Origin of the sequence: Anabaena sp. CCY 9402-a, assembly GCF_963920945.1 — a bacterium.
Classification (GTDB): domain Bacteria; phylum Cyanobacteriota; class Cyanobacteriia; order Cyanobacteriales; family Nostocaceae; genus Trichormus; species Trichormus minutissimus.
On sequence record NZ_CAWUDL010000036.1, the window covers coordinates 1 to 57,671 of the forward strand.

Below are 57,671 nucleotides of genomic sequence, written 5' to 3' on the forward strand. Positions count from 1 at the left end.
TCCCCTGTCCCCTGTCCCCTGTCCCCTGTCCCCTGTCCCCTGTCCCCTGTCCCCTCTAAAATAAACCTTATGCACCTACCTTCTTTTCTCTGGTTGTGGAAAATAGCTGCTTGGTCGATGGGATTGTCGATACTGGCGTATTTAGTTTTAGCCGTTACAGGCTTTTGGATGTGGCGAGTGAGAAATTCTCAGGAAGTTCCTAATTTTTTATTGTTCAATTGGGCTACCCCCCGCTTGTGGCGATCGCTCCACTATACAATGGGCATCAGCATGGTTAGTTTAGTGCTGTTACTGTTGGCTATTGGTATCGTTGGCACTTTCGGTCACTTTGGTTCTTTGGGACACTCATCACACTTATGGGCTGGGTTGATAGTGGTAGGATTAGTTTTAATATCAGCTTTTAGTGCCACACAAATCAGTCACCGAAGACCTTGGGCTAGACCTTTACATATTAGTCTGAATATTATTCTGTTTTTTGGTTTTACTTGGGTATCACTCACTGGTTGGAGTGTGGTGCAAAAATATTTACCTTAATTGGGGATTGGGGACTAGAAGGTAGATTTGATCCCAATGCCCCATGCCCATCTTTAGTTAGACTAAATTTAAAAGCCCATAATTTGAAGATTGAGCCGTGACAGTAAACTCAGCTAACACTTCAGCGTGTATTTTTCGTTTATCTCCCCTAATTCGGCTCACGCTATTGAGTCTTTACATAGCACTTACTTTACCCTTACCTTTTTTAGCTCAAGCTACAGATGCGCCTACCCCTCCCACTTTATTATGGGTGGGAATTTGTATTGGCTTCTTGGGTTTATATGCGGTGTTGACTGAAAGAGTAATTGTAGATGACCAATCAATTCAAGTGACTTACCCAACTTGGGTTTCTCGCTTTTGGCGTAAAGGTTGGTCTTTACCTTGGTCAGAGATAAAACAGCTTAAACCACGCTCTACTGGCCAAGGTGGGTTAGTTTATTATTTTCTGAGTCAAGATGGTAAAGCTTATCTACTACCGATGCGGGTAGCTGGATTTGCCCGTTTAGTAAATATAGTTCAAGCTAAAACAGGTATAGATACCACAGATGTTCGCCCTCTAGCACAACCGTGGATGTATGTGATTTTATTAGGATGTACGCTGCTGTTATTGTTGATTGATGCGTGGACTATAACTACAGCCTTAGCTAGCTAAAGAAGGGAATGGGGATTGGGGACTGGGAATTTTAGATTTTAGATTTTGGATTGAATAAGACTAACTCTAAGTTTATTCTCTCCGAGACGCTACGTGAAAATTTTGAATTTTGAATTGGTATTGCACCCCAATGACAGCCCAATTACGGCTAGAACAAGTTAATCTATTTGCAAAGCTGAAAACCCAGCTTCAGGGATACCCGATATTGCGGGATATTTCCTTTGCGGTTTCCCCAGGGGAACGTTTAGCAATTCTCGGCCCCTCTGGTGCTGGTAAAACTTCACTGCTACGTCTGATTAATCGTTTGAGTGAACCTGCTAGCGGCAAAATTTATTTGGATAATCAGGATTATCGCCAAATTCCAATTATCAAACTGCGCCAGATGGTGACACTGGTATTACAAGAGCCAAGACTTTTAGGGATGACAGTCCAGCAAGCCTTGGCTTATCCTTTAGTTCTGCGCGATTTGCCTAAACAGACGATTCAGGAACGAGTTAATCATTGGGTAGAACAACTGCAAATTCCCAATGATTGGTTAGGACGCACTGAATTGCAACTTTCAACAGGACAAAGACAGCTAGTAGCGATCGCACGAGCTTTAGTCATTCAACCACAAATTCTGCTCTTAGACGAACCAACCTCTAATTTGGATATTGGCAGAGCGACCCATCTCATGCAAGTTTTAATTCAACTTAATCAAACTCATCAAACTACAATTTTGATGATCAATAATCAAATAGACTTAACCCAGATATTTTGCACCCGGTTGTTAAATCTAGAGCAAGGAAGTTTGTTATCTAATCAAACAGCCTCTAATATCGACTGGGTTCATCTAAAAAAAAGGCTATTGAATGCCGAAGCTCAAATCACTGAAGAATGGAGCTAGTACCACAGCAATTCAAAATACCCTACAGGGTGCGGCGACACAATTCAAAATTTTAATAAACTTGGGATTTTGATGTTTGGAGATTTGGCAATTTTCACCTATGATATTTGCCCACTAAGTGTTGAACGTTGATTACTAAATCTCTCCTTTGGTAACTTGGTTTGTGTTTGGGGATGATTAGCATTCAAACTTTCCATGTTAAATCTGTATCCCACATTCCGAATAGTTTGAATCAAACTAGGTTGACGGGGATCAAGTTCAACTTTTTTGCGTAGCGATAAAACATGAGTGTCAATGGTACGCGGGTTGTCAATGGCATCAGGCCACGCACGACGCAACAACTCAGACCGACTCAATGGTACTCCTCCAGCTTGTGCCAAAACGTACAGCAAACTAAATTCCTGGGGAGTGAGGTCAATAAACTCTCCTTGGAATCGGACACGACGCTGCACTAAGTCAATTTGCAAAGTACCATAATCCAAATAAGCAGGTGCTGTAGGCGTGCGATTGCGCCGAATTAAGGCTTCTACCCTAGCCAAAAACTCTTGCATTCCAAAAGGTTTACTCAAGTAATCATCAGCTCCTGCTTTTAAGCCTGCAACCACATCGGCTTCATTGCTACGAGCAGATAGCATCAAGATGAGCGGTTGTTGCTGACGATGCAACCAACGACAAAACTCAATACCGTCTCCATCTGACAAATCGGCATCTAGGATGACCAAAGTCGGTTGATGGCTTAAAAAAGCTTCTCTAGCTTGATAAATGCTAGCGGCTTGATGAACTCTATATTCCAATTGTTGCAAGTGCCAACCAAGCAACGACCTCAGATGGGGATTCCCCTCAACGATTTCAATACAAACCGAACCCACGGCGGCAAGACCCCTTAGCGTCTGATGAATTTCAAAGTAACAAGCCCATGCTCAAGGTTTTGTAGCCTTTGTTACTCCCATAACAATTAGCTTTACATTTTCTCAATACAAAAATGGGCCAGATGCTTATGTTGTGCCTTATCCAGAGGTAAGTTAGTAATATTCTTAAATTTTTGTTATGATTATTAAAAATTTTCCTGTTAAATATCCTATCTGCCATTTGAGTCTGGGTAATCTGCCAAAAAACTATGTACAAAGCAAGCTGATAATGACCAGGACGATGTTAACCTTTTCCTAAAAAAAGTGATGCTTGCAATTACCCATCCCCTCACGATACTATCCGAAACAACTATAGGAATAACTGATTGGATAACCTAATTTGATTTTTTCTGGAATAGGATGTAACTATATTGTAGTTGCTGGAGAGACTGCCACCATTAGGTATCGGAGCTTTTTAGGGTAGATCAAGAAGAAATGCCCCCTTCACTTTTTAGTCTGAATCATTTACAATTCTCATTCCAAAGAGATCAATAAAGCAGTTATGCTCCAAGACACACAAACCATCCGCCATTACCAAAGAATTACCGACACCTTCGTCGAGTTATGGAATCGCGGGTATCGCACGGATGACATGCGGATGTATTTGGATGGCTATCTAGCCGCACTGCGAAATGGCAACGTTATTGAACCGTTTCTGATTCATCGTTTGGAGGAAGAAGCTAGTCGTTACTTGTACGATGCGTCAAATTTTGTCATGACACAACCTCAGCCACAACATGATTACTACTAACACCTGCTCAGAGGTGTTCATGGTGGCTATTAAAGCAACGCAGATAATTATAACATATTATCTGTCAATTTCAATAACTGTTCTAATGTGAATTTTGGGAATCACTGTAATTACAAAAATTAACCCCTCAACCTTTGAGGGGTATCCACCTAATTTTTGATAATCTAAATAAAAATTTTCATTTGCTAAAAATTGCATCAGGCTAACTCAGTTGATATACTCCTGACTTTTCACGTTATGTGGAAAAGCTAACGCGAAACCTGATCCCCTAACCCCTTCCCTCGTCTACGGTGTATACACAAGTGAGATTTTCTTTCTAGATAAAGGTTTTATCCCTCTTAATCCCCCCTTTCCCAGGCGACAGTGTATACACAAATCGGATATAAAGCAATACGGTTTAGTTAGTGGTAAAAACCTGAAAATGTGTACGTTGGGTTAAGGAACGAAACCTAACATTTCTGGGTTTTTGTTGGGTTGCGCTTTGCTTAACTGAACCGTATTGCGCTATGGACGTCAGTATTAATTAAAAAAAAGGGACAAAGTTTTTTCTAAACTTTCTTCCTTTCTTTCCTTCTACCTTTCTAGACAGCAGAGAAGTAAACTTTAGACTTCACCGGGTCAGGATTCATTGTTTTGTCACCAGGTTGCCAACCAGCAGGGCAAACTTCATCTGGGTGAGATTGAACATACTGAATCGCTTGTAATGTCCGTAGAGTTTCCTCAACGCTGCGACCAAATGCTAGGTTATTAATGGTAGCGTGCTGGATGACACCATCTTTATCGATGATGAACAAACCACGCAAAGCAATACCTGCGGCTGGGTCTAGAACGTTATAAGCGGAACTAACTTCTTTTTTGATGTCGGAAACTAAAGGATAGTTGAGGTCGCCAACACCACCAGATTTGCGATCTGTTTGAATCCAAGCTAGGTGAGAGAATTCACTATCAACGGAAACACCGAGAATTTCAGTGTTAAGTTTATTAAATTCTTCGTAGCGATCGCTAAATGCTGTGATCTCAGTGGGGCAAACAAAGGTAAAGTCTAGGGGGTAGAAGAACAGGACAACGTACTTACCGCGATAGTCGGAAAGTTTGATTGTCTTAAATTCCTGATCCACCACAGCTGTTGCTGCAAAATCGGGAGCTTGTTGACCAACGCGGAGGCTTCCTTCTGTTCCGTAAGTGATGGACATTTATTATTATCTCCTTCAACTTATATCCGTTTACTAGCGTTGGAGTTGGGGTCAGATCAATCTTACCTCTCCACGCTGTCTCACAGTTTGATTACGATCTGTTACGACTATATCATAGTCATAACGATTTTGAGTAGCAAATGGTTGATTTAGATACAAGAGAATGGTTATTGACTAATGGCTTGGGTAGTTTTGCCAGTGGGACTGTTGCTGATGTCCGCACGCGGACTTATCACGGTTGGCTATTCGCCGCCACAAATCCACCGGCTGGGCGTACCCTATTGTTTTCGCACCTAGAAGCTAGCTTAGAAGTAGCAAGAAACGTTGTTGCACTGGGGACAAATATCTGGGGTACAGGTAACATTGAGCCGACTGGCTACAAACTGCTGCACTCTTTCGATATTAACCCAGTTCCTAAATGGATTTGGGGTAAGGATGACTGGCAACTAAGCAGGCAATTGGTGATGCCTCATAGTTTGTTAGGGAATGGGGAAGAAAATCAGACTTCCCACTCGCCAATGAGTCATCGTCTTTTAATTCAATATCGTTACGAAGGTAGAGAAACTGCTATTTTACGGCTGCGATTACTAGTAGGCGATCGCGATTTTCATGGTCAACAAACTGGTAGTTCAGACTTACAGTTTTCCCAATTGCTTAGTCATCAACAAGTCTGTTTGCAAGCAATTATCTCTGGACGCTTTGGTACACCTTGGCAATTACGTTGGACACAAGGAGAATATCGAGCCGATCCTTTGTGGTACTGGAATTACGAATTTCCAGAGGAGACACAACGCGGATTAGGCGATCGCGAAGACCTTTTCAGTCCCGGTTATTTATCAGTCACTCTCAAGCCAGGAGATGCCGTAACTTTAGAAGCCCAGATGGGTTTTCCTGAACAATCACCGAATCTTTTAACCTCCGATACATTTACAGAAGCTGTCGCAGCAGAACAAGAGCGACTGTCTCAGATTTTTGGTTGGGAACGGGAACTAGGGACTGGGGACTGGAGACTGGGGACTGATGATCTAGGGACTGGCAATATTAATAATGCCCAATCCCCAATCTGGCGACAATTATTAAAAGCTAGCGATCAATTTATTGTTTATCGAGCTTCTATTGCTGGCCCTACAGTGATTGCTGGTTATCACTGGTTTAATGATTGGGGAAGAGATACCTTAATTGCTTTACCTGGGTTGACTTTAGTAACTGGACGTTTTGATTTAGCTAAAGGTCTCCTACAAACTTTTGGGCGTTACTGTCGTCATGGTCTTATCCCTAATGCCTTCCCAGATATGGACAGTGAGCCGTTCTACAACAGCATTGATGCTGCTTTGTGGTGGATTGAAACTTTAGGACTTTATTTAGAAGCGACTCAAGATTGGGAATTTTTAGCTGAACAGTTCCCAGTGGTACAGCAAATCCATAAAGCATTTATCGGTGGAACACGCTACAACATCCAGGTAGATGCGACTGATGGACTACTGGGTTGGGATGCGCCTAGTGTTGCTCTGACTTGGATGGATGCTTTAGTTGAGGGACAACCTGTCACGCCTCGTCCCGGTAAACCTGTAGAAATTAATGCTCTCTGGTATTCTGCTTTGTGTTGGATGAGTCAATGGGCAGAATGTTTAAGTCAGCTAGACATTGGTAATTCTGTACGTTTAGCCAATCAAGGAAAGCGTTATGGTCAACAGGCACAACAGGTTAAGGCTTCTCTACAAAAATTCTGGAATCCCCAGTTGGGCTATTTATACGACACTATTGATTTTGACGATCGCCGCAATGCTCAAGTTCGCCCCAATGCAGTTTTAGCAATTTCCTTACATCATTGCGGCTTTTCTGAATCCCAAGGTCGTCAGGTATTAGATTTAGCTACTTATCGCTTGCTCACTCCCTATGGTCTGCGCTCTCTTGACCCAGCTGATAGACAATATATTGGTAAATGTGTAGGTAATAGCGAAACACGCGATCGCGCTTACCATCAAGGTACTGTTTGGACTTGGTTAATTGGCCCCTTTATCCGTGCTTGGCAGCGTTTTCTATCAGAACAACCATTACCTTTTAGTTGGCAACCTTTGTTAGATCACTTGTTTAATGATGCTTGTATTGGTTCAATTTCTGAAATTTTCGATGGCGATCCACCTCATCAACCCAGAGGCGCGGTAGCACAAGCTTGGTCTATTGCTGAAGTTATTCGCCACATAGATGAGTGCTGTTAGCGGTAGCGGGGCGTTTAGCCGGTGCTGAGTTGTGAGTGATATTTTCTCTTGACTCTACCCTTAAGGCAGGGTGTCTATTGTAAAGAGTCTCAGAGATGACGCAAATACCAAGATGTTAAAAATAGGTGATTTTTCCAAACTGAGCCAGGTGAGCGTAAAAGCACTACGTCTCTATGACCAAATGGGATTACTTCAACCACTACACGTAGACAACTTTACAGGCTATCGCTACTACTCGGCTGAACAACTACCGCGACTGAATCGCATTTTAGCTTTCAAAGATTTGGGTTTTTCTTTAGAGCAAATTGCCAAGCTACTGGATGAGAATTTACCACCAGCCCAAATTCGCGGAATGCTGCGACTCAAAGAAGCGGAAATTCAGCAGTTAGTAGAAACAGAACAAGCAAGGCTCACACGAGTAGAAGCAAGAATCAAGCAAATTGAACAGGAGAATAGTATGCCCAACTATGAAGTTGTGATTAAAAAAGCTGAACCGATGCAAGTTGTATCTATACGCGAAATTCTACCAGATTACGCCAGTATAGGCAGTCTTTATGATGAATTGCACGAATATCTGAAACAACAGCAAGTCCAAGTTGGTGATTATTATGCTGGGATTTGGCATGATCCAGGTTATAAAGATGCTGATGTCAATGGGGAGGCTGTTATTTCCATTGCAGGATTAGTTAAAGGCAATGAAAGAATCAAAGTTTATGAGCTACCGGGATTAGAAGCGATCGCCTGTTTAATTCATCATGGTAGTTATGAAACTATTAGCCAAGCTTATGCAACTTTAGTATCGTGGATTGAAGCTAATGGCTATAAGATTACTGGGGCAAACCGTGAAGTATATATCATTGGTGGTAACGAGCAGACTAATGAATCTTATGTAACAGAAGTACAGTTTCCAGTGATTCCAGCCTGATATCCCAAAAACTGGCAGTGAAGATTTTTTATCTGGTATGGGTTTTCTGTCAATAACTAAATTGTGATTTTAGATGAAAGCAACGTTAATATGGAAAACCCGCTTTCTTTTTTGGCAAGTATAAAATTCTAGTGCCTTCCTCAGCACTCATCACTTCTTACTCATTACTTATAAAATGGCTCAGGTCGGAGTTGAACCAACGACCCCAGGCTTATGAGTCCCGTGCTCTAACCAACTGAGCTACTGAGCCGTGTTTTTCACACATTTTTTAGTTTAGCAGACAAATCTTTTTTTGACTAGTCTGATTTGCAATTAGTTTTGCAACCCTGAAAAAGAATTAGCAGCCTGAAAACAATAAGTGGGTGACGAGGGATTTGAACCCGCAACCAATAGATTAAGAGTCTACTGCTCTACCGTTGAGCTAGTCACCCACGCAAACAATTATAATAGCAATATTATAGTTAATTCGTCAATATTAAGTCAACTGATGATTTATGATTTAGCCGATTTGGGGAATTTGATCATGAATGTAGTTTGACTTGCAGCACTTTCTACCAGAATCGAGCCACCCAAATGTCTGACCATTTTTTTTACTAATGCCATTTCTAAGCCTGTGCCACTATATTTCCAAGGGTCATTTTTGCATAGGTGGTAGAACGGCTCGAATATACGAACTTGATCATGGATAGGAATTTCTAATCCAGAATTGCTGATACTAAGTTTCAGTTCTGCTGGCGTTGTCTGAGCAGACACTGTAATTGATTCTCCCGGTGGCGTGTATTTGCACACATAGCTGAGGAGTTCGGTGATAATTCGCTCTAGTTCTGTAATATCGGTTTCTAAGGGTGGGATGACAGTGGCAATATCTAGCTTTAATTGCTGTCCTTGACAGCTGGTAAGGTCTAAAAAAGATTCGACGATGGGGGGAAGCCAGGTTTGTAAGTCAATGGTGATTAATGTTGGGGGTTCAGGTTTTGTTTCTAGATGGATGAGTGTGAGTACATCGTTGATTAGTGTGCTTTCTCTACTACACTCGTTATGTAAAATCTGTAAGAGTTGAGGTACGACTTCGATATCTAATGTACCGTTGGGTAAGAAAATACTTTCGAGGGTTTGAGCGGCTAGACTAATATTCGTTATGGGTGTTTGCAGTTCATGGGAGAGGTTTTTGAGAAATTCTTGAGTGAGACGTTCTTTGTTTTCTAGTTTGTGGATTCTTGCTTGTTTGCTTGTATTGAGCCGTGTTTGCCGGATAGCGATCGCACATTCATGGGCTAAAGTTTGTACTAGGCCAATTTCTAGCTCACTAAACATTTGTTGTGTAGGTTTGATTAGCCAAAGATTACCCAGAGTTCCTTGCTGATCGAAAATAGGACAAGCTAGCTGGGTAATCACCAGTAACTTGGGATGCCATCCAGGTACTATTTCTACAGAGTGGAAATGTTGTTTTTGCAATAGTGGCTGATAAATTTCGCTCAAATCTTCAGGCTTTCTGCTGATTCCCTGGTATGTAGCCTGGGTAAGTGCATACTCACACACAACACTGGCGACAGAGCAATCAGAGTTGTAAAGTTCGATATAGCAAGACTCTAGTTGTAGTAACTTGGCTAACTCTTGAGTAAGATGAGCAAAAACTTGAGTTTCGTCTTGATGATCTCGGATTTGTGCAGTGATGCTTAAAACTAAGGATTGAAAGCTTTTTGTCTGCTGGAACTGATTCTGATGTGCCTGCTTGTGTAATGCTAGTTCGTTTTTGAGATGTTTGATTTGCTGTTGTAGTTCTCCCTGCTGAGTAGCAATTCCTAGTTGGGTGGCTAGCTGTTGGAGTAAATCAATTTCTATTTGTTGCCATTGGTGGGGTTCATGGCAATATTGAGCGATTAATAACCCCCACAAATTTTGTCGTGATAAAACTGGGACGACTAGATGCGCTCTTACTTGCAACGATTCTAAAAAGTCCTTTTGGCAAGTATTTATCCCACTTGCATAAATATCTTCAATGATTTCAGTACAACATCGCCCGTGATGTTCTTTCTGCTTGATACTTAAACAAGGATCTTGGAAGTGCTTACCCAATAGAGACAGATCAGGGTTTGCTGTAGCTTCGGCAATTACCACGCCATTTTGGCCAGTTTGCATCTGATAAATGAGGATGCGATCGCAATTTAAACACTCTCGCACATCCTGAGCAGTTTGATGGAGAATTACATCTAAATCTAAAGCATCGTGAATTCTTTGGAGAATTGCTGCTAATACTTGTTCTCGTTCTGCGTAGTTTCCTCTGGCTTGGGCTACCTGTTTTGCAGGCGTGATATTACTACTAGTGCCAATGATGCGATAAATTCTAGAGTTAGCATCTTGCAATGGTGTAAGCGTTGTACTCCACCAAGTCGGCACTCCCTGAAATTGTAGACATTGTTCGTAAGAAATAGTTTTGCCCAAGCGCACGCAATTAGCATAACGATGACGCACCTTAGCAGCATCTACAGAGTTGAGAATATCCTCTGGTTTTTTACCCCGCAAATCTTGGGAACGTATACCTATCCATCGCTCATGGGTAGGATTAAGTGCTACATACGAAAAATCTCCATTCTCTAGGACATCCACCACAAAGATAGATGTCTGCACAGAGTCATACAAACTTAATAGTAGCTGTTCACTACTACTTTTTTCATCTACTGCTGTGCCAAAAATCAGATGAACACAAGATTCTTCTTTCAACTCGACGGCAGATTCTACTGAATTGATATTCATGCGAGAGTCCTGTCTGATATTAATGACTCTTTAAGGTGCTTTATTTCATAATTTCGTTGGTATAAAATGTTTTTAGCACCTAAAGCGAGTTATTGTGGTTATTTACTGACGATATATGAGCCTTTCTTTAATTCTTATCAGAAATCTAGGCAATTTAATAGCGATGAGCTTAACAAATCCAACTTTTTGAAGGTTAAAACGCATTTGTCAGCTAGAGCAATTTTATTGATTTTCTTTTATGAAGATTTAATTAATATTGTTACATATACTTAAACTTTATAGAAGCAAGAAATTAATTAATGTTACGTTTCTTAACAAATTACTCGTTTACCATTCTATAAGCAGTCAAACCTGTGAGGATAGCAACCACTAGCCAAGTGATAGCTAACCCTACCACTTCACCTAAAAATAAGCGAGTTAGTCGGTGTAATATCATCCCCACAGCGTAACCAATAGGTAAAGCTACAGCCCAGCTAAGAGAGCTAACTATAATCCACTGCCAAGCCCAAGATACTGACGGGCGGATTGCTAACCATTGTGCTAGTCCAATCACAAAGCCGCCAAATGCTCCATAAATTGCCCCAAAGTAGCATCTCAAAGGCAGAATTTCCGAAGCAGGTACACTCCAACCGACTGCACCTATGCCTATAGCTGTGAGTAATACCCAAGCTGCCAAAGTTAACACAATCCACTTGATAGTGAAGATAGTTTCTTTGAGGATAAGACTTTGAGGTAATGCGATCGCTAATCCTCCAATCGCTGCCTGTACTACGCCAATCTCTGCCCGTTCACCAATTTCAATCCAGAACAAGCTTCCCAAAAAACCGCCAAAATTAGCTAAAATCCACAGCAGCATAAATTTTAACGGGGTTTTGGCAGAGATGATTGGCATCAAATTTTATTGATATTTTGGAAAAAATAGATTAAAAGTGTTGAGCAATCATATCCCTGTCACCTATCACCTGTCACCTATCACCTGTCACCTGTCACCTGTCCCCTACTTCCTCCCTATCGTCAATGGTCTTTTCGCCTTAGCTGCAAACAACTCACCAAAAACCTTCCGTCGTTTTTCGGGTGATTCTGGTGCGATGTAACCCCACAAACTTTCCCAGTAAAAAAAAGATATACCAAAAAATTGGCGATCGCGTACAGCTTCAATCTGTTCTTGAACCTGTGCAATCTTAACTGGAGTACGTAAAGTACCTGTAGAAATACCAATAGCTACAGGTATTTTAGTCCGAGCAAATTTTACAGATGGTGCTTCTATTTCTGTAATAAAACTGCGTTTGTCACTGCGATAAACCTGTAAAATCAACTCATCTACAAATCCTTTTTTTACCCAATTTTCCCAATCTTGCAAGTAATTTTTATAAGCAAAAACCTGTGAATTAGGAGACAAAGATATTTTGACATTAGGTTTCATCTCTTTCACAACTTGATAGATTTCTGCCATAAACCCAGTAATTTTATTAGCACGCCAACTCATCCATTCTGGGTTAAAGTGGTCAATGGGAGGGCTTTTACCTTGATGTTCTTTTTGATAAAGCTCGATAGTAAATAAGTCATAGCCAAACTGCACAGGCATTCCAAAATGATCATCAAATTGAATACCATCTACATCATAATTGCTAACAACTTCTACAACTAACGACAAGATAAACTCTTGTACTTCTGGATGCAAGGGATTCAGCCAAACTAATTTATTTGTAGGCTGATTATCCAGTTTTTTTGGCAAAATCTCACTAAGAGTTTTCGCCCCTTTCCTTCCCATTGTTAACCAATCTGGATAACGCCTCACTAATTCTGAATCAGGTGGGGACATAAAACCATATTCAAACCAGGGAATGACAGTTAAACCTTTAGGCTTGGCAAGTTTCAATAACTTTGTCAAAAAATCTTGACCGCTATGTGCAACATTCAGTAAAGGCTGAACATCACTACCTGTAAATAATTTAGCTGCATTACTTTTGTAAAAGGTATATCCCCGATTCCAAACTACAGGATAAATCGTATTGAAATTGAGTGCTGATAATTGATTAACAGCGCGTTCAATACCCCAAGGTACAAATAGTACACCACTAGCAACATTAGTTAGCCAGACTCCACGAATTTCTGTTGTAGTTGGTAGGCTATTTTTTTGTTGATAATCTGAAAGTGAAGGGTCAGAAAATATTGTTAAGCACAATATGAGTTGCACACACATCACATAAAACAAACAAAGTTTAGCCAACCGATTCATGTATAATTTTGGCTTTGTTGTGTAAGGACATTTATCAATACAGAATAAATCATTATTTTTTTAGATAATGTAGGAATATCATAATAATCTGCCAAGACAAAAAGTGCCAAATAAAAACTTGTCACTTTATATCTTGGCTTGAATTTAGTTATTGAGTAGTTAACAGTGAACACTTAGTTTGTTCGTAGTAAGGACTAAAGTCCTTTGTCTTGAAATAAGAAAGGACTAAAGTCCTTACTACAAACTATTTTAAAACCTCTCTACGCCTACAAATTGCTGATTATTACTTTGATTTGCAGCCTCTCCACAAGTGCGCGGCGTAGGAAATATCTTGCCAGGATTTGCTAAACCTTGAGGATTAAATACTTGCCGTACCCACTGCATAGTTTCTAAATCGGTAGTGCTAAACATATCTGGCATATAACACTTTTTATCAGCACCTATACCATGTTCTCCAGAAATACTACCGCCAACTTTGACACAAAGTTTGAGAATTTCTCCGCCTAATTCTTCAACTTTTTCTAATGCACCATGTACAGAATTATCAAAAAGAATCAATGGATGCAAATTTCCATCACCAGCATGAAAGACATTTGCAATTTGATAACCAAATTTTTGGCTTAGTGCCTCAATTTCTTGTAATACATAGGGTAACTGCGTCCGAGGAATCACCCCATCTTGCACATAATAATCTGGACTTAAATGACCAGCCGCCGCAAAGGCAGCTTTACGTCCCTTCCACAGCTTTAACCGAGTTTCTAGATCACTAGCAGAAGTAACATTCCTCGCCCCATTCTTCTTACAAATTTCAGCAACACGTTTTTTATTTTCTGCAACTTCTATTTCTAAACCATCAATTTCAACTAACAGAATGGCTGTTGCATCACGGGGATAACAATTAGTGGCGACAACATCTTCTACAGCGTTAATGCTAATATTATCCATCATTTCCATCCCGCCAGGAATTATCCCTGCGCTGATAATATCTGACACGGTTTCGGCAGCAGCTTCTACACTAGTAAAATCTGCTAATAGCACACAAATTGATTCTGCACTTTTGAGGATTCTGAGAGTAATTTCTGTAGCGATACCCAAAGTACCTTCTGAACCAACAAAGATACCAGTTAAATCATAACCAGGAGTTTCGGTAATTTGTCCACCTAAATCGACAATTTCCCCTTCCGGCGTGACGATTTTCAACCCCAAAACATGGTTAGTGGTGACACCATATTTTAAGCAATGCACCCCGCCGGAGTTTTCTGCTACATTTCCCCCAATTGAACAGATAATTTGGCTGGAAGGGTCGGGAGCGTAGTAAAATCCAGCACCACTGACAGTCTGTGTCACCCAACTGTTAATTACCCCTGGCTGTACGATAATGCGCTGATTGTCTAAATCTACATTCAAGATTTGCCGCATTAAGGAAGTAACAATTAAAACTGAGTCTTCCGAGGGTAACGCGCCGCCTGATAAACCAGTACCCGAACCCCGTGCGATGAAAGGGACTGCATACTGGTTGCATATCTTCACTATCGCCGCTACTTGCTCTGTAGTTCGTGGTAACACCGCCACAGGTGGACGTTGACGATAGCTAGTTAAACCATCACATTCATAGGTGATGAGTTCTTCACGGCGTTGCACTACGCCATTTGTACCAAGCACAGCCTCGAATGCTTTGATGATGGGTTTCCAATTACGTTGTTGTTTATCCTGGGTAAGCATAGATTTTTATTTAACGGCTAGGTTTGATAGTTTAATTACTATTGTTGCCAGAATAACAGTTTCGAGGGATGAAGAGGCGATCGGCATTATCTTTATCATTCAGTTTAATGAGTCAACGGAATAGACCAATTCCTTTTTCTGGCATTAATTGTGTTTATGGTATGCCTTGAAATTAAGCGTAGAGAAATATGCAGTATTCCATGCAATTATGAAACAAACCCAATTATTCCTCAATAATCTTTCCTGTTTTATCTATAAAATAATACTGATCACCAATACAGACTTCTGCTAGCCCTGATGAAAATAAGTTAGCCATATCAAACTGAGGTTGAATAACTACTTTTCCAGTTACATCAATATATCCGCTTTTTCCATTAATCAGAACTTCTGCTAACCCTTCTGAAAAATAGTAAGCCCATTCAAATTGAGGATGGATAATAAAATTTCCGTTCGCATCTATATAACCATAATTTTCACCAAGCTGAACAGATGCTAGACCTTCAGTAAACTCATACGCTTCTTCAAATTGAGGCTGAATTATCACTTGTCCTGTTCTTTCGTCTACATAACCCCACTTACGTCCAATTTTTAGCGGTAATAACCAGTCAGCAATAGATGCCTGTAAGCGTAATACAGTAAGATTTAAATCATTAAGTACCTCTGCCGCCGTAGAATAGCGTTTGCGAAAATCATATGACACCATTTTGGTCAAAATTTGTGCAAGTGATTCGCTTATTTTAGCGAGATCACGCCAAACTATCTCACCTGTTTCATCTATAGATAACTGCATAGGAGTATCTACACCTATTAGTGCCTGAATAGTAGTTATTCCTAACGCGTAAATATCACTGTTGATTTGCGGTCTACCTTGGACTTGTTCGGCAGGTGCATAACCTAGACTACCAATAGGAATAGTACACTTGAGTATTCCTGAAGTAGTTATTGGTTTAACAAGCCCAAAATCAATTAACACTAACTTACCATCAAATTTACGTCGCATTATATTTGAAGGTTTGATATCTCGATGAATAACATTATGTTTATGAATAAAAACTAATATTTTTAACATTTCTTCTAGAAATATAATTACGTCAGTTTCCTTCCAATGATTTCCTGAAGTAATTTCCTGACTCAAGTCATTTCAATCAATAAATTCCTGCACAAAGTACAACTTTTTTCTTTGCTCAAAATAAGCATATAGTTTAGGGATTTGAGTATGGTTTTGACCAAGTTGGTAGAGAATTTCTGCTTCTCTTTTAAACAAACGCTCAATATCCGAGTATGGAATATTCTGAGCAATAGCTCTAGGCTGAAGACGCTTGATCACACATTTAGGTTTAGTTTCAGTAGGAACATCTAAATCTTCCGCTAGATAAGTCTCTCCAAACCCACCAAAACCCAACTGATTGATAATTTTGTAGCGTTGTCGTAGTATCCGTCCAATCATTATATTATTGCTACAGACTTATATGTCCAACGTTGTTCTCTGATTTACTGTAGATAAACTACTACATAAGTTATCATATAAAGTCAATTAACCTAGAAATAATGCTCTTAAATCAATAGATAAAATCATGGTTGAGCAACTTCTCATAAATAATGATGGTTTCTATGTGCCAGATGCCAACCAGTTAATTACTGAAGATGATACACCTGTGGACAATTTTGCATCTGCCAAACAACAACGCTTATTAGTCGGCTCTCTTTACAGTTCATTACAAAATCAGACTTTTTTAGCTGAAGCTAACGTTGGTATTTATCACGCAGACAAACAGCCTGCAATTGTACCTGACGTTTTCCTCAGCTTGGATGTCCAGACTCCTGCAAATTGGTGGGAAAAGCAAAATCGTTGTTATATGGTTTGGCGATTTGGTAAACCTCCAGAAGTTGTGATTGAAATTGCTTCTAATCAAGAAGGTGAAGAACTTGGTAAAAAGCTGCAAGTTTATGAACAAATGCGGGTAAGTTATTACATTGTGTATGATTCAACTCAGCAATTAGGAGAAAAAATCCTGCGGGTTTATGAATTGAGGGGAAGACGCTATTTTGAAACCTCCGAAACTTGGCTAGAACAAGTGGGTTTGGGTGTGACTCTCTGGGAAGGCGAATTTGAAGGTAGACAGGATACTTGGTTACGTTGGTGCTATCAAGATGGGACTGTTTTACTAACTGGTGATGAACTCGCCCAACAGGAACGACAACGTACTGAACAAGAAAGACAACGTGCTGAACAAGCAGAAGAACGCGCTCAATTACTAGCAGACAAACTTCGAGCAATGGGAATTGATCCTGAGACGCTGTAAAAAGCATACGTAGAGACGTTTAATAAAATGTCTCTACACATTGTTGGTAAAGTCTTGTATACGCTGCCAAACACTCTCTAACAAATCAGGATCATTAGCATCAAACCATTCAATTTTGGGATAGGCTCTAAACCAAGTGCGTTGGCGTTTGGCAAATTGTCTTGTATGCAAAACTGTTAATTCTTTGGCTGCATCTAAGGAAATTTCACCCCGTAAATATTGCTTGATTTCTTGATATCCTAAAGTATTTAATAAAGGTAAATCAGCACCATATTTTTGACAAAGATATTCTACCTCGGCAACTAAACCATCTTGTACCATTTGCTCAGTACGCTTGTAAATACGCTGTGCTAATTTCTCTACATCACAATCTAACCCAATCTGCAAAATCGGATAATCTGGGGGATTTTCCCCTTGCTGCTCAGAAATTGGAATTCCTGTCACATAAAATACTTCTAAAGCTCGTAAAGTTCGCACAGGATCATTCGGATGAATTTTTTGTGCAGCAGTCAGATCCACTTGCTGCAATATACCGTAGAGTGTAGTTTGTCCGAGAGATTCGAGTTGCGATCGCAATTCATAATTCGGTGCAACTCTAGGAATCTTCATCCCATGCACAATAGAGCGAATATATAAACCAGTACCTCCCACCAATAATAGTGGAGACACATCAAGGGAATTAATTAAGTTTTGTGCTTGTTCTTGATAGTCTGCTACCGTCATTGTGTCTTTGGGAGCGCAGATATCTATTAAATAATGTGGGACTAGTTGTTGCTCCCTAAATGTTGGCTTCGCCGTACCAATATTAAACTCACGGTAAACCTGACGGGAATCAGCACTCAGAATTACAGAACCCAGCCGCATAGCCAAATTCAAAGCCAAACCAGACTTACCCGTCGCCGTAGCACCACAAATTACGATTAATTTAGTCATTAGTCAACAGTCATAAGTTTTTCTACCTTGTTTCACTAGTTCCCAGTCTCCAGTCCCCTCTGTGCTAAAATTCTGAAGCCTTTTGCTCTTTTTACACTCGACACTACAAAGTCTTCATCTCTCATGCTCAAAAACCCATAGCCTATGTCATGAATCTGTAAAATTTGAAATATTCAGGGAATTAATTCAAAAAACTTATGGGGATACATCCCCTATATAAACTTCTCATAAAAATGCCCTACAGTCGCCATCAAGGCTTTTGTGTTAAAATTTTGGGGTGTTTTGACTTTACAGCCTTTGGGCGATTTCAACCCCACGCATCAGGAGAATTTTCATGACGAGCAGTTACAGTGCCGATCAGATTCAAGTTCTGGAAGGTCTGGAAGCCGTCCGCAAACGACCGGGGATGTACATCGGTTCTACCGGCCCGCGAGGACTCCACCATTTAGTTTATGAGGTGGTCGATAACTCTATTGATGAAGCATTAGCAGGTCACTGTACTCATATAGAAGTTGACCTCAATGCTGATGGATCAGTGACGGTGACAGATGATGGCCGCGGTATTCCAATTGATACTCACTCACGCACGGGGAGATCGGCCTTAGAAACTGTGTTAACCGTACTGCACGCTGGGGGTAAGTTTGGCGGCGGTGGTTATAAAGTTTCTGGGGGATTGCACGGGGTTGGGATTTCTGTCGTTAATGCCTTATCGGAAGTTGTAGAAGTAACCGTTTGGCGAGATAGCAAGGTTCACACTCAACGATATGAACGGGGTGTCCCTGTCACGGAACTGATCGCCAAGCCTTATAAGGAAGCGAGAACAGGTACATCTGTCAGCTTTAAGCCAGATCCGCAAATCTTTACCACTAATACTGAGTTTGATTACATTACCCTATCATCTCGATTACGCGAATTAGCGTATTTGAATGCCGGGGTGAAAATTACTTTTACCGATCACCGCTTAGACGTTATTAAAAGCGATACACCCAAGATAGAAAGCTACGAGTATAAGGGTGGGATTCGGGAATATATCGCTTACATGAATCGCGAGAAGCAGCCACTGCATGAAGAAATTATCTATGTGCAGGGAGAACGCAACAACGTACAAATAGAAGTCTCCTTGCAGTGGTGTACGGATGCTTACACAGATAATGTGCTGGGTTTTGCCAACAATATTCGTACTGTTGATGGTGGTACACACTTAGAAGGTTTAAAAGCGGTTTTAACCAGAACCTTAAATGCGATCGCTCGCAAGCGTAATAAAATTAAAGAAAATGAACCCAACCTCAGTGGTGAACACGTCCGGGAAGGTTTAACGGCGGTTATTTCTGTTAAAGTCCCAGACCCTGAATTTGAAGGACAAACCAAAACTAAACTCGGTAACACCGAAGTTCGGGGTATTGTTGATTCTTTGGTAGGTGAGGTTCTCACAGAGTATCTAGAATTTCGTCCCGGTATAGCAGACTCTATATTAGATAAAGCTATTCAAGCTTTCAAAGCCGCAGAAGCTGCACGCCACGCGCGGGAGTTAGTACGACGCAAATCAGTATTAGAATCTTCTCCATTACCTGGTAAATTAGCAGATTGCAGTTCCCGTGATCCTAGTGAATCGGAAATATTTATAGTGGAAGGGGATTCTGCGGGTGGTAGTGCTAAACAAGGACGAGATCGCCGTACTCAAGCAATCTTGCCTCTACGGGGTAAAATTCTCAATATCGAGAAAACTGACGACTCCAAAATCTATAAGAATAATGAAGTCCAGGCTTTAATCACAGCCTTGGGTTTGGGAGTCAAAGGTGACGAATTCGATTCCACCCAACTACGTTATCACCGCATCGTTATTATGACAGACGCGGACGTAGATGGGGCGCACATCCGCACACTCTTACTGACATTCTTCTATCGATACCAGCGAGCGCTCATCGAACAAGGCTTTATCTATATCGCTTGTCCCCCATTATATAAAATAGAACGGGGACGTAATCATGATTATTGTTATAGCGATCGCGAACTGCAAGCAATAATCGCCAAATTCCCAGCTAATGCCAACTATACCATCCAACGCTTTAAAGGTTTGGGTGAAATGATGCCTGCACAACTTTGGGATACCACTATGAATCCCCAAAGCCGCACTCTCAAACGCGTAGAAATTGAAGATGCAGCTGAAGCAGATCGCATCTTTACAATTTTAATGGGCGATCGCGTTGCACCTAGACGTGAATTTATCGAAACCTATGGTTCTAAACTAAACCTCCACGATCTCGATATCTAAGGGACTTCCAACTAAAAAAATGTTCCATCTGTAGGGTGCGTCAGTGTGAGAAACCTTTGCTATGCGCAGATATTCTTTGTACTGACGCACCCTACGAACAGTCAATTTGGGATAATTTAATTTTTGGAAGTCCCTAATCAGCTGACTAGCCTCAAATAAACTTCTGCATGGGTAATTGGTAAACATCAATTACCCATTTATTGTCAATGCTCACCTCTACCCTCATCGCCTCACCACACCAACACAACCAATAACACAGTAACTTCACAAAGAAAAAATCTTCAGCGTGCAGGATATCTACCAAGGAAGTCAGTCCGGGAAATTTGTTTTGTTTTTTTAGTTAAGGAAAATTGTTTGATAATATACATTAAGGAATCATTAACTACATCATCAATTTTTATTGATATCAAAATGCACAAAACTGTTTTCATGTCAAGTAACTTTTCCAAATTGATTGAATATTGTTTGTTATTGCTTGAATAATTCAAAAAAATATTAATTTTTAGTTACCAAGCTCATTAATGCCACCATCGGAAACAGCATTTGTTAAGCTGGGATAGCAAAGCTCTGTATTAATCAGACTAGTATAACTATCCGAGTTTCTTCAGCATCAAAGATGACGAAATCACAATATTTTCCAGGACATAAGCCGAATTTATTGCAATTTTTTGACAACCTACCAGATTGGAAATAGGTTAAACCTGAAGATGAAGACCAAAATTAAGCATCCCCTTATACAGATGCCTAAAGTAGACAATAGTCTGATACTAGCTAGCTAATATGTTCTCTCTTTAACTTTTTGAGAGCTATAATTTCATCTGTATTAGATAAAGTTTTGCTTTAAGTCAGCAAATATCTGTAATCCCAACTGTCAAATCCCTTTTTAATTGATTAAAATATCGTTGGATACAATAATCAAAGTTTGTCAAGATTCAGAGGTGTGAAATCTCAGCATTGCGCTAATGTGTGAATAAGGCTGAATTTCTGAAATCTCAACCAACTGCCATTGGGGTAGTGTCCAAAACCTTTACTAGCTAGTAAAGGCGGTTGACACGTAAAAAGTTCCGTCTTTAAAGACAAGAACTAACTCCATTGGTATCTTGATTTAATTGGAAGTCTTACCCAATTCTCCGGACTGACTGTTTTATGAAGGAATTGTAAAAATGGGTGACTCAATGCTTCTGGAATAAGTTAACATGAAATACACTATATTCTAGGTAATTTGTGTTTTACATAATACATAAAATTATGTAAAGACAGCTTTAAATTCCTAAGAATATAAAGATAATGCCACTGCAATTCAAAAAAACTTTAGAGAAAATTTAAGTGCATCACTACCATGTTTAATGTCTTTTTGATATTAGTGGCTTTACCTTGCTTAATGACTTCATGATTAACACACAAAAAAAGTGCAATTTTTGTGAAACAGGCTACAATCGAAACAGTCTTTATAGGAAAATATGCCCACAGCCATAATTCATTTATACCGAGGGATAAATTTTTTGATCAAGACAAGTTTTTTTAGAGAAGCCAGTTAAAAGTTGTATGCGAAAGCAACAATTTTGGCTGGCATTGATAGGTGAGTAAGTCAGCATCCACTGCGGCTTTTCCCATTCGTTAAGGAAGAGCAAAACTTCCTAAAAACACCAGGGTAATCAATCTAAAACCCTATTGTTTATCAACTAGCTCAATTTAAAAAGAGCAGTAACCAAGTCTTGAGTAATTGATTCTGCAAGGAGCATGAGGAACGCGGCATGAACCAGGCTAACAACGTACTCGATAGCATTTATCAGCCTGACCTAGAAATAATGAATCAGCCTGAAGAAATCGAGTTAGAAGACCTCTTAATTGAAGAAGAAGAAGAGGACTTGCTGCTTACCGATGAAGGCGAAATTGATGATTTTTTAGAGCCTCAGTCTGATGAGGACGACGCAAAGTCTGGAAAAGCCGCTAAATCGCGTCGTCGGACACAAAGCAAGAAGAAGCACTACACTGAAGATTCGATTCGTCTTTACTTGCAAGAAATCGGTCGAATTCGGCTGTTGCGTGCTGATGAAGAAATCGAATTGGCGCGGAAAATTGCTGATTTATTGGAATTAGAACGGGTTCGAGATAGGTTGCAAGACCAATTAGAACGCGAACCCGAATATAAAGAATGGGCAGAAGCCGTACAACTACCATTACCAGCATTTCGTTATCGTCTGCACATTGGTCGCAGAGCGAAAGATAAAATGGTGCAATCGAACCTACGTCTTGTAGTTTCAATTGCTAAGAAGTACATGAATCGCGGTTTATCATTCCAAGATTTAATTCAAGAAGGTAGTCTTGGCTTGATTCGGGCTGCGGAGAAGTTTGACCATGAGAAAGGTTATAAATTCTCCACCTACGCTACATGGTGGATTCGCCAAGCCATCACCAGAGCAATAGCAGACCAATCCCGTACAATTCGTCTACCTGTTCACCTCTACGAAACCATTTCGCGCATTAAGAAAACTACCAAGTTGTTGTCTCAAGAAATGGGACGTAAACCAACAGAAGAAGAAATCGCGACTCGCATGGAAATGACCATCGAGAAACTACGGTTCATTGCTAAATCTGCTCAATTACCAATTTCACTAGAAACACCCATTGGTAAAGAAGAAGATTCCCGCTTAGGTGATTTTATTGAATCCGACGGTGAAACCCCAGAAGATCAAGTTTCTAAAAATCTTCTCCGTGAAGACCTCGAAAAAGTCCTCGATAGCCTCAGCCCTCGTGAACGTGATGTTCTCAGACTGCGCTACGGTTTAGATGATGGTCGGATGAAGACCTTAGAGGAAATTGGTCAGATTTTCAACGTTACCCGTGAACGGATTCGTCAAATAGAAGCCAAAGCACTCCGTAAGTTACGCCATCCCAATCGCAATAGCGTACTTAAGGAATATATCCGGTAGTCCTAAATCAATAGTCAATTATCAATAAATAATCAAGCTTTTTCAATCTTGAACTTGACTGTGGACTTGCGACTATTGATTAAAAATAATAAAAAACCTGGGAGATAATTTAACTCCCAGGTTTTTTGTTTATCTCTTTATTATTACGAGGCAACCTGACATCTTAAAACTTATACCAACTCAAAAGATAGAAGCAACACATTTACCTAGGTAATAGCGCAGTGGATTACGCACCTACGTGTCTATTTGTCGCATCTTTTTAAACTAGTATTACAGAATGCCCCAGAAATGTAAAAAGCCTTGACCAGAGAACAATTCAATTAATACAGCCGCTAAAAAACCAATCATTGCCAAGCGACCGTTCCAAATTTCGGCTTGGGGAGTAAAGCCCCAACGCCAAGCGTTGCGATCTTCGATTACAGGAGCTGTGATTTTTGTTGTGTCTGTCATGATTGGCACTCCAAACTGAATTTGCTAAGGATTGTTGCCTTATGTAAACTAATATAACAATATTTTTTAGAAATGCAACATTTCTTTATAATTTTCTGGCGATAAATTGACGGCGATTTTCGCATACATCAAAAGAATTGCTTGATACATCTATCTTTTGATAGAAATATTTCAAGTTAGAACAGTTAACTACCTGCATATGGCAATATTAATAATCCTGAATTATTGGCAAAATTTAGCAACTCTTATGAAATATTTGCAAAAGCTAATAGTTTTTCTGTCGTAGATAATTTGCAAAAATTGGCGTGTCAATCTCTTGTCTCCCCATCCCTCTGACTTCTCAACTTCAAGGGAATGATAAAATACTCAGATGTAATTCCTGCAACTGTATTAATTAAAACGAAATAATGGGACTGATGAATGCCAAGATCAACATAAGGATGTCATAACGGTATCACCAGCACTATGCCAGAACTACACCAATCAATTGCCCAACACTATCATGAACGGACTAAATATGACCCTGATACCCTTGCTGCTAAGAGCCAGAGTTTAGATTGGGCTAAACAGCCAGTACCTTTTAAGGAGTATAGAATTGGTTCTGATATCGACCTCAAACCTTATATTCAAGAAACTCCAGAGGCGTTTGTCAATGACCCTAATGCCCAATGGTGGCAAAGACTTTCGCGGTTTTTGTTTCGCAGTTACGGATTGACAGCTAGAATGCCTTCTCTGGGGAATACGGTATATTTACGTTCTGCTCCCAGTGCTGGGGGATTATATCCTGCGGAAGTGTATGTAGTGTCTCGTGGTACACCCCTATTACCGCCAGGGCTGTATAACTACCAATGTCGGACTCATTCACTGACCCACTATTGGGAAAATGACACGTGGCAAGCATTACAAGAAGCTTGTTTTTGGCATCCGGCTTTAGAAAATACCCAATTAGCAATCATTGTAACGGCAGTTTTCTATCGTTCTGCTTGGCGGTATGAAGACCGTGCTTATCGGCGGATTTGTTTGGATACAGGACATTTATTGGGCAATATAGAATTAGCAGGGGCAATTACTGATTATCGCCCGCATTTGATTGGTGGTTTTATTGATGAAGCAGTTAATAATTTACTTTATATAGATCCATTACAGGAAGGAGCGATCGCTGTTTTACCTCTAGCAGACTTATTAGATATCAGACAAAATTTACCATCAGGATGTACTGCCCTCCCCTCAGCTACAGAAACTAACTATCCCCACATACCGGATGGTGAACTTCTGTCATATTTTCATTGCTACACCCAAATTAATACTGGTATTACGGGCAACCTGAATTTACCTACAGTCAAACAACCAAAATCCTTAGAAGATAAATATAATTTTCCTTTCTGTCTTAAAGTTCCCACTACCACCACACCCATTGATTGGGGAAACCATCTCTCAGATTTAGAACTTACCATCCACAAGCGGCGTTCTACCCGTGCTTACAATGGTGATGAGTTAATTCTAGATGAACTTAAAGCTTTACTCGATTTCACCTATCAATCCCAAAATTATCTAGACCAAAATTTAGATCCTGCACCTGATTACTTTGATTTGAATTTAATCCAAACATTTATTGCTGTTTGCGGTGTTAAAGGACTAGAAACTGGTTGTTACTATTACGCACCCAAAGCCCAAGAATTACGACAAATCAGGTTTAAGAATTTCCGGCGAGAATTACACTTCCTTTGTTTGGGTCAGGAACTAGGTCGAGATGCTGCGGTCGTGCTTTTTCATACAGCCGACCTGAAATCAGCTATTGCTCAATATGGCGATCGCGTTTATCGTTACTTACACATGGATGCTGGTCATTTAGGGCAACGTCTAAATTTAGCTGCCACTCATCTCAATTTAGGTGTCAGTGGTATCGGTGGCTTTTTCGATGACCAAGTAAATGAAGTTTTAGGAATTCCTGCTGATGAAGCTGTGATTTACATCACTACTTTAGGTCGTCCGCGATGAAATAAATCACAAGGTTTCAAAGAATTTTAGATTATAACTAGCTCTCTAGTGTAACTATTTTATTTGTCTTTATGTACGGCTCATTAGTGAGATAAAACCTGGAAATACCAACAAATTATTTATTTGTATTGACACTCCCTAATAACTAACTGCCAATTTGGGATAATTTGTTTTATTTCCCCTCAAGTTATTTTAATATTTTTACTAATAAAGTAAATTATAACTTTTTTAAAAAACAAGTAATCAATCAATAATGTTATTATCTGACGATGAAAGCCAACGCCTCGAATTATTGCAAAAATGTCAGATTTTAGATACACCACCGGAAGAAGCTTTCGATAATCTGGTGCAATTGGCGGCTGATATTTGTGAAACACCAATAGCTTGTATTAGTCTCATAGATACTGATCGGGAATGGTTTAAGTCCAAAGTGGGAATAACTGAATCAGAAATACCACGGAGCATTTGTTTGGGTAATTATACTATTTTGCAAAGAGAAATATTAGTTATTCCAGATATTTTGCAAGATGATAGGTTTGCTGAAAATTCTCCAGTATTATCAAACTGTCATGTGCGTTTTTATGCGGGTATTCCTCTAATTACTGCCAATGGCTTTGCAATAGGTAGTTTGGCTGTTATGGATTTTGTACCACGGTACTTGAACCATAAGGTACAGGCTTTATTACATAGATTGGCAAGTCAAGTAATCAGCCAAATTGAGTTACACCAAGAGAAAAGAATTCATGTCGAAGAACGGGAAATAATTGAACACGCACTACAGACAAGTGAGGCTAGACTCAGAGGTATTATCGAGGCTATTCCTGTCCCATTAATTATTTCACGGGTAGCAGATGGTTTAATTTTATATAGCAACTCAGAATTTATTCAAAAATTCCAATTAACTAATGATGATTTAGTAAATCGGCATATTTCAGAGCTATACCAAAACTCGAATGACAAACAAAAAACTTTAGCAGCATTAGCTCAAAATGGTTCTTTAGTAAATTACGATATCCAATTTAAGCGGACTGATGGTACATTATTTTGGGCTATTGCATCACTACAATATTTAAATTTTAACAACGAATATGCTATTTTAACTATTCTTTATGATATCACTGAACGGAAAAATGCCGAGGTAAAACTCCAAGAGCAAAATTCCTTCTTGCAAAATATTTTTGCACTTATTCCTTTAATGATTGCGATTGTTAATACCGATGGTAAAGTTCAATGGGTAAACCAAGAGTTAGAACGTATTTTAGGTTTGGATTTAGAAGATTTTCAAACTCGTGATGTTTTAGCAGAGTTGTACCCTGATCCTGAATATTATCAGTCTGTGATTAATTGTATTCAATCCGCAGACAGCTCTTGGAATGATTGGAAAACTTTGTTACCCAATGGTCGGTTAATAGATACATCTTGGGCAAATATCCTACTTCCTAATGGTCAAATCATTGGGATTGGACAGGATATTACAGCACGTAAACAAACTGAACGCACACTCAAAGCTCAAGCTGAAAGAGAGCAACTAATGCGAACTATTGCTCAAAGAATACATCAATCTTTAAATCTTCAAGATATTCTCAATGCCACAGTTCAAGAAGTGAGAGATTTACTAGAAGTTGATCGCGTTGTAGTTTATCAGTTTGATCTAAATATGATTGGTAAAATTGTTGCCGAATCAGTACAACCAGGATGGACAATTTCTTTGAGTACAGACATTGAGGATACTTGTTTTCAGACAGGGGCAGGAGCAGAGTATTACCAGAGAAGAAAACGAGCGATCGCTAATATTTATGAAGCTGGACTGACCAATTGTCATATTAAATTATTAGAACAATTTCAAGTCAAAGCCAACCTAGTCGTACCAATTTTACTAGAAATGGGGGAAGGGGATATCAATCCTCACCTTTGGGGTCTTTTGATAGCACACCAATGTTCTAGCACCAGGATATGGAAAGAACATGAACTAGATTTACTTGATCAACTTTCTGTACCAATTGCGATCGCTATTCAACAATCTTACATATTTCAGCAAGCCCATAATGAATTGGCTGAACGACAAAAGGCAGAAATTAAATTAAGAAATGCCTTAGCTGAAAAAGAAATTTTATTAAAAGAAGTTCATCATCGGGTTAAAAATAACTTGCAGATAGTTTCTGGATTATTACAGTTGCAGGCTCAAACCCTCAAAGACCCTGAACTAATTAAAACATTAAGAGATAGTCAAAATCGTGTTGAATCAATATCTATGGTTCACAAAAATTTATATACTTCTCCTGATATTGGTCAAATTAATATTACTGAATATATTGATAATTTAGTAACTAGTATTATCACCTCATATCATATAGTACCAGGAAAAATAATTGTAAGAACGGATATTCATCCCATTCATTTGAATATTGACCAAGCGATCACCTGTGGCTTAATCATCAACGAACTAATGTCTAATTCTCTTAAATATGCTTTTCTTGATCAAGAAAAAGGCATGATTATCATTAGGTTACGTCCTATAAATAACAATATTGAAATGATTATTCAAGATAATGGTGTTGGTTTACCGAATGATTTAGATTGGCAGAATCCAGTTTCTCTGGGTCTTTCGTTAGTGTATGATTTGGCAACAGAACAATTAGAAGGAGATGTGACTGTAGAATCTCTTAATGGCACATTATTTAAAATAAGCTTTCCACAATAAATTATTATTGATTAATTAATTTAATAAATTTAAAAAAGAGCAATGGAAACAGCAAAAATTTTAGTAGTTGAAGATGAAGTCATTGTGGCTAGAACTATTGCCAGTCAACTTACTCAACTAGGCTACACAGTGATAGGTACAGCTTCTTCGGGAAAAGTAGCGATCGCTAAAGCATTAGAAGCTAAACCAGAGTTAGTTCTAATGGATGTCATCCTCAAAGGTGAAATGGATGGGATTGATACCGCTAGTTACATTAGGGAACACTTAGATATTCCCGTTATATTTTTAACCGCCTATGGTGATGATAATACTTTAGAGCGAGCAAAAATTACCCAACCTTTTGGATATATTATTAAACCATTCACATCTAAAGACTTACGCATAGCCATTGAAATTGGTCTTTTAAAACATCGATTAGAACGAGATATTAGAGAAAATCATGATAAATTAGCAACTTTGTTAAATTCGATTAGTGATGCAGTGATTGCCACTGATGATCAGGGACTTGTAACATTTATGAATCCCGCAGCCGAAGCTTTGACTGGTTGGCAGCAGAAAGACGCTTTAAGTACAGATATATCTAAAATTTTTCATCTTGTGGATGAAGTTACAGAGACTAAATTAGAAAATCCAGTCACCAAAGTTTTAAGAGAGCAACAAGTAGTTTATTTAAAAGAGTTCACATCTTTAATAACTAAAGATGGCAAACGAGTACCTATTGGTGATAGTGCTTCCCCTATTATGGGATTACCTAATCAAATAAATGGTGTCGTTATTGTTTTTTGGGATCTCAGTGAACGGCGTAAAACAGAATTACTAGAACAAGCCTTACATAAAGAACAAGAACTAAATAATCTAAAATCGCTTTTTATATCTACTGTTTCCCATGAATTTCGCAATCCTTTAAGTGTGATCCAAACCGCAGTTGAATTGATAGAATTGCAAGGAGAAAATTTAACAGAAGTCAAGAAAAATACTTATTTAAGAAGAATTAAGATTGCAGTTGAATCCATGAAGAACTTGATGGAAGATGTATTGTTTATGGGAAAAGCAGAAGCTGACAAGCTAGAGTGTAAACCTGCACCTTTAAATTTGAAAGAATTCTGTCAAGAATTAATAGAAGAATTTACATCTTTAACAACTAGTGGACATGAAATTATTTTTAACTGCTCTAGTGAAGCAACGGATGCTTTCATGGATGAACGACTCTTAAATTATATGTTGGTAAATCTTCTTTCTAATGCTGTTAAGTATTCTCTTCATCGTAAAACTATTAGATTTGATTTAATTTGTGACCAACACACTAATTTAGCAACCTTTAAAATTCAAGACGAAGGAATTGGTATTCCTGATCCAGATCAAGCACGCCTATTTGAATCATTTTATCGAGCCTCCAATGCTCAATCAATCCAGGGTACTGGACTAGGTTTAGTCATAGTTAAAAGATGTGTTGAAGCCCAGCAAGGAACTATTATTCTCAACAGTGAAGAAGGTAACGGTACTACATTTACAATCACTTTGCCTTTAGAGGTGACAGGTGACAGGCAGGGGGAGACAAGGTAGATTATATTTCCAATGCCCAACTCTCAATATTTAATTTTCTTGTCGTACACCACCTACTACGGATCTAACTCCACCATCAGAAAATGGATCTGTTCCACCAGTCCAGTTGAAATCACTAATACGGATGCTGAATCCACCTAATTCCAATACGGGATTGTAACGTAGGGTGATGCCGTAGGTGCGGCGGCTATACTCTAAGATGTAGTCAGTGCTGCTTTCTCTACCTGTATCTAAGTTAACTGATGTTTGAAAGCCCAAGCGGAAAGGGCCATATATTTGTTGTGAGATCCCAACACCCAAAACTTTATTATCAACAGAGCGGTCAAATAAAAAGGGTGATAGACCACTATTTAAACCTTGGGAGTAAGTCACATTAAAAGCTGTATAGTCTAAAAATGGGCGAGAAAAGTTTCCTATTTGCCCGACTAAGCCAACTGTGCCAATGAGGGTATTTTGATTATCGCCATTAGTATAGTAACTAGTAGTCCCAGTGACCCCAGCGATCGCTTGCAAGTAAGGGACTACAGGCCTGGGTGTATATTTTAATCCCTCAGTAGCGGTGGGTGCTAGTGGTTTTCCTTGCCACAGTAAAAATCCTCTACTGAGAGCCGCACTAGTTTGGAAGCGTCCTAGGGAGATGCGATCGTTCTCGCGGTTTGGCTCTAATAAGTCTTGGCGGTCTGTATTGGCGTTAATATACTGTGCGCCTGCTTGATAGCTAAGGTTAATCCCACTTTTTCCTAGGGCAATTACTGGAGAAGTAATTACACCCCCCAAACTACTTTGGACAGTTTGAAAACCCAGTGTACCGTTATAAAGGCGATCGCGGTAGCTATATTCCCAATTGACAATGTGGGGGTTAACATCACCCAAAGTCTGGCGCAACCGTAAACTGGCCTTTAAATTCTCGTCTACCTTGTCTAAGTCAAAACTAGTTAGCTCTCCAGAACCCTGAAGGATAGCTTTGGGACTCAAAATCGCATTTAACTTACCTTTTACTCCAAACAGTGAGGCTACATCATCACTGCCTTGGATCGCTCTCTGGACAAAAAATTGGGGTGTAATCTGCAAGCGTGCTTTGTCTGTGTTAACTACCGTAAAACCCCGCTCCACAAATAAACCACCACGTCTAGTACCATCGTAGCCAGGGGAGACAATTAACGGGGTTGTCTCTCGCTCTCGGCGGTCGATTGTCTGCTGATTAATGGGAAGGGGTAAGACAAAGTTTTGGTCAAATACTAGGCGTTGTCGCTCAGTAGTAATCCGGTCAATTAGGGGAGCTTCCCTGGTCACTGTCACCTTATCAGCCCGTAACTCTAGTTCTGGGGGTGAAAAGGGGTCATTAGTAATGCGGACATTTCTAGCTTGCCAACCACGGGGATAAAACTCAATTTGTCTAGCTTCAAACCGCAGTCGCTTCACCTCACCCCCTGATTTTGGTGGGGGGACATTACTCGCGTCTGCTGTACCGCCGAGAGTAAATTCAAGACCACCGGGACTGCTAATGCCTGTAGTGGGTTGATTAGCACGGATGCGATCGCTCGGCGGGTCTGTGGGAACTCCTCCGCCTGTGATATCCGTGGGTAAGAAAGCAAAATCTTCTGATGCTGAAGGGACGTTAATCTCACCACTACCGTTTTCTATATCGCCACTGTCTTGCAAAAAATTATAGCTAAAACGTTGTCCCCGTAATACTTGGTCGCCCCTTGTGAGTGCCACATTACCTTGCCCAACGGCAATTAAATTATCTAAATTAACTTGCACGCGATCGGCATCTACGACTGCACCATCAAATCGCACCACCACGTTACCTTCAGCCGTGACAATTCGCCTTTGCTCATCGTATTCTTGGCGATCTGATGTAATTTCTACAATTCTGGTTCGGACTGGTGGGGTATTTGGTGCGGTTTGAGCTTGTGGGTTACTTGGGGAAACTTTTATAGATGATGGAACTGAAGGTGGGGTTGTAGCGTTGCGGGATTTAAACTCAATGACATTTTCAATTGCTTGGTTCGTAGGTGCGCTATCAGTGGCAGATACGGAGAGATTAATGCTATCCCCAGACTGTTGTACGGTAATATTTTCTTTCTGTTCTTGCTTAATTAAGTTCTCGGTGACAACAGGTTTTTCATAATTTCTGGAACTGGGGAAAACCTGGGTGAGAGAGTCTGTTTTTTTCTGAATGGGATAACCAATTACCAAAGGCTGCCCCAAATTGGTCGCACTATGAGTAGTGAGAGGGGAAAATTCTGGCGCAAAAGCTTCCGGTGGACTGATAAATACTGCCGATTTTTTAGCGGCTGATAGAAGATTATCTGGTTGATAAGAGGTAGGGGGCAGGGGGAGGGAGGCAGGGGGAACTAAAGGTACAAACCGTCCGCTAACGCCCCTCCCTGCGGGACGCTGCGCGAATTTGGGTGATTTTTCCCCCTGCTCCCCTGCTTTTTCATGATTGGGTGCAGCATCTTCCCTAACCTCTACAATTGGTTGCTCATATTCATTCGGTGACGCTGCATTAACAATTTTAAGTTTTGACCCTTCACTTTTTTCAGGAGCAAGATTTTGGATGGGGAGTTTTTGAGGTGGCGTTTCCGGTTGTGCTGGGGAAATTTCCTGGTGATTTGGGCTACTGCTATCAACATTGCCAACGGCAGAAAACTGCTTATTACCCGCAGATAAAGTGGAATTTGCTGGTTGTATGGGTTCAACAAGAGGAGGAGGTGTAGGGGGTAGAACTGGGTGAAGCATAGGAACACAATCAACCTAACAAATAGCCAATTAATAGCCGGAAGGACGAATTTACCTTGTCTCTCCCGGCTTTTGCTTTCTGCTTATATACAGCAGGCTTTCCGGAAAAAGACACCAAACTGTAAGGAAAAACCTCTCAGCAAGTGTCTGTAACGTCTGGTGTTTTCTAGCTTCCGGCAGTCACAGATACTTTATCTAGTTCCTACTCTGCATCCCGACGGCCGGGGTTACGAGCTGGGTCATTCGACAAAAATCCGAATACAAAAATACCCACGAAGAAAGCTACCACAATATAAACAGCGATTTTTAAACTTACCATCGGTGATCTCTCCAAAATTTATGATAAAGAAGCTCTTTCTCAGTATCTGCCATGCAGAAAAGATAGCTCTTTTATATTACCCACAACTCGTTCCTTTTGGAGAGAACTACGGTGATACTTAAAGTAACTAGTCGTCTCTAGCCGACAATTTAAAAGGTAGATGTCCTTGATGGCGATCGCTGTTTCTATTTGAGATTAAGACGTGGGCTAACGGCTAAGGTTTCCCGGTAGATTATATTTCCTACAACCATTGCCCCATACCGAATGACTATTGAATAGCCAGTTCTGTCACTTTTGCTAATCGGCTTTTGATGACGCGTGCAGGTACACCTACAGCTACAGAAAATGGAGGAATATCTTTATTAACTACTGCTCCTGCGCCAATGACACTACCTTTACCGATAGTGACACCATCTAAAACCGTAACTCCATGTCCTAGCCAACAGTCATCCTCAATAACAATTCCTTTGCGGGTCACATCTTGGTATTTAATTGGCAGTGTCAGGTCTGCAAACTTGTGATTGTTAGCATATATTCCTGAATGCGCTGCGATCAGACAACGCTTACCAATTTTGATGTCTCCTGGCCCAACAATACAGACACTAGGGCCAATGAAAGTCTCGATATCAATATCAATACAAGAATCTTTCAAACACCCTATATCAACATTGCGCTCAATCCATACTCCCTCTCCTAGCCGAATTCGGTTGTTAGGGTGTCCTTTAGCATCAATCCGTACACCTTTAAGCATGTATACTCCACTACCAATTTCAATACAGGAAGTGCTGATAAATTCGACTCCATTTTGGATATAGACTGAACTACCCATCTGAGCAAAAATCTGTTTATAAAAGATATTTCTTAATTTTGTCCCAAGGGCTAATCTGGGAATATCTCCTAAAGCAGTAGTTACAAAAAGTTCTTGAAAACGCTGCCATTTTAATTTGTATTGCTGGTTATTCATGACCTAATTATCAGATGAATGGTGTTAAGAATGCGGAAGCTGTATTGAAGATGTCTTCTTTGCTGCAGTAGTGACACTTATGCCTAGATTTCTGAAGTGATATATCATTAGGAAAACAATCTATTAAATACCCACTATTTCCAGTAAATTCTTCCTTACTGGGTAAACTCATTACTTTCTATAAGACATGAGTAGTTATTAAGATTACGCCCTAATTGATATATGAAAAATCTACACATCAATTGAGTAAATCGTGCTTGGTATATCTGAAAACACAATAATTTGTGACAGTCTTGATCTATCAGTACCAACAACATAATTGCACTGATTCACAAATCAAAACTGAGGTATTTACAGAGCTTTTTTCAGCCTACTCGGTTATAAAATTGGCTTTGCTAGACAAGTAATCCTTGTATAAACAGGCGAAAATTTAGTGACAATTAATTGTAAATCCAGTCATTTTCTAGCCCAATTTAACAAGATTGAGTCAACACCACTAATTTTATACAGGTTGTATGAATTGCACAAAAAGTTTTACCTACACGCACAAATTATATTTGTGTTGTATTTTGGTTATTTTTTTTATTTAAAACACAAACAAGTTAGGGTGGAGTATCTCCAACTTCAGCCATCACATTAAAATTTACCATCGGTGCAAACAAGTAAGCTTTTCCCCGATCGCTATGACGACTTTCTTGCAACGAATTTCTAGAGTAGTCTGCTCTAATCATGTTGCACACAGATGATTTATAAATTAACGACGAAATGACACTTTTAATTAGATGGATCGATTTTGACAATAATTGCTTCCCAGCATAACACACTTTATTTTATGTGAAGCAACCCCAATAAAAGAATTTTATTTAATATTGGTGACATAGAATAAATTGGAGAATTGAGAATATTATTAATGACATAGTATTCAATATTTGTCTTTTTCTGTCTGTAAATAAAAATACATTTTCTATGATTAATAAAGAGTGAATTGCTAACTTACAATATGTCTTTATTCTCAATAATGGCGAAAATATGATGTTTACGCCTTTGTTGTAGATAACTCATCTGTTGGGGTGTAGGTTGAGAACGAAGAATCACGAAAATATACTAAATACTCAAACATGAAATTAACACGCTCCGGCAAAGCAATATGATTCAGCAGATGTGGATGCTTTGATTATTCTGCAACGAGCGATAGCATCAGGACAAAGTACAGCGATAGTCACGTCGTCAAAAAACTTACTTTCCCTGACTCAAGAAAATCAATCTAGCATCAAACTAGCGGATCAAGCCGTAGCAGAAATTGCTTTTTCTACCGTCGTTGCTTTTACCTATGTCAAAAAATACTGAAGATCCAGCATCTCTGAGTACATGAAATTTAATAACACCGAGTGAGGCGATCGCCTCAATAACAGATTTGATCTAGATTCTTCAATAAATATAATTATTATTTTGGGATCATGAGCAAAAAGATAACTTCGCAACCATATTAAAGAAAATTAAGTATTCTTAGTGAAATCGCTGCATAATTGCGAATATCTTTAGAAAATAATTAAATTTTCATAAAATTAAGTATAAATTTTCAGTGTGAGCATATAGCAAAATACTATTAGTATGAACTAATAGCCAATAGATGCGTGTAAATTTCAATGCTTAACAAAGTCATGGCATTTTTACAAACATAGTATAAAGAATTGGCAACAGTGGGTAAAGACAGTCAACAATAGCCATAGCTAAAACTAGGAACTTTGCTAACCTATGCAGCCGATTCGCACATTCAACGTTTCTCCTTCACTACCGTCACGACTCGAACCAATGCGGAAGTTGGCGTACAACTTACACTGGGATTGGAATGTTGAGACGAAAGATTTATTTCGCCGCTTAGACCCCGATCTGTGGGAATCTAGCCATCACAACCCAGTATTGATGCTAGGTACGATCAGCCAAGCGCGGCTTTTGGAAGTAGTGGAAGATGAAGGCTTCCTTGCGCAAATGGATCGTGCCGCTCGTCAATTAGAAGACTATTTGCAAGAGCGCACTTGGTATCAGAAACAACGCAGTCAGAAACCAAAGGAATGCTACGCCTATTTTTCGGCTGAATTTGGACTGGTAGATTGTCTACCTATCTATTCTGGAGGATTGGGTGTGCTGGCAGGCGATCACCTCAAATCTGCCAGTGACTTGGGGTTACCCCTAGTAGGAGTGGGTTTACTCTACCAGCAAGGCTACTTTGCTCAGTATCTCAATGTCGATGGCTGGCAGCAGGAACGTTATCTCATTAACGATTTCTACAATATGCCCTTGCACCTAGAACGCAATGCCGACGGTTCTGAACTGCGGATTGCCGTAGATTATCCAGGGCGCAAGGTATACGCTAGGGTTTGGCGGGTACAGGTGGGAACAGTACCCCTGTATATGATGGATACCAACATTGAACCAAACAACCCCTACGACCACGACATCACAGATCAGCTGTATGGTGGCGACATCGATATGCGTATCCACCAGGAGATCATGCTGGGTATCGGTGGTGTACAGCTATTAAAAGCTTTGGGTTATGAGGTGACAGCCTACCACATGAATGAAGGTCACGCCGCCTTCTCAGCCCTAGAGCGCATCCGCATCTTGATTCAAGAGCATAGATTAAGCTACGCGCAAGCTAAACAGGTGGTGATGTCTAGCAATATCTTTACCACCCATACACCTGTCCCGGCGGGGATTGACTTGTTCCCCCCCGACAAAATTATTCACTACCTGGGTTACTACGCAGATATTTTTGACTTACCCAAAGAGCAATTTTTAGGACTAGGACGGGAGAATACAGGTGACTTGTCCGCGCCCTTTAGTATGGCAGTGCTAGCCTTGAAGATGGCAACCTGTTCTAATGGTGTTGCCCAACTGCATGGTGTAGTGTCGCGCCAAATGTTCCAAGGGTTGTGGAAAAAAGTCCCCGTAGAAGAAGTACCAATTACAGCCATTACCAATGGTGTCCATGCCCGTAGTTGTGTCGCCAAACCCACTCAGGAGTTATACGATCGCTATTTAGGCCCAAATTGGTCATCAGCCGCACCCGATAGCCCGCTATGGGAACGCATGAATGCCATTCCTGATGAAGAGTTGTGGCGCAATCACGAGCGTTGCCGTTTGGATATGATTCTGTATGTGCGGGATCATTTAGTCAAGCATTTACTTGATCGTGGTGCGTCCTCCTCAGAAATTGCCCAAGCCCAAGAAGTCCTTGATCCCAATGTTTTAACCATTGGTTTTGCTCGGCGGTTTGCCACCTACAAACGTGCTACTCTGTGGATGCGGGACATTGAACGTATTAAGCGGATCTTATTAGGCAATAAAGAGCGGAAAGTGCAATTCGTGATTGCTGGGAAGGCACACCCAAAAGACATTCCCGGTAAAGAACTTATCCGCGAAATCAATCACTTCATCACTGAACAACACCTAGAAAAACACATAGTTTTTGTTCCCAACTATGATATTCACATTGCCCGATTGATGGTAGCTGGTTGCGATATCTGGTTAAACACACCCCGTCGTCCCCGCGAAGCCTCTGGTACTAGTGGGATGAAAGCAGCTATGAATGGATTGCCTAATCTCAGTGTGCTAGATGGTTGGTGGGATGAAGCCGATTACGTCCGCACAGGTTGGGCAATTGGCCACGGCGAAAACTACGAAGATCCCAACTACCAAGATGAAGTAGAAGCCAACGCTCTCTATGATTTATTGGAAAAAGAAGTAGTACCGCTATTCTATGACCATCGGGATGTTGATGGCTTACCCCGTCCTTGGGTTGCCAAAATGAAAGACGCAATTCAGTTGAATTGTCCTTTCTTCAATACAGCGCGGATGGTGGGAGAATATGCACAAAGGTCTTACTTCCCAGCTAGCGATCGCTACCATACCTTAACCTCTGACAACTATGTTCCAGCTAAAGAACTAGCAGATTGGAAGGCTAAACTCGGCGAACATTGGTTTAATATCAGAATCAAAGATATTGACGTATCTGTCGCCGCAGACATTGAAGTTAATCAAACCGTTGGTGTAAAAGCTAAGGTTGATTTGGCAACTTTAACAAATGATGATCTGCAAGTAGAACTATATCAAGGTTCAATTGATGCCAACGGCGATATTGTCAACGCTACACCTGTCGTCATGGATTACCAGGGACAGGATACGCAAGGATTAAGTGTTTACACTGCTGATATCATTTATACCACCTCTGGTTTACAAGGCTTGTCCTTGCGGGTATTGCCAAAACACCCACATTTGTCTAGTGCTTATGAACCTCGCTTGATTGCTTGGGCTGAGTAAGAGTAGTGAGTGCTGAGTAGTGAGTAGTGAGTAGTGAGTAGTGAGTAGTGAGTAGTGAGTGGCTACCTAGTTTATCTTCATGGGTTTGAGTTCTACTCTTTTGTGGGTAGTTTTGAGTATTGAATTACAACTCATAACTCATAACTCATAACTCAGCACTCATAACTCAGCACTGATTTAGGGATGACAATGTAACCTGTGGTGCGATCGCCTAACACCAAGTTACGTTGTTCACCCCAATACCACCAGTAAGCAGCCACATAAGCACAAATCAGGCTATCTAGTTTATCTTCTGTGGCTTTGAGTTCTGCTCCTGTATAGGGAATTTTATCAGTCAGCAAATTACCCAGACATAAGACTGGTTCAAACTTGGGCAGAATCTCGACAATATATTGATAAAGTTTGATTAATTCTAAGCGGCGTTCACTGATGCGCCCTTTTTTGTATTTAAGAATGCGTTCTAAGCCAAATAAATTGACTATGGCGGGATGGGGAAATACTTCTATCTGATATCTACCCGGCGTTTGTGCTGTAATTTCGGGTGCATGGGCAAAGCCACGGGATTCTAATTCTAAGCCAAAATTGATCGTGCGTTCTGCAAAGGGAAGATTTTGGTTGGCAGGGTAACAGCCGGCGTGATATTTACCGAAATATTTGTGAGTTAGTTTATCAGGAAGACGACTACCTGTAGGATTAGGAATGAGGGTAGGCGCATCTACGGCGATGAGTGCTGGTTGATTTGCTTCTACCCAGGCATCTATCCAAGTTAGGATATCTGCGATCGCATCTTTCCGTTCTAAGTCAACTAACTTTAATTTCCCTGCTACTAATTCTAAGCAACAAAGCCCACTGGGTTGTGATTTCCAACCCAAATCCACACCAATAAATTTCATAATATAAATTTAAAAGTTTATTCATTCTCACATTGTTTCTAAATTTCTAGGCAGTAAATTGCAATGTGACACATCGTCCGTAGACTGATAGTCCATAGAAGCTGAGAATCGGCACATGGATGAACCGAAACAAAAGATTCTTAGTGCTTTAGGCTATCTTGTGAGGCAACGCAGAATAGAACTGGGAATTTCACAAGAGGAACTAGGACTACGCGCCAACTTAGACCGTACATACATATCTGGTGTAGAACGCGGAGTGAGAAATCCATCCCTAACTGCTCTTGTCAGCCTTGCTAGTGGCTTAGGTATGAGCGTTTCCGTTCTTCTTGAACATCTGGAAAGAGAAGCCAATAGAACACAGTGAATAACGACTTAATAGCAGAAATTCGAGCGCAACTTAAAACTGCCCCAACACAACTGAAAGTCTTTAATCTGCTCTCAGACCAGAAATGGCATTGTCGTAAGCATGAAGGAAAGGCGATTGCATCAGAGCAGTATGCAGGTGGTGGTGGGATTAAAGGATTAAAACGTGGCAGCCAAAAGCGTGCTGGTCTTGTGATAGAAACTGAGTATAAGTATTGTGAAGTTTGCTGTAAGAAAACAAAGTGTGATCGCTGGACGGGAGAGATTCAATCAGCTAATTCTGCATCTAATATCCCTGATTCTTTAGCCCAAAGAATTTTACAAGTCTATTCGTATACAGACGTAATAGAACAGAGAAAAAGAGAACAACATGGATTAGTAATTGATCATAGATTTCCGATGGAAAGGTGGGGAGCTAATGAACCTCCACATCTAAAATCTATGAGTGATGATGCAATCAAGCAAAAGTTTCAGTTGTTGAAAAAAGATACCTCTGGTAATCACAATCTTTTAAAATCGAGAAGTTGTGAGCGATGTATCAAAACTGGTAAAAGAGGTACGCCTTTTGGGATTCGTTTTTGGTATCAAGGAGATGAAAATTGGCCTTCTGTACATCAACGCGGTGCTGAAGCTGAAGAAGGCTGTGTGGGATGTGGTTGGTATGATTTTGAAACGTGGCGTAATGCACTTAATCAAAAATTAGCTCAGTCTGATCAACATAAGTAATATCAACTTTATGATTAATGTTAAGTGCAATCTTATTTAAATAAGGTATGAGCGCATAACCAATACACTCTGCTAAACGGGGTGGGACTGCATTACCAATTTGCCACATGGCTTTTTTCATAGTCCCCTCAAAAATAAATGTATCAGGAAAGGTCTGTAATCTGGCCATTTCACGGGCTGAAATTACCCGATTTAAATATGGGTGAATATGAGTACCACCATGATTTTCTTTAACAGTCATACTTGGCTTTCCTGGATATTGTCGCTTGAAAGCATCGACATATTTTTGATATAAAGAACCCCCAGGAGGTACTTGAGCAATACGCTCCATATACTCTGATGAATGCCTAGTCCATTGATGATTAATTTCTGGTATTGGATTATATTCGGGTAAATCAGAAATCGCTGATTCAATAGGTTTATAGTCTTCTGGTGATAACTGAGCTTTGGGATATGGATTTGGCATTCCCAATCTGTTAGCAATAAAGATAGCTCTTGGTCTAATTTGTGGTACTCCATAATCAGCAGATTCTAGAATCGCTATAGAAACATTGGAATAACCAATAGACTCAAAAGCTTCAATAATTGCTTGCTTAACATTACCATTTTGAATGGTGAGAATTCCTGGTACATTTTCCATCACTATATACCAAGGACGTATTTCTGAAACAACCCGCACAAATTCATAAAATAGACGATTACGTGGATCTGTGGGGTCACGTTTACCTGCTACCGAAAACCCCTGACAAGGCGGACCACCAACAACAATATTGATTTCAGGAGAGCCTATTTTTTGCAACCAACTGTTTGGAGAAAAGTCTTCAATATCTCCACAAAAATGATGACACTGAGGAAAATTTCTTTCATGTGTAGCAGAAGCAATAGGACTAGTTTCCACACTAGCTAACGCTTTAAATCCAGCCTGTACTAATCCTTGTGTAATTCCTCCTGCACCACAGAACAGATCCACAAAAGTATATTGATATGCTGGTATTAGTGGAGTATCAATATCAATAAATATTTTGTATGGATCGAGGTCATTTTCCTCTAGTTCACGTTTGATTCGTTCATAACGTCCTAACTTTGGTGTTTTTGGCTTTTTACTAAGATTCAGCCCTTCCTCATTAGAGAAAAAAGAAAGTTGTTTACCTTGCATTTGTTGCTTGATTCTTGATAAATTCTAAAATGAGACATATCGTCTACAATATATCAAAATTTATCCGTAGCCGCAATCAAAGCACTACGAATCCCCACTTCACTCATCGAATGTCCAGCATCAGGAACAACAATAAATTCTGCTTCTGGCCAAGCACGATGTAATTCCCAAGCTGATATCATCGGGCAAACTACATCATAACGTCCTTGCACAATCACAGCAGGAATATGTCGAATACGTCCAACATTTAATAATAATTGATCATCGGTTTCTAAAAAGCCTTTATTAATAAAATAATGACACTCAATGCGAGCAAAGGCATCAGCAAATTCATCCTCACCAAAATTATGGATTAGCTGGGTATCTGTAAATAATTTACTAGTGCTAGCTTCCCAAATTGACCACGCCCGCGCTGCTGCTTGCCTAACTTGTAAATCTGGGCTAGTCAACCGTTTATAATAAGCTGTGAGCAAATCATCCCGTTCATCTACAGAAATTGGCTTGAGATATTCCTCCCAAGCATCAGGAAAAAGATAACTAGTACCTTCTTGATAAAACCAACGTAACTCTTTTTGTCTGAGCAAGAATATACCGCGTAAAATTAGCCCTAAACAACGCTCTGGATGGGTTTGGCTATAGGCTAATGATAAAGTGCTACCCCAACTACCACCAAAAACCACCCACTTTTCTATGCCTAAATGCGATCGCAGTTTTTCGATATCATTAACTAAATCCCAAGTGGTGTTTTCTCTCAACTCAGCATGGGGTTGACTTTTACCGCACCCACGCTGATCAAACATAATTAAACGCCACTTTTCAGGATGAAAATATTGCCGATAAAATGGCGGACACCCACCACCAGGTCCTCCATGCAGTAAAACGATGGGTTTACCTTGGGGATTTCCTGACTCCTCAAAATGAATTGTGTGTAATTCAGAAACCTGTAACTTTCCTTCTTTATAAGGTTCTATGAGTGGATAAAGTTCACGCATTTTTATATGTAATTATTTTTGATGGTTTAGGAAGCCTACACCGTATTTAAGGTACGATGTCAGTAAGTCGTTGGTAATAAACCTAACTATCTGAAGTTATTGTAATCAAGTTCGTAGTAAGGACTTTAGTCCTTCTTTTCAGACTAAAGTCTTTACTACAAATCTTTAATTATTTACGCCGTTCTACTTAGGTAACTTCAGAATATACTTGTTGCCGCAGAATCAACCAATAATTCCTACTTTTTGTAGAGGAATATTTGGGTAATGTAAACTTCGCCTTTGCTGTTTACCGCGGCACCAATACCTGTCAAGTTGTAGTTACCTCTAATATTGTTGAGGTGTCCCGAACTTCTCAACCAGCCTTGTACAGCTTGGGTAGCCGGATCACTATATCCCCGATTTTTAGCCACATTTTCCGCCGCACCTTGGTAAGAAATACCACTCGCCTGTATTCGGGATGAAAAACCATAATGACCAAATGGAATACTACCCTTAGCCATATTCTGACTGTGGATTCTGGCTTGATCATCTATAGCAGAATTACGAGTTAAGGCTGGTAGACCTTGAGAAGTGCGGAATTGGTTAATTTGTTGAAATACCGCCGCCTCTACAGATGTTGTATTGATTGTATTACCTGAACCCTGGGAAGGATTTGGTGTGGAAGTTTGAGTTGATGTACGAACAAAGATTTGTGTTAAGTAAACTTCGCCTTTGCTGTTTACCGCGACACCAATACCTGTCAGGTTGTAGTTACCTCTAATATTGTTGAGGTGTCCCGAACTTCTCAACCAACCTTGTACAGCTTGGGTAGCCGGATCACTATATCCGCGATTTTTAGCCACATTTTCCGCCGCACTTTGGTAAGAAATACCACTCGCCTGTATTCGGGATGAAAAACCATAATGACCAAATGGAATACTACCCTTAGCCATATTCTGACTGTGGATTCTGGCTTGATCATCTATAGCAGAATTACGAGTTAAGGCTGGTAGACCTTGAGAAGTGCGGAATTGGTTAATTTGTTGAAATACCGCCGCCTCTACAGATGCGGTGTTGATTGTAGATTGTGCTAGTTGGCGGCTAGAAACTGATCTTGGTAAAGACTTTGGTGTATGAGTTGGTATTGGTGTAGAAATAGCGATCGCCAAAGATGGGATGCAGGCGATCGCGCCACCAATACCCACCACAGTCGCCAAAACAAAGTTATTGAGGTTGGTACGAATCATTAATAGGTAGTCTTAAAGACATGGAAAGGAACTTCCACTACATCTAAGCAGACTCATCTTTAATCAACAAATAGCCTATGAGATAGCTTATTGATGTGAAAGCTCACATTACCTCGAAAAAAGCCAAAAAACCTGATAAAACGAAATTTTTGTAATTATCAGCATCAATAAAACACCACTGTCCTCTACTAATAACTAATAACGATGAGAAAATGTCAAAATGAAAGGTGTTTTGCCATCGCCACTTTTTACGGTGGGTATTTGAGATCAATAAACCGATAATTTATGGGTAAGCAGCGTGTTCTTTCTGGAGTTCAACCAACGGGTAATTTGCACTTGGGTAACTACTTAGGCGCAATTCGCAACTGGGTAGAAATCCAAGACCAGTATGATAATTTCTTTTGTGTCGTAGATTTACACGCGATTACAGTACCGCATAATCCAGCGACCTTGGCAGCAGACAGTTATACAATTGCTGCACTTTATTTAGCCTGTGGTATTGACTTAAACCACTCCAACATCTTTATTCAATCCCACGTCTCAGCCCATAGTGAACTAGCTTGGTTACTCAACTGCATCACACCCCTAAATTGGCTGCAAGACATGATTCAGTTTAAAGAAAAAGCAGTCAAGCAAGGCGAAAATGTTGGTGCAGGTTTGTTAATGTACCCCGTGCTGATGGCGGCTGATATTTTGTTGTATCAAGCTGATAAAGTGCCAGTGGGTGAAGATCAAAAACAACACTTAGAACTGACACGGGATATTGTCAACAGATTTAATCACCAATTCGCCAAGGATCAGCCTGTACTGAAATTGCCAGATCCTTTAATCCGTAAGGAAGGCGCGAGAGTAATGAGTCTAACGGATGGGACACGCAAAATGTCTAAATCCGATCCTTCCGAGTTAAGCCGGATTAATCTTTTAGATCCACCAGATCAAATTGCGAATAAAATTAAACGCTGTAAAACCGATCCAGTACGTGGTTTAACCTTTGACGACCCAGAACGCCCAGAGTGCAACAACTTGCTAACGTTATATATGTTACTCTCTAGCAAGACCAAGGAAGAAGTAGCGGCTGAGTGTCAAGATATGGGTTGGGGACAATTTAAGCCATTGTTCACCGAAACAGCAATTAATGCTTTAAAAACCATCCAAGAAAAATATCAGCAAATCATGGATGACAAAGGTTATCTAGAGTCTGTGTTACGTGATGGTAGAGAAAAAGCCGAAGCCATCGCCAACCAAACCCTAAGAGATGTAAAAGCTGCATTAGGCTATTCAATGCCTTTGTGAGTGCTGAGTTCTGAGTAGAGAGTGCTGAGTAGAGAGTGCTGTTAGCGGTAGCGGGGCGTGAGCAGCGTGCTAGTTAAGAGTTAATAGTTTTCTTCTCACCGACTTCTTCCCAGTCCCCAGTTCCCAGTCCCCAGTTCCCAGTCCCCAGTTCCCAGTCCCCAGTTCCCAATCCTCAGAGGTTCTTTAATTTTGAATTTTGAATTGAATAGTCCCCAGTTTCTAACAATTTCTCTTTGAGGTGTGATTCATAATACCCTTGAAGAGAAACCACTTATCAACGTTATGGAACATAACCATAGCCCTAGCTATAGTACATTGAATAATTTTCGTAAAGCCGCGCAAGCGGGAGAATTTTTAGTTACCGCCGAGGTAACACCACCAAAAGGGGGAAATCCCACGCACATGATTGAAATGGCGGCGACCCTTAAGGGGAGGGTTCATGCTGTCAATATTACCGATGGTAGCCGTGCAGTGTTGCGGATGTCTTCGTTGGTAGCTTCAGTTATTTTGTTACAAAATGGGATTGAACCAATCTGTCAGATGGCTTGCCGCGATCGCAACCGTATTGGTTTACAAGCCGACCTCATGGGCGCACACGCTTTAGGTATTCGTAATATTTTAGCTTTGACTGGCGACCCAGTAAAAGCAGGCGATCATCCCGAAGCCAAAGCCGTCTTTGATTTGGAAGCAGTGCGACTATTGCAACTAATTCGGAAAATGAATCAAGGTGTCGATTGCAACGATAAACCCTTAACCGATGGTGCAACAGATTTATTTGCAGGTGCAGCTGTAGACCCCCAGTGTGCCAGTTGGTCAGGTTTGCAAAGTCGCTTTGAACGTAAAATTGAAGCCGGGGCGCAATTTTTTCAAAGTCAATTAATTACTGATTTTGAAAAACTAGAAAAATTCATGGATAAGATAGCTTCAACCCATAACAAACCAATTTTGGCAGGAATTTTTCTGTTGAAATCAGCAAAAAATGCCCAATTTATTAATAGGTGCGTTCCAGGTGTAAATATACCCCAGCATATTATTGATAGGTTAGCAAAAGCCAAAGACCCCCTAGAGGAAGGCGTAAAAATTGCTGCCGAACAAGTACAGATAGCGCAACAATTATGTCATGGTGTCCACATGATGGCTGTCAAGCGGGAAGATTTGATTCCCAAAATCTTAAATTTGGCTGGAGTTACACCAGTTAATCAGGTGTTAGCGAAGTAGGCTAAGAAGTAGGGTGTGTTACGGCTATGTAAGGATTTGAGGGTGTAAACAAATGATATTTAGCCGTAACGCACCTTATGATAGCGGTGGGTTACGCGTTGCTTTAACACACCCTACAAATTTAAGTTTTACTTTATATAAGGCTTTCTGATTTTACAGCTACGGTGTACACACAAGTGCTACCAGCATACATTTCAGAACCTTGACAAAATTCTCAACTGTCATGTTGAATGTAGCGACAGCGAAATGAAACATCTAGAGACTACGGTGCAAGTCCGAGATTCTTTCCTACGGAACGCTTCGCGTTAAGCGGAGCTATGCCGCAGGCTTTACCTTTCTCTCCACTCCACTCAGAATGACATTGAAGGGCTATAAAGCAAGTGGTGACTGAGATTTTAAGACTTGTGTGTACACGGTAGGATTTTACAGGGGGAGTTTGTAGGTTAACAAAAACCACAGCCCTAACCCTTCTCCCCTTCCCACTGCTAAACTAAAAAACAACCCTTACCCTGTGCAAAGGTAATCTTATGACCTCTGCAACCAATCTAGATACTGACCTTACACCATTTCCCGACCATACGCAGCTACCAGAGTCCGATGGTACATTCGTGAAAAATTTTCAGGAACATCCCCAAAGCATTCTAATCACCGACTCGATTAAACCTGTATTACAAAAACGCCACCCTGATGGACAATACTGCATAGGTCAAGATAGCGGTATTTACTGGCGGATGACTGACCCCCCAGAAAAAGGCGCGGAAGCACCAGATTGGTTTTATGTACCGAATGTACCGCCCTTGCTGGATGGACAAACACGACGGTCTTATGTGCTGTGGCGTGAGTTTATTTCCCCGTTAATTGCTTTAGAATTTGTTTCTGGCGATGGTACAGAGGAACGAGACAAAACTCCTTGGAGGGGTAAATTTTGGATATATGAGCAGGTAATTCATCCGGCTTTTTACGGTATTTATGAAGTAAATAAAGCTAGTGTAGAAGTCTATCACTTAATCGATGGACAATATCAATTATTACCAGCCAATGAACGCGGACATTATCCCATACATCCATTAGGTGTGGAGTTAGGTATATGGGATGGGGAATATCAAAATGCTGAATTACCCTGGCTACGTTGGTGGGATTTGCAAGGTAATTTGTTGCTGACTGGTGAAGAACGAGCCGAACAAGAACGCCAAAGGGCAGAACAAGAACGTCAAAGAAATGAACGCCTGATTGCTCAATTAAGGTCGCTTGGCGTTGAACCAGAAGTCTGAATCAAATCTTACTAGTTCTGAAGTAGACTTTATTATCAAAACTTAATGACTAACGACAGCAACTTGTTTCCTAACGACAGAATAGTTATTAGATAATGCTGTTGATGAACGAGATCGCACTGGTTTGTAGTGAGGACTTTAGTCCTCATTTAAGGACTAAAGTCCTTACTACAAACTTCTTTCCCCTCAAAGACTTTAATATTGAGTAAGTTATGAGACTCCGTTAAAAACTCGGTGTCCTACCAGCCCCAAACCCAAGCCAAAAGTTTAAATATCAGTGCTTAACCATAAGCATAATTCTATGGCTATTAAAGTCAAGGTGCATGGATCATCCTGCCCAATTGCCATCCTAAACCCAAGCCTATATTAGAAATGCTCAATAAAATTAAAAAAGTAATAGCTTTGCTAAAAGAGTCTTGTAATATACTTCCAGCCACAATCACACCCCCACCTACCAACCAAGCCATACCTATGGTGAAAAATCCTGCGATAATTGCCACAACAAACCAAGCCGCAGTTACAGCTTTAGTCACAGCCCAAGCCCCAGTTACAGCCAAAAGTCCTGCAAAAACCTGAACCCGAAGTATATACCCAGTTTCATAATTCACACGCGCAGTCTCTAAATGATACGCCGCCGCCGCCTCAACCATAACCACATCTCCTACCCCTGCCGCAGCCATCGCCAAAGTCCAAAGCATAGCTACAACGACAATCCAAACTATATACGAATAGTTAGAAGCAGCTAAGAAGTAGCCTATAAACAAATTATTGAATAAGACACCAATCAACCATTCTATTAGCGTAATTCTACCTAATTCACGAGCTGTTGCTATTGTTGCTTTTAACATTACTAACCATGCCTGCATTGACTGAGGACGGTCTTTTGCCTCCAGTGCCATACCATAGACAATTGCTTGATTTAATCGTTTACTGATGTCTGGATTAATTTGCTTGGGCGGGATAAGAGGATCTTCTTTAATCACACGCTCAACCCTAAGAGAAAGAAAATTTGTACCACGAGAAAGAGAATTTGTAGGGGACTGACCTGTCACTACACGAGAAAGAGAATTTGTAGGGGGCTGACCTGTCGCGGCATAATATAGTGTGGCAGCTAGACAGTAAATATCAACTGTTGGCTCTCGACTACCTCTAATTATCTGTTCATAAGGTGCAAAACCCCGATTACCCGCATTGCCTGTTGAAGTCAAAGTTTGAGGCTCGATTCCTTTAGCAATGCCAAAGTCAATTAAAACTGCATTGCCATCTTTCCCCAGCATTATATTTCCTGGGTGTGCATCTCTGTGTACCAGTCCTGCTTGATGCACCACCGTCAAAGCTTCTGCGATTTGACAGATACAAGGCACAATTTCGGATTCTGGTAACGCCCCTCTGCGTTTCACAGCCTCAAACAAATTTTCACCTTCCACAAATTCCATGACTAGACAGTGGGTGTTACCTTCTTGAAACAGGTCAATTACTGCCACAATATGAGGATGAGGGTCTTGAGATAAGCGTGCCAGTATTCTCCCTTCTTTAATAAATCTCTCTACATATTTTTCATACTCTGGATCATGGCTGAGAAATTCATTGGGTATCTTGATAACAACTGGACGATTTAGCTCAACTTGCAATGCTTTATAAGTAATTCCAAATCCCCCTTGTCCCAGGACTTTCTCAATTACATATTTACCACCCTGTAATTGTTGTCCTGCTATCCAGGGCATGAATACCTCTAAGTAAAAATAATTAATTAAACGCAAGTATTATGATAAGAGTTTAGCTGATTCTACGGAGTTTGGCTAGATGGAGGACTGGGAGAAACTGATGATGGGCTAGGAGATGGAGAGGTAAAAATAGGAATCCAAGGAGCTATACCTGCAAGTAAGGCTGCAAAAGCTGCGATCGCAGCTATAATAATTCCCCAAACCTGAATGTTTCGTTCCCAATTTGGCTTGGTGTTAGATGTAACAGTTGCCTCAGGCTGATTCAACCCTAATAAATCGAGCCATTCCCGCATTGATTGTGGACGCTGTTTGGGATCTAGTTGCATCCCTGTTAAAATTGCCCTGTTGGTGCGATCGCTAATCTGAGGATTGTATTCTTTTGGGGAAACTAAATGCTCACCGTCTAATTTACGCTTGACTGCATCCACAGGTGTTCTCCCCGTCAGCAGTTTATAAAGAGTAGCCGCTAGTGAATAAACATCACTATACGCCTTGGCTATAGTACCTTTAATACAAAGCTCAGATGGTGTAAATCCGGCGGACGTTTCTTTAGTCCGGCTTGTGGTTAAAATGTAATCAAAATCAAGAGCTAAACCAAAATCAATTAACACCGCTTCTAAATTCCCGTCTCGCTTCCGCAACAGAATATTTTCTGGACGCACATCCCGATGAATCAGTTCATTTTGATGTACTACTATCAGAGCTTCCCCAATTTGCTGAATGTAACGCAGTGCGTCTTGTTCCGAAAGGATTGCTGGACGAAGATTAGCCAAACTATCTTCACCGACATACTCCATTACCAGACACGGATACTCTCCTTCTCTAAAGGGTGTTTTAAACTTCACAATATGCGGATGCTGACATCGGGTAAGATTATTCACCTCTTGCAAAAACATATTCTCTAGTCGTTCGCGTTGCGGCTGACTAAGAGATTGAAGCAGGTTATCATTTATAGTTTTAACAACTAGGCGATCGCTATTCCTGTTTTTTACCAGATATGTAATACCAAAGCGTCCCCTTCCTAACTCCTTTTCAATCGTGTATTTCCCACCCTGCAACTGATCACCTGCTACCCAAGCCATCTTTGCAACTCCCAAAATATTTGTACTCATTTTCACATATATAGATAGTTGGCACTTGAATGAGGTTTGTGAAGAAAATAGTAGGGTAGGGTGCGTCAGTATGAATAATTCCCAGGTGTACTGATATGAGATTTGCTCGCACTGACGCACCCTACTAATTGACTCACTCTTTTTCTATAGGTATTGCTAAACTAAAAAACAACCCTTACCCTCTGCAAAGGTAGCCTTATGACCTCTGCAACTAATCCCACAACCGAACTTACACCTTTCCCAGACCATACGCAGCTACCAGAGTCTGATGGTAAATTCGTGAAAAACTGGCAAGAGCATCCCCAAAGTATTTTATTGACGGACTCAATTCAACCCATTCTTAAACAATTACACACTGATGGGCAATATTGTATTGGTCAAGACTTAGGCATTTACTGGCGTTTAACTGACCCCCCAGAAAAAGGCGCAGAAGCACCGGATTGGTTTTATGTAGGGAATGTACCGCCTTTGCTTGATGGACAAACACGAAGGTCTTATGTACTGTGGAGAGAGTTTATTGCCCCATTGATTGCATTGGAATTTGTCTCTGGCGATGGTAGTGAAGAACGAGACAAAACCCCTTGGAAGGGCAAATTTTGGATTTATGAGCAGGTAATTCGTCTTCCCTTCTATGGCATTTATGAAGTCAATAAAGCCAGTGTGGAAGTTTATGAATTAATTGGTGGACAATATCAGTTATTAGCAGCAACTGAGCATGGAAATTATCCTATTCTGCCCTTGGGAGTTGAGTTAGGAATTTGGCAGGGCGAATATCAAAACGCCGAATTACCTTGGCTACGCTGGTGGGATTCGCAGGGTAATTTGTTGCTGACGGGTGAGGAAAGAGCCGAACAAGAACATCAAAGGAACGATCGCCTGATTGCTCAATTGCGATCAGCTACGCTGGGCGGTTACGCCATCGCTCGGCGTAGAACCAGAAGCCTAATCTAGCGGACTCTTTGCGAAACTCTGCGCCTACCTCCTTCCTCCTCTGCGTTTAAACTCCCCCCGCAACCTTACTTATTCACATTCAGCAACTGTGAATTTTGTAACCTATCCATCCATTTTTCTAAATAAACTCGATTAGCCTCTTGCTCAGATGCTTCTTCACTATCCGCAGGATAAGGCATCAATCCCAAAATCGCGGCTGTAGTCACACAAAACATAGATTTTTGGAAAGTCATACAAATCTGCACACGCAAATCATCCTCACCCCGTAAACCTCGCCGATAAACTTCGTGCAGATACTCTGGTAGATAATGACGCATATCCTGCATTAACAATGTAGGCGGAATACCTGCACCACCAATAGGCAACGGATCAGCGTATAATGCCCCATATTGGAATCGAGATTGATCGGGTGGAACTTGATAACCTTGGGCGTTGTATGAAACTGTTCCTAAAAATGGCGTACCTCTAAAGAATACTGCTTCTACATAAGGTATTGCGGTATCTGCTAAAAAAGTCAACCCCAAACTTTGAGGAATAATTTCATAGACTTTTTTGTTAAGTTTCACAGCGTAGGTAATTGGCTTTAACGCATCCGCTACTAACCCCGCTTTAATATGTTCTACAACATCAGGAATAGTTTTAATTTCACCTCGGTCATAGCGGTCTGATAAGTCTAGAAACATATCAGCCATGACCCGCCAAAATTGTCCCAAACCACTGTAGTAAGCAGACATCCGTAACTGTTCAGTTAAAAAGTCGGGAAACAGTTGATTCAAACCCATGATCAAGGGATTGATGCCAAATTTTGCTTTGATAACTGCTTCTGCTCTTTCTTGAAATTCTTTAGTATCTAAATAAGCATCTAAACCGCCGCCACCATGCCACATCATGGCTTTCATGCAATATTCTGCATACTCAAAATTGATTCTGTCGTGCCACCAATGACGAAGTAATTTTTGGAAATTAATTTCACCATTAAAATATTTAAAAAATGGGAAAAATACTAAAAATTGATTTTCAGAAATATAAATCAAGTTCTTTGAATAAGCATCTATAATTACTCCATAGCTTTTGAGGATACCTACAACTTCTAAGACATTTTGTGGACTGTCTGCCAGTAAAGCTTGTCCTGTTTGGAGGCGTTGAATATACTCAGCTAAAGGATTATGATTCTGCTTCTTTTTAATAGCTACCATTGTAATTCTCCAAAAAATAAAAATATTTTTTTAATTATTTTTCTTAATTAATGGCTATTTGGTAATGGGTAATTATTTTCCTATTACTCATTACCAATTCTTAAACACTGGATATTTAGTTTTGGCTTTTTGTTGGCTCTAAGGAGACAGTGGCAACTGTATGTTCTACGTTTACCATAGCGGTGATTGTGGGTTCAGACCAACGTATTAACCAAGCTGGTTGGATACCAAAAATGACAATCAGGGCAGCTAAGATAAAGGCAGGAATGCGATCGCTCCAGTAAACTCTAGGTAGGTTGATCACTTGCTCAGACAAGCGACCAAAAAAGGCACGGTTGAGCAGAATTAAAAAGTAAACCGCCGTTAAACCTGTACCCAGCATTGATACCAACGTTTGTACCGGGAATACAGCAAAAGAGCCGCGAAAGACAATAAATTCTGAAATAAATCCTACCATTCCCGGAGTACCAGCACTAGCCATCACGCCTATAATCATCAAGCTACCAATTAAAGGCATACCCCGTTCTGGGTTTAGCAGTCCGCGAATCACATTTAAATCACGGCTACCAGCTTTTTTATAGACAACTCCCACTAATAAAAACAGCATGGCAGAAATTAAACCGTGGCTAATCATCTGCATGACAGCACCCAATGTGCTTAATGGTGTGGCGGCGGCGGCGGCTAGTAAGATATAGCCCATGTGACCAATAGAACTATAGGCTACCATTTTTTTCATATCAGTTTGAGCGATCGCACAGGATGAGCCATACAACACACTCACCACTGCCCAAACTGCCAACCAAGGGGCTAAATATGCCCAGGCTTCTGGTAACAAGTCCATCCCAAAACGCAACAAGCCATAAGTTCCCAGTTTCAACAATACACCAGCCAACAGCACAGATATCGGCGTAGAAGCTTCAACGTGAGCATCTGGTAGCCAAGTGTGAAAGGGAACTAGGGGCATTTTGATGCCAAAACCAATTAAAATTCCCCCTAGGAGTAGCAACTGGGTAGCTAACGGTAGAGATTTAGCATCTAATGCTGTTAAGGAAAAGCTGTCAGCACCACTCAGCCACACCATACCCAGGAAACTAGCTAAAATCAAGATTCCCGAAACCGCAGTATAGATCAGAAATTTTGTAGCAGCGTAACCTCTTTTCGCACCACCCCAAATAGCAATTAGCAGATACAGGGGAATCAATTCCAACTCGTAAAACAAGAAAAACAGCAGTAAATCTTGGGCAATAAATGCTCCGGCTACTCCAGCACTCAACACCAAAATCAAAGAGTAATAAAACCGAGGACGTTGTAGAGATTCATCGGTGCTGTAGATAGCTATACCAGTCAATAATCCATTCAACAACAGCAAAGGCAAGGATAGCCCATCTACTCCTAGATTATAATTCAATCCCAACGCATCTATCCAGGGTAAAAACTCACTAAACTGTTGGTTAACTTCCCCTGGATTGAACTGGCTAGCCAATATGACAGTCCACAAGAAAATTAATCCTGCAACAATCAACGCGATACTGCGGGAAATTTTCCCATTCACGCCAGCAGGGAATAAACCAACTAACAGCGCACCCAACAATGGCGCAAAAATTAAGACACTTAGCATAAGGAAGGTGACAGGGGACAGGGGACAGGGGACAGGGGACAGGTGACAGGTGACAAGAGATAAATAAATACTTTTAACTTTCCTCTCTTCCAGTTTTTCCACCCAATACTCAATACTCAGCACTCAAAAAGGCAACTTATCTAATAAGCCTAATGACCAGCTAATGAAAAAGCCCAGGACGCTGACTACCGCTAGGATGGTCAACATATATCCTTGGGATTGACCCGAAATGCTGTACTTCAAGCCTTGTCCACTGAAAATCGTGGCAAAACCGACTAAGTTTACCAAGCCATCAACTAAATAGCGATCGCTCCACGCGGAAATTTTCGATAGTATGGATACTGTACTCACTATGGTGAGGCGATAAATGCGGTCAATGTAAAAGTCATAACCCAATAAGTCTTGCATCATTCGCCAAGCCATAATTCTTGACCTAGACCAAGCTTTGTGCAGATAAATGGTTGACCCGATGACTACCCCAGCTACCGTAGAAGAAACCAACACTAAAACTACGTACCAATCAATACTTTCCCAAGCTGGGAGTAAGTACCATTGCTGTAGCATCAGAGGTAAGATTAACGTCAGAATTGTCAGTGATACCATTGGGAAAGCCATCGTCCAGCCGACTTCCGGAGCGCGACGGGTTTTTTGTTGCGGTTGACCCCAAAACACTAATCTAAATACCCGTGTCAAGTTTAAGGCGGTTAACCCGTTGACTAAGATTAAAATTGCAATCACCCAGGGGGAAACTCTCACTAAGCCATCAGCCCAGGCTAGCATTGCCCAAAAACTACCCAGTGGTAATATTGTCACCATCCCGGCTGAACCAACTATAAAGGCTGTAGTAGTTGCCGGCATTTTAGACCATAAACCACCCATTTCTGTCAAGTCTTGACTGTGGGTAGTGAAAATGACTGAGCCAGAACTCATAAATAATAATGCTTTAGCGATCGCATGGGTTAATAACAACATCAGGGCTACACCCCCCTGCTCTAATCCCACTGCCAAAAATACTAATCCCATATAAGCACTAGTAGAATGGGATAAAGCACGCTTTATATCCGTTTGGGCTAGAGCCACCAAACTAGCTCCCACTGCTGTCACGCTACCTATAATCAATAAAGCATTCAATGCGACAGGTGAGAGAGCCAGAATCGGTTGTAGTTTATACAATATATAAGCACCACCAGCGACCACTAAGGAGTTCCGCATGACTGAAGCCGGGTTAGGGCCTTCCATGGCTTCATCTAACCACATATGCAAGGGGAACTGAGCGCATTTACCTGCTGGGCCAGCAATCAAAGCCAAACCTAACAATGCTGAGGTTACTGGGTCTAAACTCGCTGTTTGCGCCCATTCATATAAGTCAGAAAAATTCAAACTACCCGCTAAGGTGGAAAGTGTCACTACTGCCATTAGTAGTAATAAATCTCCCACTCGTTTTGTCCAAAACGCATCTCTTGCTGCTGTTACTACTAGGGGTTGTGCGTACCAAAATCCCACTAGCAAGTAGGTAGAAAGTGTCAAAACTTCCAATAGTGCGTAGCTGAGAAATAAAGAGTCACTAAAAGCCAAACCACTCAGTGCCGCTTCAAAAAATCCGACTAGTCCAAAAAATCTTGCTAAAGCCCAGTCCTTTTCCATGTAACCTAGAGCATAGATTTGCGCTAGTAGACTCAACCCTGTGATTAAAACTGTTGCCCCAATGCTAACCGGTGAAATTTCCAAAGCAAAGGATAAATTTAAATCCGCCGCTTGAAACCAAGTAATGACCCAGTTTTCTTGTTCCCTATTCCAAATATCCTTAAATACTAAGAGGCTATGAGCAAAAGCTAAAAGGGTAGTCAACAAGTTGAAATACGCCGCAGGTCTTGGCCCTGTTCGTCGGATGATACCTATACTCCACGGCAAGGTTATGAGTGCGCCTAACAAACTATAAAAAGGCATACACCAACTTGTTGCAAATAGAAACTGATTCATTTATTGATTTCCCTTGAAGACTCAGCCTTAAATTTTCTTAAAACCCTTAAAACCATCATTTACTAAAACAAATTAATTTTTCTCAAAAACTATGCTTTTTTTAATTTTTTTATTAAACTCTTAGATGAGTATATTTTACTTAAATTTCCCCTACAAAAACTGCCATTAAAGTCAAGCTTATTTGTGTTAAAACATTTGTATTCTGCATATTTTCTGTGATTTAAACTCTTGGTTTCTACCTTGAAAACATAATTTTATAGAGCTTATTTAAAAAACTTATATATTCTTATATATTTTTCATTTAGCCTTGATACTTACTACAAACTGTAGAGAAACCAGAGACAGCAAAGCTTACAGACTCTGATCTTCCTTTACCAGAGGGGACTAGCCTCGACTATGGATATCTTTTTGTAAATGTAATAAAAAAATTATAAAGCACAAGTGGTTGCTATAGTAATCCGTAAACTTTGATTGAACAGATCACAGGTACAAATTTTTGTTAAGTTTTTTAAAACTTTTTTATTATAAACTATTATACTAATTTATATTGCCATAGATGCCAACCTTTTCTATGCTTAGTTTGGAAGTGTTTTTGTAGCTCAAGATGAGCTTCCCCGGCAAAATTTTCAAACCGCAGTACTGATTGGATTAATTTTTTAGGAGATATGGGATGCCAATTGCAGTTGGAATGATTGAGACCAAGGGATTTCCCGCAGTAGTAGAAGCAGCTGACGCGATGGTGAAAGCTGCACGCGTAACTTTGGTAGGATATGAAAAAATCGGTAGTGCTAGAGTTACTGTAATTGTGCGGGGAGATGTATCTGAGGTACAAGCCTCAGTAGCAGCTGGAATTGAAGCAGCCAGAAGAGTCAATGGTGGTGAAGTTGTATCTACACACATCATTGCCCGCCCCCATGAGAACCTAGAATACGTCTTACCGATTCGTTATACGGAAGCTGTGGAACAGTTCCGTACCTAAAAGCTGAGTAGAAAAACTCATTAACGGGGTTGCCTTCTTGAGCGTCAATGGAAATTCAAAGCTAGAAAGTTTATTCAGGAATCAAAAAGAATGTCAATTGCAGTAGGAATGGTAGAAACGCTAGGCTTTCCCGCAGTGGTAGAAGCAGCAGATGCGATGGTAAAAGCTGCTCGTGTCACCTTGGTAGGCTACGAAAAAATTGGTAGTGGTCGAGTTACCGTAATTGTGAGAGGCGATGTATCGGAAGTACAAGCTTCTGTAGGCGCAGGGGTTGAATCAGTGAAGCGCGTCAACGGTGGACAAGTGTTGTCTACACACATCATTGCTCGTCCTCATGAGAACTTAGAGTACGTTCTTCCAATTCGTTATACCGAAGATGTAGAGCAATTCCGGGAAAATGTGAACGCCATTCGTCCCTTCGGCAGAAGACCATAGTGAGTAATGCAAATTGCCAAAGTTCGTGGCACAGTAGTTAGCACACAAAAAGAACCTAGTCTCAGAGGTGTGAAGCTACTGTTGTTGCAATTAGTAGATGAAGAAGGAAACCTCCTGCAAAATTACGAAGTAGCAGCAGATAACGTAGGTGCAGGGGTGGATGAGTGGGTATTGATCAGTCGTGGTAGTGCGGCGCGTCAAGTACCTGGAAGTGAGCAGCGTCCTTTGGATGCAGCAGTAGTGGCGATAAT

The 57,671-nt window shown here is 40.5% G+C and carries 46 protein-coding genes, 2 tRNA genes and 1 pseudogene (1 of these 49 running past the window's edge); 23 read left to right on the forward strand and 26 right to left on the reverse strand.

The annotated features are described in order from the left end of the window. Nucleotides 1-69: 69 nt before the first annotated feature. The 3 genes from ACM0OR_RS14770 to ACM0OR_RS14780 all read left to right on the forward strand — a co-directional run bounded on the left by ACM0OR_RS14770 (nt 70) and on the right by ACM0OR_RS14780 (nt 2,072). The gene (locus tag ACM0OR_RS14770) at nt 70-534 is read left to right on the forward strand and encodes a DUF4079 domain-containing protein (RefSeq protein ID WP_414577024.1); all 465 of its coding nucleotides are present in this window, start codon (nt 70-72) and stop codon (nt 532-534) included. A 97-nt stretch (nt 535-631) separates the two neighbouring features. Further along, nucleotides 632-1,186 carry a hypothetical protein gene (locus ACM0OR_RS14775; protein WP_414577025.1) on the forward strand — a complete coding sequence of 185 codons (555 nt, stop codon included), beginning with the start codon at nt 632-634 and terminating at the stop codon, nt 1,184-1,186. Nucleotides 1,187-1,316: 130 nt separating this feature from the next. Next, a complete protein-coding gene (locus ACM0OR_RS14780; RefSeq protein WP_414577026.1) occupies nt 1,317-2,072 on the forward strand; it encodes an ATP-binding cassette domain-containing protein in 756 nt (251 codons plus the stop codon). 98 nt (nt 2,073-2,170) lie between these two features. On the opposite strand, the gene ACM0OR_RS14785 is transcribed toward ACM0OR_RS14780, so the two are convergent. After that, nucleotides 2,171-2,941, reverse strand: coding sequence for a response regulator transcription factor (locus ACM0OR_RS14785; protein WP_323267175.1), 771 nt, complete (start codon nt 2,939-2,941; stop codon nt 2,171-2,173). Between the two features lie 541 nt (nt 2,942-3,482). Between ACM0OR_RS14785 and ACM0OR_RS14790 the strand changes: the two genes are divergently transcribed. Then, entirely contained in the window at nt 3,483-3,731 is a 249-nt protein-coding gene (locus ACM0OR_RS14790) for a DUF6761 family protein (RefSeq protein WP_414577029.1), read from the forward strand. Between the two features lie 581 nt (nt 3,732-4,312). Here the strand turns inward: ACM0OR_RS14790 and ACM0OR_RS14795 are convergent. Then, nucleotides 4,313-4,924 carry a peroxiredoxin gene (locus ACM0OR_RS14795; RefSeq protein WP_190696741.1) on the reverse strand — a complete coding sequence of 204 codons (612 nt, stop codon included), beginning with the start codon at nt 4,922-4,924 and terminating at the stop codon, nt 4,313-4,315. A 140-nt stretch (nt 4,925-5,064) separates the two neighbouring features. Between ACM0OR_RS14795 and ACM0OR_RS14800 the strand changes: the two genes are divergently transcribed. Both ACM0OR_RS14800 and ACM0OR_RS14805 read left to right on the forward strand, forming a co-directional pair. Then, nucleotides 5,065-7,143 (forward strand): amylo-alpha-1,6-glucosidase, encoded by a 2,079-nt coding sequence (locus tag ACM0OR_RS14800; RefSeq protein WP_414577031.1) that lies wholly within the window; start codon nt 5,065-5,067, stop codon nt 7,141-7,143. A gap of 112 nt (nt 7,144-7,255) precedes the next feature. Continuing rightward, entirely contained in the window at nt 7,256-8,068 is an 813-nt protein-coding gene (locus tag ACM0OR_RS14805) for a MerR family transcriptional regulator (protein ID WP_414577032.1), read from the forward strand. 176 nt (nt 8,069-8,244) lie between these two features. Here the strand turns inward: ACM0OR_RS14805 and ACM0OR_RS14810 are convergent. The 8 genes and pseudogenes from ACM0OR_RS14810 to ACM0OR_RS14845 all read right to left on the reverse strand — a co-directional run. After that, nucleotides 8,245-8,318: transfer RNA gene (locus ACM0OR_RS14810), tRNA-Met, on the reverse strand. 109 nt (nt 8,319-8,427) lie between these two features. Then, nucleotides 8,428-8,499: transfer RNA gene (locus ACM0OR_RS14815), tRNA-Lys, on the reverse strand. Between the two features lie 61 nt (nt 8,500-8,560). Continuing rightward, a complete protein-coding gene (locus tag ACM0OR_RS14820; protein WP_414577034.1) occupies nt 8,561-10,822 on the reverse strand; it encodes a GAF domain-containing protein in 2,262 nt (753 codons plus the stop codon). Nucleotides 10,823-11,141: 319 nt separating this feature from the next. Continuing rightward, nucleotides 11,142-11,714, reverse strand: a complete 573-nt coding sequence (locus ACM0OR_RS14825) for a hypothetical protein (RefSeq protein WP_190696749.1) — start codon at nt 11,712-11,714, stop codon at nt 11,142-11,144. 105 nt (nt 11,715-11,819) lie between these two features. Beyond that, the gene (locus tag ACM0OR_RS14830) at nt 11,820-13,061 is read right to left on the reverse strand and encodes a glycoside hydrolase family 10 protein (protein WP_414577036.1); all 1,242 of its coding nucleotides are present in this window, start codon (nt 13,059-13,061) and stop codon (nt 11,820-11,822) included. A 249-nt stretch (nt 13,062-13,310) separates the two neighbouring features. After that, complete coding sequence (gene glcD / locus ACM0OR_RS14835) at nt 13,311-14,783, reverse strand: glycolate oxidase subunit GlcD (protein WP_414577038.1); 1,473 nt, start codon at nt 14,781-14,783, stop codon at nt 13,311-13,313. A 223-nt stretch (nt 14,784-15,006) separates the two neighbouring features. After that, the gene (locus tag ACM0OR_RS14840; protein ID WP_414577084.1) at nt 15,007-15,396 is read right to left on the reverse strand and encodes a WG repeat-containing protein; all 390 of its coding nucleotides are present in this window, start codon (nt 15,394-15,396) and stop codon (nt 15,007-15,009) included. 48 nt (nt 15,397-15,444) lie between these two features. Next, nucleotides 15,445-16,230 (reverse strand): annotated as a pseudogene (locus ACM0OR_RS14845) (protein kinase domain-containing protein); the annotation flags it as partial. A gap of 127 nt (nt 16,231-16,357) precedes the next feature. Between ACM0OR_RS14845 and ACM0OR_RS14850 the strand changes: the two are divergent. Then, complete coding sequence (locus tag ACM0OR_RS14850) at nt 16,358-17,086, forward strand: Uma2 family endonuclease (protein ID WP_414577039.1); 729 nt, start codon at nt 16,358-16,360, stop codon at nt 17,084-17,086. Between the two features lie 33 nt (nt 17,087-17,119). Here ACM0OR_RS14850 and miaA read toward each other — a convergent pair whose 3' ends face one another. Next, nucleotides 17,120-18,019: a tRNA (adenosine(37)-N6)-dimethylallyltransferase MiaA gene (gene miaA, locus ACM0OR_RS14855; protein WP_414577040.1), complete on the reverse strand. Its 900-nt coding sequence runs from the start codon at nt 18,017-18,019 to the stop codon at nt 17,120-17,122. Nucleotides 18,020-18,353: 334 nt separating this feature from the next. Between miaA and gyrB the strand changes: the two genes are divergently transcribed. After that, on the forward strand, nt 18,354-20,291 hold the full coding sequence (gene gyrB / locus ACM0OR_RS14860; RefSeq protein ID WP_414577041.1) for a DNA topoisomerase (ATP-hydrolyzing) subunit B: 1,938 nt from the start codon (nt 18,354-18,356) through the stop codon (nt 20,289-20,291). Nucleotides 20,292-20,442: 151 nt separating this feature from the next. Here gyrB and ACM0OR_RS14865 read toward each other — a convergent pair whose 3' ends face one another. Further along, on the reverse strand, nt 20,443-20,595 hold the full coding sequence (locus tag ACM0OR_RS14865; RefSeq protein WP_414577043.1) for a hypothetical protein: 153 nt from the start codon (nt 20,593-20,595) through the stop codon (nt 20,443-20,445). A 1,450-nt stretch (nt 20,596-22,045) separates the two neighbouring features. On the opposite strand from ACM0OR_RS14865, the gene rpoD reads away from it, so the two are divergent. Further along, complete coding sequence (gene rpoD / locus ACM0OR_RS14870; RefSeq protein ID WP_190696769.1) at nt 22,046-23,224, forward strand: RNA polymerase sigma factor RpoD; 1,179 nt, start codon at nt 22,046-22,048, stop codon at nt 23,222-23,224. A 270-nt stretch (nt 23,225-23,494) separates the two neighbouring features. Here the strand turns inward: rpoD and ACM0OR_RS14875 are convergent, their stop codons facing one another. Further along, nucleotides 23,495-23,674, reverse strand: a complete 180-nt coding sequence (locus ACM0OR_RS14875) for a chlorophyll a/b-binding protein (RefSeq protein ID WP_015139003.1) — start codon at nt 23,672-23,674, stop codon at nt 23,495-23,497. A 465-nt stretch (nt 23,675-24,139) separates the two neighbouring features. Here ACM0OR_RS14875 and ACM0OR_RS14880 point away from each other — a divergent pair, with 465 nt between their 5' ends. The 3 genes from ACM0OR_RS14880 (at nt 24,140) to ACM0OR_RS14890 (ending at nt 29,936) form a co-directional block, all read left to right on the forward strand. Continuing rightward, nucleotides 24,140-25,672, forward strand: coding sequence for a SagB/ThcOx family dehydrogenase (locus tag ACM0OR_RS14880; RefSeq protein WP_323264760.1), 1,533 nt, complete (start codon nt 24,140-24,142; stop codon nt 25,670-25,672). Between the two features lie 253 nt (nt 25,673-25,925). After that, entirely contained in the window at nt 25,926-28,373 is a 2,448-nt protein-coding gene (locus ACM0OR_RS14885; protein ID WP_414577045.1) for a GAF domain-containing protein, read from the forward strand. Between the two features lie 42 nt (nt 28,374-28,415). Beyond that, nucleotides 28,416-29,936: an ATP-binding protein gene (locus ACM0OR_RS14890; RefSeq protein WP_414577046.1), complete on the forward strand. Its 1,521-nt coding sequence runs from the start codon at nt 28,416-28,418 to the stop codon at nt 29,934-29,936. 30 nt (nt 29,937-29,966) lie between these two features. Here ACM0OR_RS14890 and ACM0OR_RS14895 read toward each other — a convergent pair whose 3' ends face one another. The 4 genes from ACM0OR_RS14895 to ACM0OR_RS14910 form a co-directional block, all read right to left on the reverse strand. After that, nucleotides 29,967-32,684, reverse strand: coding sequence for a DUF3769 domain-containing protein (locus tag ACM0OR_RS14895; RefSeq protein ID WP_414577048.1), 2,718 nt, complete (start codon nt 32,682-32,684; stop codon nt 29,967-29,969). 202 nt (nt 32,685-32,886) lie between these two features. Then, nucleotides 32,887-33,003 carry a photosystem II reaction center protein I gene (locus ACM0OR_RS14900; protein WP_190696783.1) on the reverse strand — a complete coding sequence of 39 codons (117 nt, stop codon included), beginning with the start codon at nt 33,001-33,003 and terminating at the stop codon, nt 32,887-32,889. 268 nt (nt 33,004-33,271) lie between these two features. Beyond that, a complete protein-coding gene (locus ACM0OR_RS14905; protein ID WP_414577051.1) occupies nt 33,272-33,967 on the reverse strand; it encodes an acyltransferase in 696 nt (231 codons plus the stop codon). A gap of 602 nt (nt 33,968-34,569) precedes the next feature. Further along, complete coding sequence (locus ACM0OR_RS14910; RefSeq protein ID WP_323264765.1) at nt 34,570-34,698, reverse strand: hypothetical protein; 129 nt, start codon at nt 34,696-34,698, stop codon at nt 34,570-34,572. Between the two features lie 430 nt (nt 34,699-35,128). On the opposite strand from ACM0OR_RS14910, the gene ACM0OR_RS14915 reads away from it, so the two are divergent. Both ACM0OR_RS14915 and glgP read left to right on the forward strand, forming a co-directional pair. Next, nucleotides 35,129-35,314 carry a hypothetical protein gene (locus ACM0OR_RS14915; protein WP_323264766.1) on the forward strand — a complete coding sequence of 62 codons (186 nt, stop codon included), beginning with the start codon at nt 35,129-35,131 and terminating at the stop codon, nt 35,312-35,314. Between the two features lie 408 nt (nt 35,315-35,722). Then, entirely contained in the window at nt 35,723-38,287 is a 2,565-nt protein-coding gene (gene glgP, locus ACM0OR_RS14920) for an alpha-glucan family phosphorylase (RefSeq protein WP_414577053.1), read from the forward strand. A gap of 152 nt (nt 38,288-38,439) precedes the next feature. Here glgP and ACM0OR_RS14925 read toward each other — a convergent pair whose 3' ends face one another. Further along, complete coding sequence (locus ACM0OR_RS14925) at nt 38,440-39,180, reverse strand: DUF429 domain-containing protein (protein WP_414577055.1); 741 nt, start codon at nt 39,178-39,180, stop codon at nt 38,440-38,442. Nucleotides 39,181-39,295: 115 nt separating this feature from the next. On the opposite strand from ACM0OR_RS14925, the gene ACM0OR_RS14930 reads away from it, so the two are divergent. Together ACM0OR_RS14930 and ACM0OR_RS14935 are read left to right on the forward strand one after the other, a co-directional pair. Continuing rightward, nucleotides 39,296-39,544, forward strand: coding sequence for a helix-turn-helix domain-containing protein (locus ACM0OR_RS14930; RefSeq protein WP_414577056.1), 249 nt, complete (start codon nt 39,296-39,298; stop codon nt 39,542-39,544). Beyond that, entirely contained in the window at nt 39,541-40,269 is a 729-nt protein-coding gene (locus ACM0OR_RS14935) for a restriction endonuclease (protein ID WP_414577057.1), read from the forward strand. Before ACM0OR_RS14930 ends, ACM0OR_RS14935 begins: the two co-directional genes overlap by 4 nt. Here the strand turns inward: ACM0OR_RS14935 and ACM0OR_RS14940 are convergent. From ACM0OR_RS14940 to ACM0OR_RS14950, 3 genes are all read right to left on the reverse strand, one after another. Continuing rightward, nucleotides 40,232-41,425 (reverse strand): DNA cytosine methyltransferase, encoded by a 1,194-nt coding sequence (locus tag ACM0OR_RS14940; protein WP_414577058.1) that lies wholly within the window; start codon nt 41,423-41,425, stop codon nt 40,232-40,234. The genes ACM0OR_RS14935 and ACM0OR_RS14940 overlap by 38 nt on opposite strands. Nucleotides 41,426-41,478: 53 nt before the next feature. Then, a complete protein-coding gene (gene pip, locus ACM0OR_RS14945; protein WP_414577060.1) occupies nt 41,479-42,417 on the reverse strand; it encodes a prolyl aminopeptidase in 939 nt (312 codons plus the stop codon). 236 nt (nt 42,418-42,653) lie between these two features. Next, nucleotides 42,654-43,643, reverse strand: coding sequence for a CAP domain-containing protein (locus ACM0OR_RS14950; protein WP_414577061.1), 990 nt, complete (start codon nt 43,641-43,643; stop codon nt 42,654-42,656). Between the two features lie 285 nt (nt 43,644-43,928). Here ACM0OR_RS14950 and trpS point away from each other — a divergent pair, with 285 nt between their 5' ends. The 3 genes from trpS (at nt 43,929) to ACM0OR_RS14965 (ending at nt 47,425) form a co-directional block, all read left to right on the forward strand. Beyond that, nucleotides 43,929-44,936, forward strand: coding sequence for a tryptophan--tRNA ligase (trpS, locus tag ACM0OR_RS14955; RefSeq protein WP_414577063.1), 1,008 nt, complete (start codon nt 43,929-43,931; stop codon nt 44,934-44,936). Nucleotides 44,937-45,218: 282 nt separating this feature from the next. After that, nucleotides 45,219-46,154 carry a methylenetetrahydrofolate reductase gene (locus ACM0OR_RS14960; protein ID WP_414577065.1) on the forward strand — a complete coding sequence of 312 codons (936 nt, stop codon included), beginning with the start codon at nt 45,219-45,221 and terminating at the stop codon, nt 46,152-46,154. Between the two features lie 527 nt (nt 46,155-46,681). Further along, the gene (locus ACM0OR_RS14965; protein ID WP_414577066.1) at nt 46,682-47,425 is read left to right on the forward strand and encodes a Uma2 family endonuclease; all 744 of its coding nucleotides are present in this window, start codon (nt 46,682-46,684) and stop codon (nt 47,423-47,425) included. 314 nt (nt 47,426-47,739) lie between these two features. Here ACM0OR_RS14965 and ACM0OR_RS14970 read toward each other — a convergent pair whose 3' ends face one another. After that, the gene (locus tag ACM0OR_RS14970; RefSeq protein ID WP_414577068.1) at nt 47,740-49,149 is read right to left on the reverse strand and encodes a serine/threonine protein kinase; all 1,410 of its coding nucleotides are present in this window, start codon (nt 49,147-49,149) and stop codon (nt 47,740-47,742) included. 62 nt (nt 49,150-49,211) lie between these two features. Beyond that, nucleotides 49,212-50,231 carry a serine/threonine protein kinase gene (locus ACM0OR_RS14975; protein WP_414577086.1) on the reverse strand — a complete coding sequence of 340 codons (1,020 nt, stop codon included), beginning with the start codon at nt 50,229-50,231 and terminating at the stop codon, nt 49,212-49,214. A 228-nt stretch (nt 50,232-50,459) separates the two neighbouring features. Between ACM0OR_RS14975 and ACM0OR_RS14980 the strand changes: the two genes are divergently transcribed. Then, entirely contained in the window at nt 50,460-51,212 is a 753-nt protein-coding gene (locus ACM0OR_RS14980) for a Uma2 family endonuclease (protein WP_414577070.1), read from the forward strand. A gap of 65 nt (nt 51,213-51,277) precedes the next feature. On the opposite strand, the gene ACM0OR_RS14985 is transcribed toward ACM0OR_RS14980, so the two are convergent. The 3 genes from ACM0OR_RS14985 to ACM0OR_RS14995 form a co-directional block, all read right to left on the reverse strand. Beyond that, on the reverse strand, nt 51,278-52,408 hold the full coding sequence (locus tag ACM0OR_RS14985; RefSeq protein WP_414577072.1) for a CO2 hydration protein: 1,131 nt from the start codon (nt 52,406-52,408) through the stop codon (nt 51,278-51,280). Nucleotides 52,409-52,523: 115 nt separating this feature from the next. Beyond that, nucleotides 52,524-54,026: an NADH-quinone oxidoreductase subunit M gene (locus ACM0OR_RS14990; RefSeq protein WP_414577074.1), complete on the reverse strand. Its 1,503-nt coding sequence runs from the start codon at nt 54,024-54,026 to the stop codon at nt 52,524-52,526. A gap of 123 nt (nt 54,027-54,149) precedes the next feature. Further along, complete coding sequence (locus ACM0OR_RS14995; protein ID WP_323264778.1) at nt 54,150-56,006, reverse strand: NAD(P)H-quinone oxidoreductase subunit F; 1,857 nt, start codon at nt 56,004-56,006, stop codon at nt 54,150-54,152. Between the two features lie 670 nt (nt 56,007-56,676). On the opposite strand from ACM0OR_RS14995, the gene ACM0OR_RS15000 reads away from it, so the two are divergent. The 3 genes from ACM0OR_RS15000 to ACM0OR_RS15010 form a co-directional block, all read left to right on the forward strand. Next, nucleotides 56,677-56,985 carry a carbon dioxide-concentrating mechanism protein CcmK gene (locus ACM0OR_RS15000; RefSeq protein WP_010995042.1) on the forward strand — a complete coding sequence of 103 codons (309 nt, stop codon included), beginning with the start codon at nt 56,677-56,679 and terminating at the stop codon, nt 56,983-56,985. 90 nt (nt 56,986-57,075) lie between these two features. Continuing rightward, nucleotides 57,076-57,420, forward strand: a complete 345-nt coding sequence (locus ACM0OR_RS15005; protein ID WP_039748664.1) for a carbon dioxide-concentrating mechanism protein CcmK — start codon at nt 57,076-57,078, stop codon at nt 57,418-57,420. 6 nt (nt 57,421-57,426) lie between these two features. Next, nucleotides 57,427-57,671: the 5' portion of a EutN/CcmL family microcompartment protein gene (locus ACM0OR_RS15010; RefSeq protein ID WP_190696825.1), read on the forward strand. 58 nt of this gene lie beyond the right edge of the window; 245 of the gene's 303 nt are visible here — the first part of the coding sequence; it begins with the start codon at nt 57,427-57,429; its stop codon lies off the right edge, out of view.

Coding starts and splice junctions, on each gene's coding strand:
- ACM0OR_RS14770 (WP_414577024.1), top strand. CDS start 70: ATGCACCTACCTTCTTTTCTCTGGTTGTGGAAAATAGCTGCTTGGTCG.
- ACM0OR_RS14780 (WP_414577026.1), top strand. CDS start 1,317: ATGACAGCCCAATTACGGCTAGAACAAGTTAATCTATTTGCAAAGCTG.
- ACM0OR_RS14790 (WP_414577029.1), top strand. CDS start 3,483: ATGCTCCAAGACACACAAACCATCCGCCATTACCAAAGAATTACCGAC.
- ACM0OR_RS14795 (WP_190696741.1), bottom strand. CDS start 4,924: ATGTCCATCACTTACGGAACAGAAGGAAGCCTCCGCGTTGGTCAACAA.
- ACM0OR_RS14800 (WP_414577031.1), top strand. CDS start 5,065: ATGGTTGATTTAGATACAAGAGAATGGTTATTGACTAATGGCTTGGGT.
- ACM0OR_RS14805 (WP_414577032.1), top strand. CDS start 7,256: ATGTTAAAAATAGGTGATTTTTCCAAACTGAGCCAGGTGAGCGTAAAA.
- ACM0OR_RS14820 (WP_414577034.1), bottom strand. CDS start 10,822: ATGAATATCAATTCAGTAGAATCTGCCGTCGAGTTGAAAGAAGAATCT.
- ACM0OR_RS14825 (WP_190696749.1), bottom strand. CDS start 11,714: ATGCCAATCATCTCTGCCAAAACCCCGTTAAAATTTATGCTGCTGTGG.
- ACM0OR_RS14830 (WP_414577036.1), bottom strand. CDS start 13,061: ATGAATCGGTTGGCTAAACTTTGTTTGTTTTATGTGATGTGTGTGCAA.
- glcD (WP_414577038.1), bottom strand. CDS start 14,783: ATGCTTACCCAGGATAAACAACAACGTAATTGGAAACCCATCATCAAA.
- ACM0OR_RS14850 (WP_414577039.1), top strand. CDS start 16,358: ATGGTTGAGCAACTTCTCATAAATAATGATGGTTTCTATGTGCCAGAT.
- miaA (WP_414577040.1), bottom strand. CDS start 18,019: ATGACTAAATTAATCGTAATTTGTGGTGCTACGGCGACGGGTAAGTCT.
- gyrB (WP_414577041.1), top strand. CDS start 18,354: ATGACGAGCAGTTACAGTGCCGATCAGATTCAAGTTCTGGAAGGTCTG.
- rpoD (WP_190696769.1), top strand. CDS start 22,046: ATGAACCAGGCTAACAACGTACTCGATAGCATTTATCAGCCTGACCTA.
- ACM0OR_RS14875 (WP_015139003.1), bottom strand. CDS start 23,674: ATGACAGACACAACAAAAATCACAGCTCCTGTAATCGAAGATCGCAAC.
- ACM0OR_RS14880 (WP_323264760.1), top strand. CDS start 24,140: ATGCCAGAACTACACCAATCAATTGCCCAACACTATCATGAACGGACT.
- ACM0OR_RS14885 (WP_414577045.1), top strand. CDS start 25,926: ATGTTATTATCTGACGATGAAAGCCAACGCCTCGAATTATTGCAAAAA.
- ACM0OR_RS14890 (WP_414577046.1), top strand. CDS start 28,416: ATGGAAACAGCAAAAATTTTAGTAGTTGAAGATGAAGTCATTGTGGCT.
- ACM0OR_RS14895 (WP_414577048.1), bottom strand. CDS start 32,684: ATGCTTCACCCAGTTCTACCCCCTACACCTCCTCCTCTTGTTGAACCC.
- ACM0OR_RS14900 (WP_190696783.1), bottom strand. CDS start 33,003: ATGGTAAGTTTAAAAATCGCTGTTTATATTGTGGTAGCTTTCTTCGTG.
- ACM0OR_RS14905 (WP_414577051.1), bottom strand. CDS start 33,967: ATGAATAACCAGCAATACAAATTAAAATGGCAGCGTTTTCAAGAACTT.
- ACM0OR_RS14910 (WP_323264765.1), bottom strand. CDS start 34,698: ATGATTAGAGCAGACTACTCTAGAAATTCGTTGCAAGAAAGTCGTCAT.
- glgP (WP_414577053.1), top strand. CDS start 35,723: ATGCAGCCGATTCGCACATTCAACGTTTCTCCTTCACTACCGTCACGA.
- ACM0OR_RS14925 (WP_414577055.1), bottom strand. CDS start 39,180: ATGAAATTTATTGGTGTGGATTTGGGTTGGAAATCACAACCCAGTGGG.
- ACM0OR_RS14930 (WP_414577056.1), top strand. CDS start 39,296: ATGGATGAACCGAAACAAAAGATTCTTAGTGCTTTAGGCTATCTTGTG.
- ACM0OR_RS14940 (WP_414577058.1), bottom strand. CDS start 41,425: ATGCAAGGTAAACAACTTTCTTTTTTCTCTAATGAGGAAGGGCTGAAT.
- pip (WP_414577060.1), bottom strand. CDS start 42,417: ATGCGTGAACTTTATCCACTCATAGAACCTTATAAAGAAGGAAAGTTA.
- ACM0OR_RS14950 (WP_414577061.1), bottom strand. CDS start 43,643: ATGATTCGTACCAACCTCAATAACTTTGTTTTGGCGACTGTGGTGGGT.
- trpS (WP_414577063.1), top strand. CDS start 43,929: ATGGGTAAGCAGCGTGTTCTTTCTGGAGTTCAACCAACGGGTAATTTG.
- ACM0OR_RS14960 (WP_414577065.1), top strand. CDS start 45,219: ATGGAACATAACCATAGCCCTAGCTATAGTACATTGAATAATTTTCGT.
- ACM0OR_RS14965 (WP_414577066.1), top strand. CDS start 46,682: ATGACCTCTGCAACCAATCTAGATACTGACCTTACACCATTTCCCGAC.
- ACM0OR_RS14970 (WP_414577068.1), bottom strand. CDS start 49,149: ATGCCCTGGATAGCAGGACAACAATTACAGGGTGGTAAATATGTAATT.
- ACM0OR_RS14975 (WP_414577086.1), bottom strand. CDS start 50,231: ATGGCTTGGGTAGCAGGTGATCAGTTGCAGGGTGGGAAATACACGATT.
- ACM0OR_RS14980 (WP_414577070.1), top strand. CDS start 50,460: ATGACCTCTGCAACTAATCCCACAACCGAACTTACACCTTTCCCAGAC.
- ACM0OR_RS14985 (WP_414577072.1), bottom strand. CDS start 52,408: ATGGTAGCTATTAAAAAGAAGCAGAATCATAATCCTTTAGCTGAGTAT.
- ACM0OR_RS14990 (WP_414577074.1), bottom strand. CDS start 54,026: ATGCTAAGTGTCTTAATTTTTGCGCCATTGTTGGGTGCGCTGTTAGTT.
- ACM0OR_RS14995 (WP_323264778.1), bottom strand. CDS start 56,006: ATGAATCAGTTTCTATTTGCAACAAGTTGGTGTATGCCTTTTTATAGT.
- ACM0OR_RS15000 (WP_010995042.1), top strand. CDS start 56,677: ATGCCAATTGCAGTTGGAATGATTGAGACCAAGGGATTTCCCGCAGTA.
- ACM0OR_RS15005 (WP_039748664.1), top strand. CDS start 57,076: ATGTCAATTGCAGTAGGAATGGTAGAAACGCTAGGCTTTCCCGCAGTG.